The organism is Embleya sp. NPDC020886 (genome assembly GCF_044333915.1).
GTDB lineage: Bacteria > Actinomycetota > Actinomycetes > Streptomycetales > Streptomycetaceae > Embleya.
This window is the reverse complement of sequence record NZ_JBIRRX010000012.1, coordinates 1-55147: the sequence shown is the minus strand read 5'-3', so window position 1 is coordinate 55147 and position 55147 is coordinate 1. Positions and strand designations below refer to the sequence as shown.

Annotated in this window: 60 protein-coding genes, 1 tRNA gene and 3 pseudogenes (1 of these 64 cut by a window edge); 23 read left to right on the top strand and 41 right to left on the bottom strand. The window is 70.1% G+C overall.

The features are described 5' to 3' along the window. Positions 1 to 147, bottom strand: partial view of a SigE family RNA polymerase sigma factor gene (locus ACH4U8_RS33310; protein ID WP_395782193.1) — the start only. 420 nt of this gene lie to the left of the window's left edge; 147 of the gene's 567 nt are visible here — the first part of the coding sequence; it begins with the start codon at positions 145 to 147; its stop codon lies off the left edge, out of view. Positions 148 to 232: 85 nt separating this feature from the next. Next, a complete protein-coding gene (locus ACH4U8_RS33305; protein WP_395782191.1) occupies positions 233 to 781 on the bottom strand; it encodes an LURP-one-related/scramblase family protein in 549 nt (182 codons plus the stop codon). Positions 782 to 939: 158 nt separating this feature from the next. Here ACH4U8_RS33305 and ACH4U8_RS33300 point away from each other — a divergent pair. Continuing rightward, a pseudogene (locus ACH4U8_RS33300) lies at positions 940 to 2388 on the top strand (thioredoxin-like domain-containing protein); the annotation flags it as partial. A 132-nt stretch (positions 2389 to 2520) separates the two neighbouring features. Here the strand turns inward: ACH4U8_RS33300 and ACH4U8_RS33295 are convergent. The 3 genes from ACH4U8_RS33295 to ACH4U8_RS33285 all read right to left on the bottom strand — a co-directional run bounded on the left by ACH4U8_RS33295 (position 2521) and on the right by ACH4U8_RS33285 (position 6242). After that, positions 2521 to 2823: a DUF6458 family protein gene (locus tag ACH4U8_RS33295; RefSeq protein WP_360315686.1), complete on the bottom strand. Its 303-nt coding sequence runs from the start codon at positions 2821 to 2823 to the stop codon at positions 2521 to 2523. A gap of 104 nt (positions 2824 to 2927) precedes the next feature. After that, positions 2928 to 4214 (bottom strand): M18 family aminopeptidase, encoded by a 1287-nt coding sequence (locus tag ACH4U8_RS33290; protein WP_395782189.1) that lies wholly within the window; start codon positions 4212 to 4214, stop codon positions 2928 to 2930. Between the two features lie 201 nt (positions 4215 to 4415). Beyond that, the gene (locus ACH4U8_RS33285) at positions 4416 to 6242 is read right to left on the bottom strand and encodes an acyl-CoA dehydrogenase (RefSeq protein ID WP_360315682.1); all 1827 of its coding nucleotides are present in this window, start codon (positions 6240 to 6242) and stop codon (positions 4416 to 4418) included. A gap of 229 nt (positions 6243 to 6471) precedes the next feature. Here ACH4U8_RS33285 and ACH4U8_RS33280 point away from each other — a divergent pair, with 229 nt between their 5' ends. Continuing rightward, positions 6472 to 6870 carry an SseB family protein gene (locus tag ACH4U8_RS33280; protein ID WP_360315680.1) on the top strand — a complete coding sequence of 133 codons (399 nt, stop codon included), beginning with the start codon at positions 6472 to 6474 and terminating at the stop codon, positions 6868 to 6870. Between the two features lie 271 nt (positions 6871 to 7141). On the opposite strand, the gene ACH4U8_RS33275 is transcribed toward ACH4U8_RS33280, so the two are convergent. Beyond that, a complete protein-coding gene (locus tag ACH4U8_RS33275) occupies positions 7142 to 8842 on the bottom strand; it encodes an amidohydrolase family protein (protein WP_395782187.1) in 1701 nt (566 codons plus the stop codon). Positions 8843 to 8973: 131 nt separating this feature from the next. Further along, positions 8974 to 9597 carry a helix-turn-helix domain-containing protein gene (locus ACH4U8_RS33270; RefSeq protein ID WP_360315676.1) on the bottom strand — a complete coding sequence of 208 codons (624 nt, stop codon included), beginning with the start codon at positions 9595 to 9597 and terminating at the stop codon, positions 8974 to 8976. Positions 9598 to 9794: 197 nt separating this feature from the next. Here ACH4U8_RS33270 and ACH4U8_RS33265 point away from each other — a divergent pair, with 197 nt between their 5' ends. Continuing rightward, entirely contained in the window at positions 9795 to 10913 is a 1119-nt protein-coding gene (locus tag ACH4U8_RS33265; RefSeq protein ID WP_360315674.1) for a PP2C family protein-serine/threonine phosphatase, read from the top strand. Between the two features lie 56 nt (positions 10914 to 10969). On the opposite strand, the gene ACH4U8_RS33260 is transcribed toward ACH4U8_RS33265, so the two are convergent. Both ACH4U8_RS33260 and ACH4U8_RS33255 read right to left on the bottom strand, forming a co-directional pair. Further along, the gene (locus ACH4U8_RS33260) at positions 10970 to 11044 is read right to left on the bottom strand and encodes a hypothetical protein (RefSeq protein WP_395782367.1); all 75 of its coding nucleotides are present in this window, start codon (positions 11042 to 11044) and stop codon (positions 10970 to 10972) included. Continuing rightward, complete coding sequence (locus tag ACH4U8_RS33255) at positions 11026 to 12489, bottom strand: ABC transporter ATP-binding protein (RefSeq protein WP_395782366.1); 1464 nt, start codon at positions 12487 to 12489, stop codon at positions 11026 to 11028. The genes ACH4U8_RS33260 and ACH4U8_RS33255 overlap by 19 nt, the downstream gene beginning before the upstream one ends. Between ACH4U8_RS33255 and ACH4U8_RS33250 the strand changes: the two are divergent. Next, positions 12398 to 12619, top strand: a pseudogene (locus ACH4U8_RS33250) (hypothetical protein); the annotation flags it as partial. The gene ACH4U8_RS33255 and the pseudogene ACH4U8_RS33250 sit on opposite strands and share 92 nt — an antisense overlap. 475 nt (positions 12620 to 13094) lie before the next feature. Here ACH4U8_RS33250 and ACH4U8_RS33245 read toward each other — a convergent pair. Continuing rightward, entirely contained in the window at positions 13095 to 13451 is a 357-nt protein-coding gene (locus ACH4U8_RS33245; protein ID WP_360315664.1) for a VOC family protein, read from the bottom strand. Between the two features lie 129 nt (positions 13452 to 13580). Continuing rightward, positions 13581 to 14108 carry a PadR family transcriptional regulator gene (locus ACH4U8_RS33240; RefSeq protein WP_360315662.1) on the bottom strand — a complete coding sequence of 176 codons (528 nt, stop codon included), beginning with the start codon at positions 14106 to 14108 and terminating at the stop codon, positions 13581 to 13583. A 92-nt stretch (positions 14109 to 14200) separates the two neighbouring features. Between ACH4U8_RS33240 and ACH4U8_RS33235 the strand changes: the two genes are divergently transcribed. Next, positions 14201 to 14743 carry a hypothetical protein gene (locus ACH4U8_RS33235; protein WP_395782185.1) on the top strand — a complete coding sequence of 181 codons (543 nt, stop codon included), beginning with the start codon at positions 14201 to 14203 and terminating at the stop codon, positions 14741 to 14743. 58 nt (positions 14744 to 14801) lie between these two features. Here the strand turns inward: ACH4U8_RS33235 and ACH4U8_RS33230 are convergent, their stop codons facing one another. From ACH4U8_RS33230 to ACH4U8_RS33205, 6 genes are all read right to left on the bottom strand, one after another. Next, a complete protein-coding gene (locus ACH4U8_RS33230) occupies positions 14802 to 15581 on the bottom strand; it encodes an endonuclease/exonuclease/phosphatase family protein (RefSeq protein ID WP_395782183.1) in 780 nt (259 codons plus the stop codon). Between the two features lie 120 nt (positions 15582 to 15701). After that, complete coding sequence (locus ACH4U8_RS33225; RefSeq protein ID WP_379990453.1) at positions 15702 to 15995, bottom strand: hypothetical protein; 294 nt, start codon at positions 15993 to 15995, stop codon at positions 15702 to 15704. Between the two features lie 102 nt (positions 15996 to 16097). Beyond that, the gene (locus ACH4U8_RS33220) at positions 16098 to 17093 is read right to left on the bottom strand and encodes a hypothetical protein (RefSeq protein WP_395782181.1); all 996 of its coding nucleotides are present in this window, start codon (positions 17091 to 17093) and stop codon (positions 16098 to 16100) included. A gap of 3 nt (positions 17094 to 17096) precedes the next feature. Then, the gene (locus tag ACH4U8_RS33215; protein WP_360315652.1) at positions 17097 to 17402 is read right to left on the bottom strand and encodes a hypothetical protein; all 306 of its coding nucleotides are present in this window, start codon (positions 17400 to 17402) and stop codon (positions 17097 to 17099) included. A 467-nt stretch (positions 17403 to 17869) separates the two neighbouring features. Beyond that, positions 17870 to 18826, bottom strand: coding sequence for a pirin family protein (locus tag ACH4U8_RS33210; protein WP_360315650.1), 957 nt, complete (start codon positions 18824 to 18826; stop codon positions 17870 to 17872). 325 nt (positions 18827 to 19151) lie between these two features. Further along, positions 19152 to 20339, bottom strand: a complete 1188-nt coding sequence (locus tag ACH4U8_RS33205; protein WP_395782179.1) for an ROK family protein — start codon at positions 20337 to 20339, stop codon at positions 19152 to 19154. Between the two features lie 216 nt (positions 20340 to 20555). Between ACH4U8_RS33205 and edd the strand changes: the two genes are divergently transcribed. Genes edd through eda form a run of 3 tightly spaced genes read left to right on the top strand, consistent with a single transcriptional unit; the run spans position 20556 to position 24078 of the window. Further along, positions 20556 to 22445 carry a phosphogluconate dehydratase gene (edd, locus tag ACH4U8_RS33200; RefSeq protein ID WP_395782177.1) on the top strand — a complete coding sequence of 630 codons (1890 nt, stop codon included), beginning with the start codon at positions 20556 to 20558 and terminating at the stop codon, positions 22443 to 22445. Beyond that, positions 22442 to 23461, top strand: a complete 1020-nt coding sequence (gene glk / locus ACH4U8_RS33195; RefSeq protein ID WP_395782175.1) for a glucokinase — start codon at positions 22442 to 22444, stop codon at positions 23459 to 23461. Before edd ends, glk begins: the two co-directional genes overlap by 4 nt. Then, the gene (gene eda, locus ACH4U8_RS33190) at positions 23458 to 24078 is read left to right on the top strand and encodes a bifunctional 4-hydroxy-2-oxoglutarate aldolase/2-dehydro-3-deoxy-phosphogluconate aldolase (protein WP_360315642.1); all 621 of its coding nucleotides are present in this window, start codon (positions 23458 to 23460) and stop codon (positions 24076 to 24078) included. Before glk ends, eda begins: the two co-directional genes overlap by 4 nt. Positions 24079 to 24426: 348 nt before the next feature. On the opposite strand, the gene ACH4U8_RS33185 is transcribed toward eda, so the two are convergent. The 15 genes and pseudogenes from ACH4U8_RS33185 to ACH4U8_RS33115 form a co-directional block, all read right to left on the bottom strand. Beyond that, entirely contained in the window at positions 24427 to 25812 is a 1386-nt protein-coding gene (locus ACH4U8_RS33185) for a tyrosine-type recombinase/integrase (RefSeq protein ID WP_395782173.1), read from the bottom strand. A gap of 63 nt (positions 25813 to 25875) precedes the next feature. Next, positions 25876 to 26061 carry a helix-turn-helix transcriptional regulator gene (locus ACH4U8_RS33180; RefSeq protein WP_395782171.1) on the bottom strand — a complete coding sequence of 62 codons (186 nt, stop codon included), beginning with the start codon at positions 26059 to 26061 and terminating at the stop codon, positions 25876 to 25878. Beyond that, the gene (locus tag ACH4U8_RS33175; protein WP_395782169.1) at positions 26058 to 27212 is read right to left on the bottom strand and encodes an AAA family ATPase; all 1155 of its coding nucleotides are present in this window, start codon (positions 27210 to 27212) and stop codon (positions 26058 to 26060) included. The genes ACH4U8_RS33180 and ACH4U8_RS33175 overlap by 4 nt, the downstream gene beginning before the upstream one ends. After that, positions 27209 to 28090, bottom strand: coding sequence for a bifunctional DNA primase/polymerase (locus ACH4U8_RS33170; RefSeq protein WP_395782167.1), 882 nt, complete (start codon positions 28088 to 28090; stop codon positions 27209 to 27211). Before ACH4U8_RS33170 ends, ACH4U8_RS33175 begins: the two co-directional genes overlap by 4 nt. A 75-nt stretch (positions 28091 to 28165) precedes the next feature. Beyond that, positions 28166 to 28318 (bottom strand): hypothetical protein, encoded by a 153-nt coding sequence (locus tag ACH4U8_RS33165; RefSeq protein ID WP_395782372.1) that lies wholly within the window; start codon positions 28316 to 28318, stop codon positions 28166 to 28168. A gap of 339 nt (positions 28319 to 28657) precedes the next feature. Beyond that, positions 28658 to 29086, bottom strand: a pseudogene (locus ACH4U8_RS33160) (DNA cytosine methyltransferase); the annotation flags it as partial. Then, positions 29083 to 29463: a hypothetical protein gene (locus tag ACH4U8_RS33155; protein WP_395782165.1), complete on the bottom strand. Its 381-nt coding sequence runs from the start codon at positions 29461 to 29463 to the stop codon at positions 29083 to 29085. The pseudogene ACH4U8_RS33160 and the gene ACH4U8_RS33155, both read right to left, overlap by 4 nt. Before the next feature lie 89 nt (positions 29464 to 29552). Continuing rightward, positions 29553 to 29783, bottom strand: coding sequence for a hypothetical protein (locus ACH4U8_RS33150; protein ID WP_395782163.1), 231 nt, complete (start codon positions 29781 to 29783; stop codon positions 29553 to 29555). A 19-nt stretch (positions 29784 to 29802) separates the two neighbouring features. Next, positions 29803 to 30033: a hypothetical protein gene (locus ACH4U8_RS33145; RefSeq protein WP_395782161.1), complete on the bottom strand. Its 231-nt coding sequence runs from the start codon at positions 30031 to 30033 to the stop codon at positions 29803 to 29805. A 33-nt stretch (positions 30034 to 30066) separates the two neighbouring features. Then, positions 30067 to 30351, bottom strand: coding sequence for a hypothetical protein (locus tag ACH4U8_RS33140; RefSeq protein ID WP_395782159.1), 285 nt, complete (start codon positions 30349 to 30351; stop codon positions 30067 to 30069). A gap of 141 nt (positions 30352 to 30492) precedes the next feature. Further along, complete coding sequence (locus ACH4U8_RS33135) at positions 30493 to 32682, bottom strand: cell division protein FtsK (protein ID WP_395782157.1); 2190 nt, start codon at positions 32680 to 32682, stop codon at positions 30493 to 30495. A gap of 71 nt (positions 32683 to 32753) precedes the next feature. Then, positions 32754 to 33137: an RRQRL motif-containing zinc-binding protein gene (locus ACH4U8_RS33130; protein WP_395782155.1), complete on the bottom strand. Its 384-nt coding sequence runs from the start codon at positions 33135 to 33137 to the stop codon at positions 32754 to 32756. After that, complete coding sequence (locus tag ACH4U8_RS33125; RefSeq protein ID WP_395782153.1) at positions 33137 to 34513, bottom strand: hypothetical protein; 1377 nt, start codon at positions 34511 to 34513, stop codon at positions 33137 to 33139. Before ACH4U8_RS33125 ends, ACH4U8_RS33130 begins: the two co-directional genes overlap by 1 nt. Next, the gene (locus ACH4U8_RS33120; protein ID WP_395782151.1) at positions 34510 to 34935 is read right to left on the bottom strand and encodes a DUF3307 domain-containing protein; all 426 of its coding nucleotides are present in this window, start codon (positions 34933 to 34935) and stop codon (positions 34510 to 34512) included. The genes ACH4U8_RS33125 and ACH4U8_RS33120 overlap by 4 nt, the downstream gene beginning before the upstream one ends. Then, entirely contained in the window at positions 34932 to 35198 is a 267-nt protein-coding gene (locus tag ACH4U8_RS33115; protein ID WP_395782149.1) for a hypothetical protein, read from the bottom strand. The genes ACH4U8_RS33120 and ACH4U8_RS33115 overlap by 4 nt, the downstream gene beginning before the upstream one ends. A gap of 381 nt (positions 35199 to 35579) precedes the next feature. Here ACH4U8_RS33115 and ACH4U8_RS33110 point away from each other — a divergent pair, with 381 nt between their 5' ends. Together ACH4U8_RS33110 and ACH4U8_RS33105 are read left to right on the top strand one after the other, a co-directional pair. Continuing rightward, on the top strand, positions 35580 to 35912 hold the full coding sequence (locus ACH4U8_RS33110; protein WP_395782147.1) for a putative quinol monooxygenase: 333 nt from the start codon (positions 35580 to 35582) through the stop codon (positions 35910 to 35912). After that, the gene (locus tag ACH4U8_RS33105) at positions 35878 to 37146 is read left to right on the top strand and encodes a helix-turn-helix domain-containing protein (protein ID WP_395782145.1); all 1269 of its coding nucleotides are present in this window, start codon (positions 35878 to 35880) and stop codon (positions 37144 to 37146) included. The genes ACH4U8_RS33110 and ACH4U8_RS33105 overlap by 35 nt, the downstream gene beginning before the upstream one ends. A 170-nt stretch (positions 37147 to 37316) precedes the next feature. Here ACH4U8_RS33105 and ACH4U8_RS33100 read toward each other — a convergent pair whose 3' ends face one another. After that, positions 37317 to 37994, bottom strand: coding sequence for a hypothetical protein (locus ACH4U8_RS33100; RefSeq protein ID WP_395782143.1), 678 nt, complete (start codon positions 37992 to 37994; stop codon positions 37317 to 37319). Positions 37995 to 38709: 715 nt separating this feature from the next. Beyond that, a complete protein-coding gene (locus tag ACH4U8_RS33095; protein ID WP_360323883.1) occupies positions 38710 to 39060 on the bottom strand; it encodes a hypothetical protein in 351 nt (116 codons plus the stop codon). 167 nt (positions 39061 to 39227) lie between these two features. On the opposite strand from ACH4U8_RS33095, the gene ACH4U8_RS33090 reads away from it, so the two are divergent. Continuing rightward, entirely contained in the window at positions 39228 to 40151 is a 924-nt protein-coding gene (locus tag ACH4U8_RS33090; RefSeq protein ID WP_395782141.1) for an alpha/beta hydrolase, read from the top strand. A 53-nt stretch (positions 40152 to 40204) separates the two neighbouring features. Next, entirely contained in the window at positions 40205 to 40495 is a 291-nt protein-coding gene (locus ACH4U8_RS33085) for an MTH1187 family thiamine-binding protein (RefSeq protein WP_360323879.1), read from the top strand. A gap of 148 nt (positions 40496 to 40643) precedes the next feature. Here the strand turns inward: ACH4U8_RS33085 and cspE are convergent, their stop codons facing one another. After that, positions 40644 to 40853 carry a transcription antiterminator/RNA stability regulator CspE gene (gene cspE, locus ACH4U8_RS33080; protein ID WP_360323877.1) on the bottom strand — a complete coding sequence of 70 codons (210 nt, stop codon included), beginning with the start codon at positions 40851 to 40853 and terminating at the stop codon, positions 40644 to 40646. A gap of 162 nt (positions 40854 to 41015) precedes the next feature. Between cspE and ACH4U8_RS33075 the strand changes: the two genes are divergently transcribed. The 4 genes from ACH4U8_RS33075 to ACH4U8_RS33060 all read left to right on the top strand — a co-directional run bounded on the left by ACH4U8_RS33075 (position 41016) and on the right by ACH4U8_RS33060 (position 44861). Continuing rightward, positions 41016 to 41531: a SigE family RNA polymerase sigma factor gene (locus ACH4U8_RS33075; protein ID WP_360323875.1), complete on the top strand. Its 516-nt coding sequence runs from the start codon at positions 41016 to 41018 to the stop codon at positions 41529 to 41531. Between the two features lie 113 nt (positions 41532 to 41644). Continuing rightward, positions 41645 to 42994 carry a hypothetical protein gene (locus ACH4U8_RS33070; RefSeq protein ID WP_360323873.1) on the top strand — a complete coding sequence of 450 codons (1350 nt, stop codon included), beginning with the start codon at positions 41645 to 41647 and terminating at the stop codon, positions 42992 to 42994. 542 nt (positions 42995 to 43536) lie between these two features. Beyond that, a complete protein-coding gene (locus tag ACH4U8_RS33065) occupies positions 43537 to 44298 on the top strand; it encodes a hypothetical protein (protein ID WP_395782139.1) in 762 nt (253 codons plus the stop codon). 83 nt (positions 44299 to 44381) lie between these two features. Further along, the gene (locus ACH4U8_RS33060) at positions 44382 to 44861 is read left to right on the top strand and encodes an RrF2 family transcriptional regulator (RefSeq protein ID WP_395782137.1); all 480 of its coding nucleotides are present in this window, start codon (positions 44382 to 44384) and stop codon (positions 44859 to 44861) included. Positions 44862 to 45000: 139 nt separating this feature from the next. Here the strand turns inward: ACH4U8_RS33060 and ACH4U8_RS33055 are convergent, their stop codons facing one another. Further along, positions 45001 to 45987 carry a LysR family transcriptional regulator gene (locus ACH4U8_RS33055; protein WP_395782135.1) on the bottom strand — a complete coding sequence of 329 codons (987 nt, stop codon included), beginning with the start codon at positions 45985 to 45987 and terminating at the stop codon, positions 45001 to 45003. A 223-nt stretch (positions 45988 to 46210) separates the two neighbouring features. Between ACH4U8_RS33055 and ACH4U8_RS33050 the strand changes: the two genes are divergently transcribed. Then, the gene (locus ACH4U8_RS33050) at positions 46211 to 47215 is read left to right on the top strand and encodes a nitrilase family protein (RefSeq protein ID WP_395782133.1); all 1005 of its coding nucleotides are present in this window, start codon (positions 46211 to 46213) and stop codon (positions 47213 to 47215) included. 21 nt (positions 47216 to 47236) lie between these two features. On the opposite strand, the gene ACH4U8_RS33045 is transcribed toward ACH4U8_RS33050, so the two are convergent. Then, positions 47237 to 48223, bottom strand: coding sequence for a zinc-binding dehydrogenase (locus ACH4U8_RS33045; RefSeq protein ID WP_395782365.1), 987 nt, complete (start codon positions 48221 to 48223; stop codon positions 47237 to 47239). A 460-nt stretch (positions 48224 to 48683) separates the two neighbouring features. Between ACH4U8_RS33045 and ACH4U8_RS33040 the strand changes: the two genes are divergently transcribed. Genes ACH4U8_RS33040 through ACH4U8_RS33025 form a run of 4 tightly spaced genes read left to right on the top strand, consistent with a single transcriptional unit; the run spans position 48684 to position 50443 of the window. Then, entirely contained in the window at positions 48684 to 49145 is a 462-nt protein-coding gene (locus tag ACH4U8_RS33040; RefSeq protein ID WP_379989704.1) for an SRPBCC domain-containing protein, read from the top strand. Further along, complete coding sequence (locus ACH4U8_RS33035) at positions 49142 to 49480, top strand: metalloregulator ArsR/SmtB family transcription factor (RefSeq protein ID WP_360323861.1); 339 nt, start codon at positions 49142 to 49144, stop codon at positions 49478 to 49480. The genes ACH4U8_RS33040 and ACH4U8_RS33035 overlap by 4 nt, the downstream gene beginning before the upstream one ends. 50 nt (positions 49481 to 49530) lie before the next feature. Continuing rightward, positions 49531 to 50049, top strand: coding sequence for an SRPBCC domain-containing protein (locus ACH4U8_RS33030; RefSeq protein WP_395782131.1), 519 nt, complete (start codon positions 49531 to 49533; stop codon positions 50047 to 50049). A 37-nt stretch (positions 50050 to 50086) separates the two neighbouring features. Continuing rightward, a complete protein-coding gene (locus tag ACH4U8_RS33025; RefSeq protein ID WP_395782129.1) occupies positions 50087 to 50443 on the top strand; it encodes a VOC family protein in 357 nt (118 codons plus the stop codon). Between the two features lie 134 nt (positions 50444 to 50577). On the opposite strand, the gene ACH4U8_RS33020 is transcribed toward ACH4U8_RS33025, so the two are convergent. Next, positions 50578 to 50648: transfer RNA gene (locus ACH4U8_RS33020), tRNA-Gly, on the bottom strand. A gap of 136 nt (positions 50649 to 50784) precedes the next feature. Here ACH4U8_RS33020 and dcd point away from each other — a divergent pair. Further along, positions 50785 to 51366 (top strand): dCTP deaminase, encoded by a 582-nt coding sequence (gene dcd / locus ACH4U8_RS33015; RefSeq protein WP_360323837.1) that lies wholly within the window; start codon positions 50785 to 50787, stop codon positions 51364 to 51366. A gap of 77 nt (positions 51367 to 51443) precedes the next feature. Beyond that, positions 51444 to 51941: a phosphoribosyltransferase gene (locus tag ACH4U8_RS33010; RefSeq protein ID WP_360323835.1), complete on the top strand. Its 498-nt coding sequence runs from the start codon at positions 51444 to 51446 to the stop codon at positions 51939 to 51941. A 77-nt stretch (positions 51942 to 52018) separates the two neighbouring features. Here the strand turns inward: ACH4U8_RS33010 and ACH4U8_RS33005 are convergent, their stop codons facing one another. From ACH4U8_RS33005 to ACH4U8_RS32995, 3 genes are all read right to left on the bottom strand, one after another. After that, positions 52019 to 52621, bottom strand: a complete 603-nt coding sequence (locus ACH4U8_RS33005; RefSeq protein WP_360323833.1) for a bifunctional DNA primase/polymerase — start codon at positions 52619 to 52621, stop codon at positions 52019 to 52021. A 349-nt stretch (positions 52622 to 52970) separates the two neighbouring features. Continuing rightward, positions 52971 to 53939: a Yip1 family protein gene (locus ACH4U8_RS33000; protein WP_395782127.1), complete on the bottom strand. Its 969-nt coding sequence runs from the start codon at positions 53937 to 53939 to the stop codon at positions 52971 to 52973. Between the two features lie 131 nt (positions 53940 to 54070). Then, positions 54071 to 55147, bottom strand: a 1077-nt coding sequence (locus tag ACH4U8_RS32995; protein WP_395782125.1) for a (Fe-S)-binding protein, incomplete at its 5' end; no start/stop codon positions are given.

Here is a 55147-nt window from a genome sequence, read left to right as displayed (position 1 = left end):
CCAGGACGTGTACGTCTTGGTCAGCGTGACCTGGGCCAGGTCCTCGGCCTCGTCGCGATCGCCGCACAACAGGTACGCGGTACGCACCAGAGCTGTTCGGCGGTCCTCGACGAAGGCCCGGAACTCGTCTTCCGCGTGGGATTTCAACCGTGCCCCCTTCCACCCGAACAGACGTGTGGAAGAGGGTCGTTCTATGCCGCGCCGCCGCGATCACCGACGGATCGGCCGCGGTTCAGTCGTCGTCGCCGCTCAACCGGTCCACGCACACCGCGATCGCGATGATCAGCGCATGGTCCCACCCGGGCGCGATGTCGACGCCGTAGGTGTCGCGCACCCGCAGCCACTTGCGGGTGATCTGCGCGATCGGCCCGTTCGGCCCGGCGATGCCGTACTCGTGGTTGAACATGTCGCCGCGCACCGAGAGTTCGATGCCCACCGCGAGATCGACCTCGAACGCCTCGTGCAGCGGGGTGAACATCTTCTTGCGCACCGTGGCGACCGTCTCGCCGGTCGCGTCCTCGATCTTCATCGAGTGGTGGATGGTGATGATCTTCTTCTTCACGGTGGCCAACACGGTGCCGGCCGCGTCCTTGAGCTCCAGCCGGTCGTGCAGCGTCAATGCCTTGCCGTCGACCAGATAGACCTTCTCGCCGGATTCGGTCGTGACCCAGAAGTCGTCGCCGATCGCGAACATCTTCTCGCGCACGAGATAGCGGCCGGGAGCGACTCCCGGATAGAGCTGGGCTGCGTCGTACTCGTCCCCGAACACTGGTGCCTCCACGATGACTACGCCTTGTCGGCAGACTGCCCGAAATGCCGGCGTTCAGTCGTGCCCACGCGCCGGTGTGCGGCGTACGGATACACCCGGTTGGGTGGGGTGCGGTCGTTACACGCGCCGGCCGGGGGTCGCCGGCCGACCCGGATGGTTCACTTCGGATCATGAGCAGCACCGCGCGCCGAGCCCGGATCCGGGCCCCCGAGTTGTCCGGTTCCGGCGGCTGGATCAACACCGACGGACCCGGGCCGACGCTCGCCGGGCTGCGCGGGCGGATCGTGCTGCTGGACTTCTGGACCTCGGCGTGCGTGAACTGCCACCACGTGCTCGCCGAATTGCGCCCGATCGAGGAGCGCCACCGCGACGTGCTGACCGTGCTCGGCGTGCACTCGCCCAAGTTCGAACACGAGACGGAACACGGCACGGTGGTCTGCGCGGTCCAGCGCCACGAGTTGCGGCACCCGGTCCTGGACGACCCCGAGCTGAGCACGTGGAAGCAGTACGCGGTGCACGCGTGGCCGACCCTGGTGGTCGTCGACCCCGAGGGCTACGTGGTGGCGCAAGTGTCCGGCGAGGGGCACGCGAGCGAGATCGAGGCGACGATCGCCGAGCTGGTGGTCGAGCACGAGGGCAAGGGCACGCTGCGCCGGGCCGCCGGGGACTTCGAGCGGACGGAGCCGCCGCGCACCGACCTGCGCTTCCCGGGCCAACTGCTGCGGTTGCCCTCCGGGGCCCTGCTGGTCGCCGACACCGGGCACCACTCGCTGGCCGAACTCTCCGACGACGGGCGCACGGTGCTGCGCCGGATCGGTACCGGCCGCCGCGGGCTGCTCGACGGCGGGCCCCGGCACGCGATGCTGGCCGAGCCGCACGGGATGGCCCTGCTGCCGCCCGAGGTGGCCGCCCACGTGCGGTACGACGTGGTGGTCGCGGACACCGCCAACCACGCGCTGCGCGGGGTCTCGCTGGCCACCGGGTCGATCCGCACGGTCGCGGGCACCGGCCGCCGACGCCGGCACGGCGCGGAGGACCACGGCGCGGCCCGGACGATCGACCTCTCCAGCCCCTGGGACGTCGCGTGGTTCGGCGGCCGGATCATCGTCGCGATGGCGGGCGTGCACCAGCTATGGGAGTTCGACCCGGTCGGCGAGGGCGTCGGCGTGCTGGCCGGCACCACCGACGAGGGCATGGAGGACGGCCCGGTCGACACCGCGAGCTTCGCCCAGCCGTCCGGCTTGGCGGTGTCCCCCGATCGGCACACGTTGTGGGTGGTGGACGCGGAGACCTCGGCGCTGCGTCGTTTGGTGGACGGCGGCGTCGAGACGGTGGTCGGCAAGGGGCTGTTCGACTTCGGCCTGCGGGACGGCCCCGCCGAACACGCGCTGTTCCAACACCCGCTGGGCGTGGACACGTTGCCGGACGGGTCGGTGGTGATCGCGGACACCTACAACGGCGTGCTGCGCCGCTACGACCCCACCGACGGATTCGTCTCCACCCTCCTGGCCGACCTGGCCGAACCGGCCGCCGTGGCGGTGGTCGCCGACCTGGACGAGGACCTCTACCTGACCGTCGTCGAGTCCGCGGCCCACCGAGTCCGCAAACTCCGGATGCCGCACACCTAGGCCCCGTCCGCCGGACAGGGCCCGGCACCGGGGCGGGCTCCGACGGCGACGACCGCCGCTCCGGAGTGGGAGGGGGGAGGCTCCGGAGCGGCGGTCGTCAGGGGGGTGGTGCCGAGATGGTTTTCAGCGTCGGCGGTAGCGGCGGGTCGGCCGCTCTTCGACGATCCGCTCGACGGGCTGCTCGAGGTAGCCGTCCACGGGCGGCGGTTGCACGTAGCCGGCCGGCGGTGGGTTCAACGACATTTCGCGGCGTCGCGGCCCCCACACCATGAGAAACAGTGCGATGCCCACGACTCCGGCGATCATGAGCACGACACCGACCACGTCGATGTTGACGCCGGACACGCTCCAATCGGTGGCGAAGGTCAGGATCGCGCCTACCGCGATCAACAGGATGCCCGCTCCGATGCCCATGAGTTCGTTCACTCCGATCCGCTGAACGTGCGGCGGGTTTGCGCTGCGCTCGATTGACTGTCGGCTCGCGCCTACCCGGAGTTCCCGGTCCCATGCCCGCGGATTCGCGCCGGCGCTCAGCCCTCCAGGAACGCGGCGGCGGCCGATGCCAGCAGGAACGGGTCGTCGGCGCCGCACAGCTCGCGGGACGAGTGCATGGACAGGCAGGCGGTGCCGACGTCCACCGTCTCGATGCCCAGGCGCGTCGCGGTGATCGGACCGATGGTGGAGCCGCACGGGATCGAGTTGATCCCGACGAAGATCTGCGCCGGCACCCCCGCGCGTTCGCAGGCCGCGGTCCACACGGCCCGGCCGAGCGCGTCCGTCGCGTAGCGCTGGTTGGTGTTGACCTTCAGGATCGGGCCGCCGTTGGGCACCGGGTGGTGGCCCGGCTCGTGCCGACCGACGTAGTTCGGGTGCACCGCGTGACCCACGTCGCTGGAGAGGTGGAACGAGTCGGCGAACGCGCGGGCACGGTCGTCCAACGATCCGCCGCGCGCGCTGACGATCCGGGTCAGCACGGTCTCCAGGAGCGGACCGGCCGCGCCCGTGGTGGACGCGCTGCCGGTCTCCTCGTGATCGAACGCGCCGAACACCGGGATGTGTGCCACGTCGTCGTGCGCGGCCGCGAGGAGCGCGGCCAGGCCCGCGTGCACCGACAGCAGGTTGTCCAGGCGCGGCGCGGCGAGCAGTTCGCGATCACGGCCGAGGTAGCTCGGCTTCTGCACGTCGTGGACCATCAGGTCCCACCCGGTGACGTCGCCGGCGGCCACGCCGCTCTCCTCGGCCACGAACCGGATCAGCGCGCCCTCGTCCACCGGGCCCAGTCCCCAGATCGGGGTCATGTGCTGCTGCTTGTCCAACTGCAACCCGGCCTCGTTGACCGAGCGGTCCAGGTGGATCGCCAACTGCGGCACGCGCAACACCGGCCGGTCCACGAACACCAGGTGCTCGCCGCCGTCGCGCAACGCGATCCGGCCGGACAGGCCGAGGTCGCGGTCGAGCCAGGAATTCAACAGCGGCCCGCCGTACACCTCGACGGCGACCTGTCGCCACCCCGCCGCCCCGGTGTCCGGACGCGGCTTGACCCGCAGCGTCGGCGAGTCGGTGTGCGCCCCCACGATCCGGAAGCCGCGCGTGTTCTCGGCGCCCTCCGGCACGTACCAGGCCACGATCGCGCCCCCGCGCAGCACGTACCGCCCGCCCGACCCGCCGTCCCACGCGGCCGTCTCCGCCAGTCGCCGAAAGCCCGCCGCCTCCAGCCGCTCGGCCACGTTCGCCGCCGCGTGGTAGGGGGAGGGACTGGCACCGATGAATTCGATCAGGTCGTCGGTGTGACTCCGGTCGAAGCGAGGCGAACTCATACATACTCCAAGGTCCGCGGCCGATCGGCCGCGCAGATCGTTGCGGGTTCTCCGCGTCGAGCCTACGACCCGGCATTCCCGGAGACGCGAACGCCGGTCGGGCCGAGGTGTCGGCCCGACCGGCGTTCGGGGTCGGTTTCGGCCCATGGCCGAGTCGAGCGCGGCCGGGTCGGCGAACGCGCGACCCGGCCGGCATTCGAGCTAGAAAGCCGCCTCCGGCAGTTCCATGATCGAGTTGTCGATCTGCTCGACCATCAGGCGCTGCGGGGTGAGCAGCGGCAGGATCTCCCGCGCGAAGTGCTTGGCCGCGGCCACCTTGCCCCGGTAGAACGCCTCGTCCCGACCGGGTGTGCCGGCCAGCTTGGTCAGCGCCACCGCGGCCTGGCGCAGCAGCAGCCAGGAGACCACCAGGTCACCGGCGGCGAGCAGCAGCCGGGTGGTGTTCTGGCCGACCTTGTAGATCGAGTCGATCTCCTGCTCGGACGCCATGAGCTGGTTGATCATCGCGGCGACCATGCCCTGCACGTCCTCGGCGGCGGTCGCGAGCAGCTCGACCTCGGCGGCCAGTTCGCCCTCGGTGTGCGCGCCGATGAACTCCTGGATCTCGCCCGCCACCACGGTCAGCGCCTTGCCCTGGTCGCGGACGATCTTCCGGAAGAAGAAGTCCTGACCCTGGATCGCGGTGGTGCCCTCGTAGAGGGTGTCGATCTTGGCGTCCCGGATGTACTGCTCGATCGGGTATTCCTGGAGGAAGCCCGAGCCGCCGAAGGTCTGCAGCGACTGCGCGAGCTGCTCGTAGGACTTCTCCGAGCCGTAGCCCTTGACGATCGGCAGCAGCAGGTCGTTGACCCGGTCCGCCGTCTCGTCGCTGCCGCCGGTCAGCCCGGCGCTCTCGATCCGGTCCTGCCACGAGGACGTGTACAGCACGAGCGCGCGCATGCCCTCGACGTACGCCTTCTGGGTGAGCAGCGAGCGGCGCACGTCGGGGTGGTGGGTGATGGTCACCCGCGGCGCGGCCTTGTTCGTCATCTGCGCGAGGTCGGCGCCCTGGGCGCGCTCCTTCGCGTATTCGAGCGCGTTGAGGTAGCCGGTGGACAGCGTCGCGATGGCCTTCGTGCCGACCATCATCCGGGCGTACTCGATGATCTTGAACATCTGCGCGATGCCGCTGTGCACCTCGCCGACCAGGGTGCCCACGGCCGGCACGCCGTGCTCGCCGAAGGTCAGCTCGCAGGTCGTGGAGACCTTGAGGCCCATCTTGTGCTCGACGTTGGTGACGAAGGCGCCGTTGCGCTCGCCGAGGTCGCCGGTCTGCGGGTCGAAGTGGAACTTCGGGACCACGAACAACGACAGGCCCTTGGTGCCGGGGCCCGCACCCTCCGGGCGCGCGAGCACCAGGTGGATGATGTTCTCGGTCATGTCCTGGTCACCCGAGGTGATGAAGCGCTTGACGCCCTGGATGTGCCAGGTGCCGTCCTCCTGGCGGACCGCCTTGGTCCGACCCGCGCCCACGTCCGAGCCCGCGTCCGGCTCGGTCAGCACCATGGTGGAGCCCCACTGGCGGTCGACCATGAAGCCGGCGACCCGGCGCTGCTCCTCGGTGCCCAGCGTGTGCAGCACCTGGGCGAAGTCGGGACCCGCCGCGTACATCCACAGCGCCGGGTTGGCGCCGAGCACCAGCTCGGCCACCGACCAGCGCAGCGAACGCGGGCAGTTGGTGCCGCCCATGCTCTCGGGGAGCGCGAGGCGCCACCACTCCGAGTCCATGTACGCCTTGTACGACTTCTTGAACGCCTCGGGCAGCGTGGCCGAGTGCGTCGCGGGGTCGAACACGGGTGGGTTGCGGTCGCCCTCCGCGAACGAATCGGCGAGGTCGTTCACGGCGAGGCGCTCGACCTCGGCCAGGATCGACTTCGCGGTGTCGACGTCCATTTCCGCGAACGGACCCGTGCCATAGACCTGCTCGCGTCCGAAGACCTCGAACAGGTTGAACTCCAGGTCGCGGAGATTCGACTTGTAGTGACCCATGACAGGCTCCGCCCGTGGTTGCGTCCCTGTGGACTGCGTTGACTGAACTGATCGCTGAACCGATCGACCGAACCGGACCGAAACCCAGTGTACTGGTCAGTAACATAATGATCGTACCCATGGGTAACTTTTTCAATGCCCCAGAGGTTCCCATCGGGTTACCACCAGGTACATGTGACCGTCTCGACGGAGGGCTCAAACCCGGGCCCGGACCCGCTAGCCTCGTGGTGTGTACGGCTACGCAACGGAAGAATCCCAGCCCCGCGCGGAGGCGCCGGCGCTCACCGACGCCGTGCGCGCGTTCGCGACGGGGGTCATGAACGGCGAGGACTTCCAGTCCATCTTCATAGCGTCGAAGGTTTTCTGCCCGAGGGGTGATCGCCCGGGGTTCCTGGCCCTGCACAACACTCCCGAGCCGGTGATCCCGATGTTCAGCTCGCTCGCCGAGCTGAAGAAGTACGCCGGCGAGGAGTCGCGCCACTTCACCGTCACCGGCGCCGAGGTGCTCGACCTGCTGCCCAACGGCTACGGCTTCGTGCTCGACCTCGACGGCGAGCACCGGGTGATGTTCGACGCGAAGGCCATAGAGCAGATGATCGCCTTCGCGATGCGCCGCATGTACGGCTGAGACCACCCGGCGTCGCCCGGTCGGCGCGCATGCGAGAGCGCACCCGCGCCCGCGTGCGGCGGGCGGGGTGCGCTCGGGTGCTCTCGTCGGCCCGACGGAGTGCGTTACGGCGTCGTTCAGGCCGGCCGATGGCCGTGGTTGGCTTTGTTCTTGCGACGGGACTTGCGCTTGCGGGTCTTCCTCGACATGGCGCCCCCTTGGTCGTCGTGCCGCATGCCTACCCACGGTCGGACCGTGCTCAAGCCCGAACGCGCGTGCCGGCGCCGGGGGTTCAGTGCGCGCGGCGGCCGTGGCGCAGGAGTTCGCCGCTGTGTACGCCGGTGGGTTCGTCGTTCTCGACGGTGACCCGGCCGTTGACCAGGATGTAGCGGTAGCCCTTGGCGTCGATCACCGTGCGGAGTTGGCCGGCGGGCAGGTCGTGGACGAATTTGGGGTCGCCGTATGCCAGTTCGTCGTAGTCGTAGACGATGATGTCGGCCGCGGCGCCCTCGGTGAGCACGCCTCGGTCGGTGAAGCCCGCACAGCGGGCGGGCAGGCCGGACAGGCGTTGGTGAGCCTGTTCGAGCGAGGTCCAGGCGTGCTTGCGGACGTACTCGACGATGTACTCGGTGCCGTACATGCCCGCGCTGAGCGTCTTCAGGTGCGCGCCGCCGTCGGACAGGCCGGGCAACAGGTATTCGTAGTCGACGAGTTCCTTCAGACCCTCCAGGGTCGCGTTGAACTGGCCGGTGTGCACCTCCGTGGTCAGCCCGTCCGCGACGGTCACATCGCACAGCACGTCCACCGGGTGCCGGTCCAGTCGGGCGCCGATCTCCTTGAACGTCAGGCCCTCGTACGGCTTGTACTCCTCGGTGAAGGTGCGATGCAGCTTCATGTCCGGGTACAGGTGGTAGAACAGCGGGTCGAACTCCCGCAGTTCGGCCCGCACCGCCGGGTCGTTCAACATCTCGATCTTCTTCTCGACCGTCTCGGCCGCGAAGATGTCGGCCACCGGCGGCCGGGTGGACACACCGCCGTACAGGAAGCTGAACGGCACCGGGACGTCGGTCGTCATCGCCTGGCCGTAGATCGGGATACCGCGCTCCTGGCAGCGGCGCAGCCACTCGATCTTGCGCTTGTACAACCCGCCGCTGCGCGAGTTGGCGATCACCGCGTTCCAGATCAGCGGGCGACCGCTGACCTCGACCAGGTGCTCGTACTCCTCCTCGGTGATCTGCGTCCCGGAGACCTGCATGAAGCCTCGACCCTGCCGGCCCAGCGCCTGGGCCAGCGCGAGCCGGGTCTGCGGCCACATGATGTCGGTGGGCATCGGCGTGCCGTCGAAGTCGCCCTGCATCAGCCGGCCGTTCGGGTTGCCCGGTTCGCCCAGACACTGCGCCGACCAGCCGCACGCTCCGGCCTCCATCGCCTCCTCCAACAGGCGGGCCAACTCGGCGTGTTCCGCGTCGGTGGGCTCGGCGCCCGCCTTCGCCCGGTCCAGCCCGAGCACCCAGATCAGCAGCGGGTTGACCGGCACGTACGGCAGCACGTTGACCGCCTTGGGCGTGCGGTCGACGCTGTCCAGGTAGTCGGGGAAGGTGACCCAGTCCCACGGCATGCCCTCGCGCAGGGTCTCGGTGGGGATGTCCTCGACGGCGGTCATCGACAACATCGCCCGCTCGCGCATGTCCTCGCGCACCGGCGCGAAGCCGAACCCGCAGTTCCCGGTGACCACCGAGGTGACCCCGTGCGGGCCGGACGTGGTCAGGTAGGGGTCCCAGAACACCTGGCCGTCGTAGTGGGTGTGCAGGTCGATGAAGCCGGGCGCGACGATCAGTCCGCTCGCGTCGATCACCCGGTCCGCGTCCGCCGCCGGGATCCGCCCGATCCGGCTGATCACGCCGTCGGTGATCGCGATGTCGCCCCGGAAACGCGGATTCCCCGAACCGTCGACGACGATGCCGCCCTTGATGACCACGTCGTAATTCGCCATGGCGTGCCTTCCTCGCAGAGCCCCTGATCCACCGGTTGAATTAATGAGTGTGTTTAATACGAGGGATCGAAGGAGTCAAGGGGTTCGGAGCGGGGTGATCGGCGGGGGGTGTTCGGGCGGGGCCGGTCGGCTCAGTCGCCGGCGAGTGCGCCCGAGACGATCGTGGTCAGGTGGTCGTCGAAGGCGTCCGGGTCGAGCAGGCCGGTGGGCACGATCGCGTCCGGGCGGGCCGGCAGGCTGTGTCGCGCGGCGCGGGCCGCGCACAACATGCCGACCATCTGGGTGACCAGGAAGGCGCGGGTCTGCAGCGCCGTCGAGCGCAGGTCGGGCCGTGCCGCGGCGACCGCGTCCACCACGTCCTGGATGTCCTCGCCGCCGAGCAGCGGCGTCACCGGGGATGTCGCGTCCCGCAGCAACTCCACCGAGATCTGCAGATAGGCCCGGTCGGCGGGCGAGCCGTTGAGCAATTCGGTGATCGGCAACACGATGGCGCGGGCGTATCCGGACAGGTGCGGCTGCTCGCGGGCCGCGGCCAGCAGCGCCTGGCGGCGGGCGTAGACGACCGGGACGTGCTGTTCGACGATCGCGCGCAGCAGCCCCTCGCGACCGCCGAAGTGATAGTGGATCGCGCCTGCGTTGCGCTGTCCCGCCGCGCGGGTGATGTCCTGCAACGGCACGTCGAGACCCTGCCGCGCGAACAGAAGCTCGGCGGCCTCGACGATGCGGCGCCTGGTGGGGCCGGAGTCACGCGGCATGCGCGCAGCATATGGCCTGGGTGGGGGCGGGTTCGGACCCGAATGGCGGTGCTGTCAAGTGCCTGTTTGGCCAGGTTTGGATACGTTTTGGACCTAATGGGACCTTCGCCCCTGTCCGAGTGCCTCGGCGCACGGGACGATGGAGCGAGTTGCTCGTCGGTCCGTCCCCCCTGCGCGTCAACGAAAGGTTTCGATACATGCCTGCCCTGGCCCTCCCCGCCGGCCGAGCCGTTCCGGTGGCAGCGGGTTTGTACGTGGCAGTGCTGCTGAGTCGGGTGTTCGCCCCGCCCTATCTGGACATGCACGCGGTGTTGATCGCCGTACCGGCCGTGGTGGCGATGGCCTACCGGCCGTGGCTGACGGCGGTGGCCGGAGCCGTGGCGCTGATCACCCGACTGTTGTTGCGGCCGGAGATGTACAGCGGCGACTACGACCAGTACAAGAACTCCACCGGCGTCTCGGCGGCGATCCTGATCGTCACCGCGTTCGGGTGCTGGGTCGGCTGGGAGCGCCGCCGCCAGGACGCCCGGCTGCACCGCGTGCAGTCGGTGGCCGAGGTCGCGCAGCGCGCGTTGTTGCGGCCGGTGCCCAGGAAGATCGGCCGATTCGGCTTCGCGGTGCGCTATCGCGCGGCGGCCGAGGAGGCGTCCATCGGCGGCGACCTGTACGAGGTGTTGGAGACGCCGTACGGGGTGCGGGTGCTGCTCGGCGACGTGCGGGGCAAGGGTCTGGAGGCGGTCGACATGGCGGCCCGCACACTGGGCGCGTTCCGTGAGGCGGCCTACGACGCGCCGACCCTGGGCGAGGTCGGCATGCGGGTGGACCGCAGCTTGAACCGGCAATTGGGCAGCGAGGACTTCGTCACCGCGGTGATGGTGGAGCTGTGTCCGGGCGAGGGCACGATGCAGGTCCTGGCGTGCGGTCATCCCTCGCCGCTGCTGGTGCGCGGCGGCACGGTCGGCGAGGTGATCGCCGAGGCGGGACTGCCGCTGGGCATGGGCCTGCTGCCGGCGGCCACGGCGCGGGCGGTGGAGCAGGTCCGCTTTCGCCCGGGAGACGTGTTGTTGCTGCACACGGACGGGGTGACCGAGGCCCGGGACACCTCCGGCACCTTCTACGCACTGGCCCAACACCTGGCCGTGCACGCGCACAACGACGCCGCGGCGATGCTGGACGCGGTCGAGCAGGGCCTGCTGGCGCACGTGGGCGGGAAGCTGGAGGACGACGCGGCGATGCTCGCGGTCACCCTGACCGGCCCACTGATGAAGGTGGTCAAGCCGGCCCGCGCTTTGGAGCCGCTCGCCCACGGGGCCTGACCCGGCGGCGCGCTCGAAGGCCCCGGAGGCCCGCTACCTTCGAGCGCGCAGGTACGTCAGGTGGTGCGGCCACGACGCCGGGCGAGCACCATCGTGGTGGCCCCGACCAGGATCAGGCCGCTCGCGCCGATGGCGAGGGCGGGGGTCTGCGCCGAGCCGCCGGTCTTGGGCAGGGTGGCCGGCAACGCCTCGGCGGCGGGCGGGGTGGTCGCGGTGGTCGGCTTGGCGTCGTCCTTGTCCGCCGCGGGCTTCGCGGGGGCGGGCTTGGCCGGCGTCGACGTGCGGGGTGCCGCCGGACACGGCCCGGCCGGGCTTCGCGGCATTCTGCGGCGGGGTGTCGGTCGTCGGCCCCGGTGGTGATGCGCAGAGCGGCGACCAGTTCCTTGTACAGCTCGTCGGTGGCCAGGAGTTGGTCGTGTGTGCCACTGGCCCGGAGTCGGCCGCCGTCCATCAGCACTATGCGGTCCGCGTCCACGACGGTGGACAGGCGGTGCGCGATGGTGACCACGGCGCCGTGCCGCGCCACCTGCCGCATGACGTCGTGGATGGCGGCCTCCGTGCGGCCGTCGAGTTGCGCGGTGGCCTCGTCCGGCAGCAGCACGTCGGGCCGGCGCACGATGGCTCGTGCCACCGCGATGCGCCGGCGTTCGCCGCCGGACAGGCTGGTCCCGGCCACCGGCTCGTCCGGGCCGCCCGGAAGCCGCCGAACGGTCTCGTCCAGGCGTACCGCGCGCAGGGCCGCCCACGCCTGCTCGTCGCTCGCGTCCGGGTGCCGGAAGAGCACGTTGTCCCGCATCGTCCCGGCGAGCAGCGGCGTCTCCTGTTCGACATAGGCGATTCGGGCGCGCACCGCACCGATGCTCAGCCGCTCGTACGGCGCGCCGGCCATTTCGATCCGCCCGCTGTCCGGCTCGTGGAACCGCGACAGGAGCGAGAAGATCGTGGTCTTGCCCGCCCCGGACGGCCCGACGATCGCGATGTGCCCCCGGTGCGGAATGCTCAGGCTCAGCTCGGCCAGGGCCGGCCGATCGGCCCCCGGGTAGGTCACCGACACCCGGTCGAGCGTGAGCGCGGCCTCGCCGGCCTCGCCGACCGGGACGGCCTCGCCGTCGGTGAGGTTTTCGGTCCGGATCGATTCGGCCTCGCGCAGTCGTGCCGCCGCGGCCACACCCGTCTGCAGTTGCGCCACATTCGTGGTCAACTCGCCGACCGGCTCGGCGATTTGGAAGGTGTACAGCAGGAACGCCACGAGTGTGGACACGGCCATATGGCCCTCACCCACCCGCCACGCGCCGTAGGCGAGGATCACGATGATGGCCGCCTGGATGCCGCTGCCGGCGACGGTCCAGGCGATCGCCTCGGTGCGCACCGCGCGCACTCCGTGCCGGGCCGAGTCGCGCGCCTCGGCGATCACCCGGTCGCCCTCGCGCTGTTCCGCCCCGCTGGACTTGACCGTACGCACCGCGCGCAGGCCGCCTTCCAGGATGCCGCCGAGGTTGCCCAGTGACGCCTGGGCCTGCTCCTGGGCCCGGGCGATCGGCGGCATCAGCAGCCCGACCAGGACCGCGATCACCACGAGCGCGGCCAGCCGTGCACAGCAGCAGTGGTACACGTCCCGCACCAGGACCGCGATCCTGGACGCCGCCGCGACGGTGCTCGCCGTCGCCCCGGCCGCCTCGCTCGGCGAGATCGCCACGGCGGCCGAGGTCGGCCGGACCACGCTGCACCGCTACTTCCCGGACCGGCACGACCTGCTGCGTGCCCTCGCTCGGCACGTGGTCGCCCTCGGCGACGCGGCCATCGCCCGGGCCCATCCGGACAGCGGCCCACCGCTCGCCGCGCTGCGCCGGGTGGTCGAGGGGCAGTTCCCGCTGGGTCCGATCCTGCTGTTCGTCTACAACGAGCCGACCATCGTCGGCGATCCCGAGCTGTGGGCCGAACTCGTCGGTGGTGAGGACCCGGTCGACGCGATCCTCACCCGTGCCGGTCGGCCGACCACCCCCGCGCTTCCCGCGGGCTGGGCCCGCCGCACGTTCCGGGCGCTGCTGTACGCGGGTTGGGAGGCGGCCAAGGAGGTCGACCTGCCCCGGCACGATGGTCGACGCGATCATGACCACGCTGACCCGAGGTGTCCTGGCGGCGGATCCGCACTGACCGGGTCCACCGGCACCCGCGCCCTTGTCAGGGCCCTTCCAGACCGAACACGAAGCCGAACGGGTCCACCAGTTGGCAGATCCGGCGGCCGGGTTCGATCACCAACGGGCCGCGATGATGCACGCAGCCCGCCGCGAGGAGCCGATCCCGGATCGCGTCGAGGTCGGCCACGCCCCAGTATGGGACGGTGCTCCCGCCCGGCGGGTTGCGCGCCGGATCGGCGGGGTGGAAGCCCAGTTCGACCCCGGCGATGTCCACCCACGCGTACACCGACTCCTCGTCGATGTCGAAGCGGGCCGGGACGTCGAGCACTTCGGCCCACCACCGCGCACTCGCGCGCGGGTCGCCGGCGAAGACCATGACGGTGCGGACGGTACGAAACACGGGTTCTCCAGGAGTCCGGGGGGGATCGATCCCCTCGCCCCGCGGCGAGGCCGGATCGCCCGGCCGGCGCGAACCGGGTACCCACCGACCGGGGCGTGGCCACCCTTTCGTATCCGCCGCCTCGCCCGTTCACTCCGCCTTCGGCGAGGCCACCTGTTCCGTCGCCCACTGCGCCCACTCGCGCTGCACCTGCGACAGGCGAAGCCCGTACTCCAGTGCGATCCGCCCGTACACCGACAGCGGGCTGTCGTCCCACTCGACGCTCGCCTCCATCGCCCGCAGCCCGGTATGGGTGCCGGCCGCCGCCTCGGCCTGCGCGGCGAGATAGTCCCGGGCCTCGTCCGGATCCAGCGTGTCCAGGAAGAAGACCCGCAGGAGCATCCCGCTGCGCCGGACCCGCTCGGGCTCGACCTCGACCAGCCAGTGCCGCAGCTCGGTCCGGCCGCTCGCGGTGATCGAGTATTCCTTGCGGCCACGCGGGCCCTCGGCGGTCACGTCGAGCATGCCCTCGGCGGAGAGCTTGCCCAACTCGCCGTAGACCTGGCTCTGCGTGGCCGGCCACACGTTGGCCAGCGACGTTTCGAACGACTTCAACAGGTCGTAGCCACTGGCCGACCGGTTGGCGAGGAGTCCCAGGAGTGCGTGACGGAGGCTCATGACCCGGACTTTACCACTCAGGATTGACATGTCGAAAGTGGAACGTCCATCATTGACATGTCAGGAGCGCAGGGTCGAGTCAGGGGAATCCCGTGAACTACGCACGCAACTTCGCACCGTGGATCGTCTTCGCCGCCATCCCCTCCACCGCCTGGCAGTGGGGCGCCCTCGCCGCCCTGATCGTCACCCTCGTGACGGCCGCCCAGGACCACCGGGCCGGCCGCGGCGTCGACCTGCTCTCCTACAGCAGCGCGGCGTTCTTCGCGGTGCTGACCCCGATCGCGTTCGCCATGCCTGACGCGGCCTTCCACCGCTACGTCGGCGCCGCCTCGTTCGGCTGGCTCGCGATCACCGCGTGGGGCTCGCTGGCCGCCCGCAACCCGTTCACCCTGGTGATCGCCCGCCGCTCCACCCCGCGCGAGATCTGGGGCCTGCCCGGCTTCCTCCGGGTCAACGTGGTGATCACCGCGGTCTGGGCGGCGAGCTTCACGGTCACCGCGATCGTGCTCTACCTGATCAAGGCGCAGGACCTGGCCACGGCCGCGGCGATCGCCGTCCAGGCCGCCGGCTTCGTGGCCCCGGCGATGTTCACCGCCCGCTACCCGGCGATCGTCCAGGCCCGGCACGCCGGCTGACCCGCCCCCGAACCGGGCCCGGCCGCCGTCGGGCGCGGGCGGGCCGGTCGACTCCGGCTCAGGACACCGGCGTTCGCCGGGTCAGCCACGCCTGGACCGGCCAGTGGTCGGACGGGCAGCGGCCGTCCCTGGTCCAGGTCAGCGTGCGGGCGTCGACGACGTCGAAATCGGTGCCGGCCAGGATCCAGTCGATGCGTTCGCCCTCGACCGGCGGTTCCCAGTCGTTGTAGGTCCGGGTCGTGCCGGCCGGATCGGCGTCCCGCAGCAGCCCGTCCCCGGTCAGGATCATGTACGGGTCGCTGTCGGTGCCGACGTTGAAGTCGCCCACCACGATCACCGGTTCACCGGCGAACCGACGCGCCAACAGCGCCCGCAGCGCGTACGCGCTCTTGCGCCGGGCGTTCGCCGAGACGTGATCCCAATGCGTGTTCACGAAACCGAACTCGCCACCGGTGTCCAGATCCCGGAAGCGGATCCAGGTCATCATCCGGGGATGCCGCCAATTGCCCCACGTGCGCGAGCCGATCAGGCGCGGGAACGCGGACAACCACAGATGATCGAAGGCCAGCGGCTCCAGGCGTTCGACGTCGTAGAACACCGCGCCGAACTCGGATCCGCTGCCACCCTCGCGCCCGAGGCCGATCCAGTCGTAATCGGCCCGCAAATCGCGAGCCAACGGCCGCAGTTGGTGCCAGCGACCCTCCTGGGTGCCCAGCACATGCGGATGCTCGCGACGGATCGACTCCAGCACGAGCGGGTAGCGCTCGCGCCACGAGTTCGGCGCCGGGTTCTCCGGGCCGCGCAGATTGAACGTCATCACGTGCAGCGGATCACTCATGTCCTGGGGACTACCACCGAGACCACCACCGCACGCCGGATGTCACCCGCCACCGACGCGTGTTCGAACCACGACCGTCGGGCCCGGACCGTCCTGCGGCCCGGCCCGTACGGCCCCGGCTCAGCTGAACGTGTCGCTCACCGCGTTGACGCCGGCCGTGACGAAGTGGTCGACCAGCTCGGAGAGCGAGGAGGCCACCTGGGTCCCGGACAACATCACGCCGGCCACGAAGGCCAGCACCAGGCCACCGATTTTGTAGTTCTTGTGGGTGACCAGGTAGAAGAGAATGAAGATGATCAGGATCGGGACACCGACGGTCACCCCGCGACCGACGCTGCTCGTCTCGGTGGTCACCGCCGAGTGGAGCTCGACGATGGAGTCGGGCGCGGCAGCGGCCACGGCGCTCAGCGACATGTGCATGATTCCCCTCCGGTCCTGCGGTCGTCCGCCGGTCCCTGTTTGCCTTGGCGTACCCGTGATATGACGGTTCGTAAGCTACTCACGTCGCTCGCACCGTCACCCGCCACCGATGGGGATGGATGCGCCGGCCATCAGACCGGCGAGCACCCAGGCCCAGCGCATGAGCCGCAACAGCGGCCATTTCGCGCTGACGATCACGATCCAGAAGCCCATCATGAGCCACAGGCAGAAGGCCGCCATGAAGTTCGCCTCGGACGAGCAGCTCACCAGGAGCCCCGCACCGTAGTAGGCGGCGAATCCGGCGGGAACCAGCATGATCAGGTCGGTCCCACCGAACGGCCCCCGACTGGGTCCGGCACTCCCCTCGGCAGCCCCCGCGAACGGCGGCTGCACCTTGGGTATGCCCGAACTCCCACCCTGGGTACCGGAGTCGGCGGCATCGTCCGCGGCGGCAGCCGCAGGACCTCGACGGACGAATCGGGCCAGGCCGGAGGCGGCGGTCGAGCCGCCCGCGGTCTCTGCGGCGGGGCCCGCCCCGGCGGCGCCCGCGATCGGGCCGGCCGCCTTGGCGGACTTGCGCCACGGCAACTTGCGCGCGCTCTCCGCGGGGGTCGCGGGCGCGTTGTGGCGGCCCGGGTCGCGGGGTTTCATCACATGCCGCACCGGGGGCCGAGCCGAGCGATCCGCCACGCCGGCGGCGCCACCCTCGGCCCGCTGCGCCTGGGTTCGCCGACCCTGGGCCTGCGCTTCCTCGGCGCGTCGGGCGGCGGCGGCTCGTCCGGGGCGCGCGGACGCATCGCTCGCGCGCTCGGTCGTGCGCCGGGTCTCGGCCCTGGCCGCGGTCTCCCGCTCGTGCTTCCGACGCTCCCGCAAGTCGCGCCGCCAGGAGGGCTCGTCCTCGTCCCGGGACGCGCGGGACTCGCGCTCGGGCCCGCTCGCGGCCCGGCCCGAGGGTTTGTCCGCGCGATCGTGGCGAGGCGCCGGGAAGGCCGGCTCCTCGTCGTCGGGATCGGCGAGTCGGCGTCGACGGACCAGGTCGCCGAGCCGAAGTCCGCGTGCCTCGGGGGGCGGTGGCGGTTCGTACGCGCTCATCGCCTATCCCCCTCCCGACTGACGTGGACACGGCTTGCAGGTCCGGCTGTGTCGATATGCCGCCAGTATCCACGGCACGGCGATCACGAGCGCGAACAACTCGCCATCGCGCGCACGTCCCTTGAGATGCAGGACCACCGCGAACACCGCGGCGGTGCCGAGGATGAGCATCGTGAGCGCGTTCGAGTGGATGATCTTCAGCGCGATCCAGTTCGTGGACGAGGCACGGGTCTTGACCGTGCTCTCCACGAACTTCTTGCGCCAGTCGGTGGCCATCACCGCCCCCAGGACCCGGACGCGCCGGGCCACGCACGGGTCGATCGGGCGACTGCGGACGACGCACCGGTCGAAGTCGGTGCGATCACCCGCGAAACGATCGGCGATTCGGCGAAATATGAGGTGTGGGGCGGCCGTCGGTCACCGTCGCCGATGCCGTGTGCCACCCGGGAGGGCCGGGACATACGCGGACTCCTCTCGTCCGGTGTCACATCGCACCCGTCGACCGGGGCCACTTCGGCCCGGCGGCGGAGCTCACGGTGGTGAGGTGACGGCTCCACTCCTGTTTCCGCAGGCCACGCTCATAGCGCGGCAAACCGGTACGTTCCATTTGACCTTGTTCAGTGTGGCCAGTGGGCGGGACAGCGTCAAGGGGCGACCGGTCGGCTCCGTTGCGTAGCCCACGCGCTCGCCCCTATGAGGCATTCCCTTGCACCCTAAGGGCTCTGACGGTGCGTCAGATTCCTCGGCGATGATCTTCGGCCACTGTTGACCGGCCGTCAGATCCGGTCGGCGGGGATCCTTCCCATCCGGCCCGCCTTGAAGTCGTCGAACGCCTGAGCCAGTTCGGCGTGCGTGTTCATCACGAAGGGGCCGTACCAGGCGACTTCCTCGCCGATCGGCTGCCCACCGAGAACGATCACCTCGAGGTTCGGCTTGTTCGAATCCTGTCGCGCGTCGGCCTGGAGGTCGATCGTGTCCCCGGCGCCGAAGACCGCGAGCCGGCCGGTTTCGATCGGTCGACGTTCGGTCCCGACGGTGCCGGAGCCCGCGAGAACGTACACCAGTGCGTTGTAGTCCTTGCGCCAGGGCAGCGAAAGTCGTGCGCCCGGGTTGACCGAGGCGTGCACCAAGGTGATGGGGGTGTGCGTGATGCCCGGGCCGTCGAAGTCGCCGACGGAGCCCGCGATCAGGCGCACCAGCGCGCCGCCGTCGTCCGACGCGAGCAGCTTGACGTCACCCGCGCGGATGTCCTGATAGCGCGGATCGGCCATCTTCTGCGCGGACGGCAGGTTGACCCACAACTGGATGCCGTGGAACAGACCGCCACTGGTCACCAGCGCCTCCGGCGGCGCCTCGATGTGCAGCAGTCCGGAGCCGGCGGTCATCCATTGGGTGTCCCCATCGGTGATCACCCCGCCGCCGCCGGCCGAGTCCTGGTGTACGAACTCGCCGTCGATCAGATAGGTCACCGTCTCGAAGCCGCGGTGCGGGTGCCACGGGGTGCCCTTGGGCTCGCCCGGCGCGTAGTCCACCTCACCCATCTGATCCATCATGATGAACGGGTCGAGACGGCTCTGGTCGATCCCCGCGAGGGCCCGACGAACCGGGAAACCCTCACCCTCGACGCCGGTGGGCGCGGTGGTGACGGCGAGTACGGGACGCGGCCGCGCGTCGAGACCGGGTTCCGGCAGACGCGGCAGGGCCAGCGGGTTGGAAACGGTGACGGCGGGCATGGCCTGCTCCTCGGATACGAGTACCGACCCGGCTTTCCGGGCCTTGCTCGCTCCAACGATAGTTGCCCGCTCAACATTCCCCACGCGGAGGATCCGTTTCCGAGCAGCGGAAGGCGCCCGATCACCGCATGCCCGGCCACTCGACCCGGGGCGTTCGAGGCGGCGTACCGGCAATTCGGCCGGGCCCGCTTGGGGTCGACCCGACGAGCCGACGCCCGGCAATTCGGCCCGGCCGGCGTTCGAGGCCGACCCGGGGCAACCGACGGCCAACGTCGGACGAAAACAGGTTCGGCCCGGCCGGCGCCTGAGGCCGAACAGCCCGGCCTCAGGCCGGAAGCGCCCGATTCACACTCGGCAACGACCGCCCACCGGCAAGCCGCGCCAGCGTCGTGTCCACCGAATCGGGCGACAGGATCTGGTCCAACGCCATGAACGCGCAGCCGGTCAGGCCCGCGGCCTCGCCCAACACGCTCGGTACGATCCGCAGTTCGCGCGTGGCCACCGCCGTGGACCGCTTGTAGACGACCTCCCGCACCCCCGCGAGCAACGGATCGCCCGCGTCGGCGAGGTCGCCGCCCAGCACCACGACCGCCGGATTGAGCACGTTGACCACGCTCGCCAGCACCTCGCCGAGCATCCGCCCGGACTCGCGCACGAGTCGGACCGCCTCGGGCTGACCGGCCGCCGCGAGCGCCACCACGTCGCGCACGCTGGAGATCTCGCGACCGTCCGGAAAGCGGGCCCCGTGCGCGGCCAGCGTCTCGATCAAGTGCCGTCCGCTGGCCAGCACTTCGAGGCAGTCCACATTGCCGCACCAACACCGCACGCCGGTGCCGCCGGCGACCGGGATGTGGCCGATCTCGCCCGCCGCGCCGAGCGCGCCCCGGTAGACCTTGCCGTCGGCGACTATCCCCGCGCCGATGCCGGTGGACGCCTTGACGAAGACCAGGTCGCCCGCGTCGGCCCGGGCCCGGTACTCGCCCAGGGCCATCACGTTCACGTCGTTGTCCACGTACACCGGTACCGGCAACCGGCGTTGCAGGGCGGGCGCTATCGCCACCCCGTCCCAGCCGGGCAGCGTCGGCGCGCCGGCCGCGCGCCCGGTGTCCAGTTCGACGGGGCCGGGCACCGCCACTCCGACGCCGCGCACCCGCGCCGGGTCGAAGCCCTCGTCCGCGAGCATCGTGTCGATCCAGTCCGGCAGTCCGGTGAGCACCGCGTCCGGTCCACCCTGGGCGGCCATTCGGGTCTCCCGGCTGGCCAGCACCCGGCCGGTCAGGTCGCAGACCGCGAGCTGACCTCGGCTGCTGCCGAGCGAGGCGGCCAGCACCAGGCCGCCGTCGGGATTGAGTTCGAGGCGGATCGGCGGTCGGCCGCCGGTGGACACGCCGTCGGCGCGCTCGGCCAGCAGACCGGCGTCGACCAGTTCGTCGATCCGGGCCGCCACGGCGGATCGGGACAGCCCGGTAAGCCGGGCGACGTCGGCCCGGGTCTCGGCATCCCCTTCGCGCACAAGGCGAAGGACCTCGCCTGCACTGCTGTGCGGGATGGGATTCGCGCGTCGGGCCATGCCATCCAGTGAACCAGGGCGGCTTTCCCTCGGTCAAAGCCCTAAGTTCACTACTTCGACACCCGAGCGTCACTCTTTTGCTTGCCAGGAAGCAAAAGTACCCCTAGTTTGGTACCCGAACCGGCAGAGCAGGCCGCCGACAGCAGGGGCACCAAGATCGTGAGCGAGCAGAGGACCCACCCGACGGTGGCCGCAGTGACGGAGCGCATCGCGCGCCGCAGTGCCGCCACGCGTACGGCGTACCTGGAGCGGATCCGGGCCGCGGCCACCGAGGCCCCCGCCCGCGGACAGCTCGGTTGCGCCAACTTCGCCCACGGCTTCGCCGCCTGCTCGCCCAGCGAGAAGCTCGGCCTGCGCGGCACCGGCCCGCAGGGCCCGGTCAAGCCGAACGTCGCGATCGTCTCCTCTTACAACGACATGCTCTCCGCGCACCAGCCGCTGCGGACCTACCCCGAGCAGCTCAAGGCCGCGGTGGCCGAGGCCGGCGGCGTGGCCCAGTTCGCCGGCGGCGTGCCCGCCATGTGCGACGGGATCACCCAGGGCCGTGCGGGCATGGAACTGTCCCTGTTCAGCCGCGACGTGGTCGCGATGGCGGCGGCCGTGGCGCTGGCCCACGACATGTTCGACGGCGCGCTGATGCTCGGCGTGTGCGACAAGATCGTGCCCGGTCTGGTGATCGGCGCCCTGTCCTTCGGCCACCTGCCGACGATCTTCGTGCCGGCCGGCCCGATGTCCTCGGGCCTGCCGAACAAGGAGAAGGCCCGGGTCCGGCAGCGCTTCGCCGAGGGCAAGGTCTCCCGCGAGGAACTGCTCGACGCCGAGGCCGGCGCGTACCACGGCATCGGGACCTGCACCTTCTACGGCACCGCGAACACGAACCAGCTCGTGATGGAGGTGCTCGGACTGCACCTGCCGGGCGCCAGCTTCGTGCACCCCGACCAGCCGCTGCGCAAGGCGCTGACCGACGAGGCGGGCCGCCGGGTCGCGGCCACCACGTCGCTCGGCGACCCGACGTCGCTGGTCCGCGAGTACACGCCGATCGGCGAGGTGCTCGACGAGAAGGCCTGGGTCAACGCGGTCGTCGCGCTCCTGGCCACCGGCGGTTCGACCAACCACACGCTGCACCTGGTCGCGATGGCCGCCGCCGCCGGGATCACACTCACCTGGGACGACTTCGCCGAGCTGTCCACCGCGGTCCCGCTGTTGACCCGGATGTATCCGAACGGCCCGGCGGACATCAACCACTTCCACGCCGCGGGCGGCACCGCGTTCCTGATCGGCACGCTGCTCGACGGCGGGCTGCTCAACGAGGACGTGCGCACCGTCGCCGGCGACGGCCTGAACCGCTACCGGCGCGAGCCGCAACTCACCGAGGACGGCTCGATCGTCTGGGTGGACGGCCCGACCGAAAGCCTGGATCTCGACGTACTGCGGCCGTACGACAAGCCGTTCGCGCCCGACGGCGGCCTGCGGATGTTGCACGGCGATCTCGGTCGCGCGGTGATCAAGGTGTCCGCGGTCGACCCGTCGCACCACGTGGTGACCGCACCGGCGCGGGTGTTCGACGGACAGGCCGAGTTCCTGGCCGCGTTCGAGAACAACGAGCTGGACCACGACCTGGTCGCGGTGCTGCGCTACCAGGGCCCGCGGGCGAACGGCATGCCCGAGCTGCACAAGCTGATCCCCGCGCTCGGCGTGCTCCAGGACCGGGGCCACCACGTGGCACTGGTCACCGACGGTCGACTCTCCGGTGCCTCCGGCAAGATCCCGGCGGCGATCCACTGCACCCCGGAGGCGGCGGCCGGCGGCCCGATCGCCAAGATTCGCGACGGCGACATCGTGACCGTGGACGCGGTCGCGGGCACGCTGACCACGCAGGCCGATCTGACCGGGCGCCAGGTCACCGGCGCGGCCCCGACCGACGCCGAGTGGGTCGGCACGGGACGCGAACTGTTCACCGCGCTGCGCGCCGGAGTCGGCCCGGCCGACCTCGGCGCCGGTGTGTTCGGCGCGGTCGCGGCCGTGGCTTTCGACGGAGCGAGCGCATGACCCCGACCGTGGCACCGCCGACCCCCGACCGCCCGTGGCTGGTCGCCGACATCGGCGGCACCAACGCGCGCTTCGCCGTGGTCACCGAGCCGGGCGGGCAGCCCGAACGGGTGCTCGGGCTGCGCAGCGAGGACCACGTGGACCTGGCCGCCGCGATCGAGGACTACCTGGAGCGTTCCGGCGCGTCCCGGCCCGGCGCGATCTGCGCGGCGGTCGCGGGCCCCGTACACGGCGACCGGTTCCGGCTGACCAACGGCGCGTGGGTGTTGTCCATCGCGGAGACCCGGGTCGCGCTGGGCGTCCCGGATCTGTATCTGATCAACGACTTCGAGGCGCTGGCGCTGTCGCTGCCGCACCTCGCGGGCGACGACCTGATCGTGGTCGGCGACCGACTGCCCGACCCGACGCTGCCGATGGCCGTACTCGGCCCCGGCACCGGGCTCGGCGTGGCCGGCCTGGTGCCGATCCCGGGCGGCGGCTGGGTGCCGCTGCCGGGTGAGGGCGGGCACGTCCTGCTCCGTCCGGCGCACGGCCCGGACGCCGCGGCCCTGGAGGTGCTGCGCGACGAGCGCGGCGGCCTGGGCACGGTGACCGCGGAGCATGTGCTCTCCGGCCCCGGACTGTGTCGCCTGCACCGCTGCACGGCGGCGGTGCACGGAGTCCCGGCCGAGGCGCTCAGCCCCGCGGACATCTCCTCCCGCGCCCTGGACGGGAGCGACGAGGTCTGCGTCGCGACGGTGGAGACGTTCTGCCGACTGCTCGGCACCTTCGCCGGCGGGGTGGCCCTGACGATGGGCGCTCGCGGTGGGGTCTTCCTGGCCGGCGGCATTCTGCCGCGGATCACGGAGACGCTGCTCAAGAGCGAATTCCGGATGGGCTTCGAGACCAACCCGACGATGGCGCCGTACCTGCACCGAATCTCCACCGCACTCGTGGTGGCCCCGCATCCGGCTCTGCGCGGCGCGTCCGCGTGGCTGGACGCGCGCAGCACTCGACTTGTGGAGGTGGCGGCGTGAGCACGTCCGCTCTGGACCTGGCCCCGGTGATCCCGGTGGTGATCGTGGACGACGTGGAGTCGGCCGTACCGCTGGCGCGTGCGCTGGTGGCGGGCGGGCTGCCCGCCGTCGAGGTCACCCTGCGCACGCCGGCGGCGATCGGCGCGATCGAGCGCATCGCGGCCGAGGTCGAGGGTGCGTTCGTGGGCGCCGGTACGGTCCTGACGCCGAAGCAGACGAAGGCGGCGGTCGCCGCCGGCGCGCGCTTCCTGGTCACGCCGGGCTGCACCGAGCGGCTGTACGGGTCGCTGATGGACAGCGGACTGCCCTTCCTGCCCGGCACGTCGACGGTGTCCGAGGTGCTGGAACTGCGCGAACGCGGGGTGCGGGAGATGAAGTTCTTCCCGGCCGAGGCCGCGGGCGGCGCGCCGTACCTGAAGTCGCTGGCCTCGCCGGTGCCGGACGTGCGGTTCTGCCCGACGGGCGGAATCACCCCGGCGTCGGCCCCGACCTACCTGGCGCTGCCGAACGTGGCGTGCGTCGGCGGGTCCTGGATGCTTCCCGCGGACGCGGTCGCCTCGCGCGACTGGGCGCGGGTGGAAAAGCTCGCTCGCGAAGCCTCGGGGCTGCGCGGGTAACAAATCGTCCCCTGGCGCGCTCTGCCCTGAGGTGCGCCAGGGGCACGGACCGCGGATGGTGGGCCGTATGAGGGTTCGGCCCACGAACGAGCAGGTCGTATGAGGGTTCGACCTGCGGAGACCGCGAATAGGGACCCGCTCTTCGGCGAGGAGAGCGGGTCTCTTCTTTTGTCCGGATTTCCCGTGGACGGGAGACACCCTCCTGACCACGGGAAATCCGACGTGACCTGCGATTTCACTCGGGTCGACAGTCTCGGATCCGAGATGCCGCAAAAGACTGGCTTGTCTCGCTCTGTCTCACCCTGATTCACGTGCTGACCAGCGCTTGCGGGCCATGCGCGGGCCACGTCAGGATTTCGGCGTCTTCCACGCCTTCAAGGTCGCCGAGATGCGGTCGTTGTCCTGCTTCACCGTGCCGTCGATGCACTTGGCGTAGACCTTCAGCAGCACGTCGACGCTCTGTCCGGCCCGCCGGGCGACTTCGGTCGGTGCGACACCGGATTTGAGCCACAGGGACACGCACGCGTGCCGCAGGTCGTACGGGCGCTTCGCGAGCGGCGAGGCCACCTGTGCGGACGTCAACACCTGCTCCCGGGCCTTGGCCCACTCCAGGCGGTACGCCTTGTCCTGCACGAGGCCACCAACGGCGCTGCGGAACAGCCGGCCATCGGGTGCTGTCCCGTAGCGGTAGACGTGCCACCGAAGCATGGAAACGAGTTCCGGCGGGATCGGGATCGAGCGCGACGCCGACCGGGCGCGGGACTTCAGCCCGCGGTCGTCGTGCGCGTCTCCGCTGTCGGTCCATGCGGTACCGACGCGCGGACCGGACTTGCAGGGGCGTAGCTCTCCCCATCCGCGCTTGGGCAGGGTGCATTGGTCGGTGCGGAGTTTGACGACCTCGGCGCATCGCATGCCCGCGAAGTAGATGCAGCCGAAGAACGCGGCCAAGTGCCGTCCACGCCGGCCCTGTGCATAGACCCGCGCCAAGAGGGCGTGTGCCTGGGTGGGATTGACCACACAGGCCGGTTCGACCTGGTTGTCATCGTCGTCACGTTCCCACGAGACCTTGTCGAGCGGGTTGCGGTCCAGGCGCTCTTTCTCGATCGCGTAGCCGACCGCCGTACGGAAGACCGCCCGCTTGTTGATGAACGTGGACGCGGCGGCACGCTTGCCGTCCAGCCGCACCGACATGGCGCCGAGCACCGCACGCACCGAGTCGGCCCTTTCGAGACTGCGGACCGGCAGTGAGTTGGCTTCGACCCACGCGAGCATTTCGCGGGCCTCTGCGGGCGGCTCCTGCTTCCATCGATGCACGTTGAACCCCCACAGGTAGAGCACCTGATAGAGCTGCTTCGGGTCGGGCGAAGGGGCATCCTTGGCGGTCAGGGCAACCGTCGCCGTCGACAGGCCGACGACAAGGCCCATGCGTCTCTTGGCGGAGCTGCGCGGCCACTTCATCTCGATGAAGTCGCGGGCGTGGGCGTACCACGTGACTTCGGTGCGCGCGGCTTCGATGGCGCGGACCTCGGACATGGGCAGCCCGGATTCGGCGTCGAACGGCTCACCGCGGTTGATGGCCGCGATGAGGTCTGCGCGGCGCCCGTCGGCCATGGTCTTGTTGGCGTGCGTCGATCCGAACTCTTCGGCGCCGACCCGCCACCGGACCTCGGCAGTCTTGCGCCCGTTGCGGTTGCGAACGGCCCAGATCCGGACGTCGAACGAAGGGGTGGGCATGCGGTGTTCTCCCCGAGAATGGCGCCGGGGCGCGGCGGGTGGCCACGCCCCGGCGGTGGCAGATCAGGCGGACTGCTTGAGGCCGGCCCACCAGGCATCGAGATCGGCCCGGTGAATCCGGAGGTGACCGTTGGGCAGAGGGGTGATCTCGGGCGCCTCGCCGCGAGCACGCATGCGGTAGAACGCGGCGCGAGAGATGCCGATCTCCTCAAGCACTTCGGACAGCTTCAACGCTGCGGGACGCTTCACTTGCCCTCGCTTTCGTCGGTGCCGGACAGCCCGGACAGGTCGTATCCGAGCTGTCCGGGGTGATTGCGCAGGTCAGGTGGGGTAACCGGACACCCGGACAGCTCGGACACGTCTGCCCCGGTGGCTGTCCGGGTGGCGGTGTCCGGGTAGTACCGGCCGCCGGGGTCCTTCGTGAGTTGTCCGGCGTCGGCCATGCGTGCGCAGGTGCGGCGCACGGTGTCGGGGTCGACATCGGGCAGCGCGGCGGCGATGTCCTTCGGGCGGGCGCCGGGGTTGGCGCGGACGTGGCGCAGGATGACCGCGCGGGTGTCGCCCATCGTGTGATCGGACGCCGGTCCGTCGAGCAATTGCCACGCGCCGGTTTCGGGCTTGAAGGACAGGGCGTATTCGGCTTCGTCCACGTCGCGGCCGGTGACGTGAAGGATGCTGTCGGCCTGCCCGCGGGCGCGCTTGAGGACGAGTGTGGCGTCCGCCGCGCCGGCGAGTCCGTTGGTGCCGGACACTTCGGCGAGGAAGTCGTCGCTGCCCGCCTTGCGGACGTGGTGGACGAGGACGACGGCGACGCCGTAGTGGTCGGCGAGGGCTTTGGCGCGGCCGACGGCGGCGTAGTCGGCGTCGTAGGCGGACGCGCCGGGCGCGCTGTTGCCGCGCATCTTGGCGAACACGTCGATGACGACCATGCGCGCGTCCGGGTGGCGCTCCAGCCAGTGCGCGATGGCCTCGCTTCCACCCTGGGGAAGCGGCGGACACGATGTCGCGAGCGTGAGCCCGTGGGGAGCCCTGCGCCCGGCGAGGAGCTTGCCCATGCGGGATTGGAGACGTCGGGCGGTGTCCTCAAGGGCGAGGTAGAGGACGGGTCCGCCGTCGACCGGGATGGTGTCGAACGCGAGGCCGCCGGCGGCGACGCACAACCCGAGTCCGAGGGACATCCACGACTTACCGACCTTCGGCGGACCACAGAGCAGGCTCACGCCCTCGCACAGGATCCCCGGAACGGCCCAGCGCGGTTCGGGGAAGTCCATGCCCATGAGTTCGTCGGCGGTCCACGCCGTCTTGATCCGGGCCGGTGCCGCGGGCACCTGCGCGCCGTCGTCCGAGGTGGGGACGGCGCGCAGGTGCTCGGCCAGAGCCGGATGCGGGACGGCGGTCATGCGGCGACGGTGCGCGGCCGGGCGCGGCCCTTGGCGAGGCCGGACCGGATGGTGCGCCGGGCCTCGCGTTCGGGTTGACCAACTTGGAGCGCGGCGGACATGAGCCGGTTGGTCACGTCCGACTCGGAGAGTTCGCCACCGGCGACGAGCTGACCCAGCGCGACAGCCGAGTGGTAGAGCGCGATGTTGTGCCCGTGCTCCGGCGATTTAAGGATCTTGTCCAATTGTCCGTTCACGGCCGCGTTCAGGTAGGCGGTACGCCGGTCAACGGCGACCGGGATCATCACCGGTTCCTGCGGGGGCAGCGGTGCGGGTCGCAGGAGCGCGGCGAGCCATCCCGGGAGCGGCGCGGGCGCGGTGTCGTTGAGAATCGCGTACGGGGCGCCGTCGATGAGGCTGCCGGGGGCGACGACGTAGCCGCCGACCGCGCGGGTGTCGACCTTCCACCCGAGCTTGCCCGCGGTGTTGCGGAAGTCGGTGCCGTCGGGCGCGAAGTAATACAGGTGCTGCCCGCCGGTCGGCGTGCCGACCGTGAACGTGTCGCCGGGGTAGGGCTGTTGGGCCGTCAGGGCGAGAAGGGCGAACACGTCGGCGCCGTCGGTGGCGCCCTGCTCGGCCCACTCGGCGGGCGGGGTGTCGGTGTCGGTCTTGGGCTTGTCCAGGTCGACCACCACCAGGCGCGTGGGCCCGGTGGCGAGGCCGATGTTGTACGCGCCGTGGTCCCAGCACCGCGCGATGCGCTCGGCGTCGGTGGTGGCGCGGTCCTGCCAACCGCTCACGGCGGGCTTCTTGCCGTTCGGGACGAGCGGGAAGACGTGCCACCCACGCTCGGCGAGCGCGAGCGCGGCGGCCTTCAGGGTCGGGTTCGGTCGGGTCATGGTGTCCCTCCGGTGTCCTTCGGGGTGTGACCGGCCGCCGGCGGGGCGGCCGGTCACGGTGATGCGGTGGGGTGTTCAGGCGGCCAAGTGGTGCGCGTCCTGGTCGGCGAGGAGCAGACGGAGCGCGGCGGCGGCCTGGAGGGGAACTACTCCGTTGCCCAGCGCCTTGAGCTGGGCGGTCCAGGACAGCCCGGGCACTTCGGTGACGTGGCCTGCGGGCAGGCCCATGAGCCATTCGACGGCGGCGGGGCTCAGGCGTCCGCGATCGTCAGTTGGTGCGGGCGCGGGTCGTCCGGTGACGTGTTCCCAGCGGGCGACGGCGGGTGTGAACGGCCGCCACGCGCGGGCAGTCGCGCTATCAACGTCCGCAGATCCGGGCCACCCGTGCCGTGCGCTCCGGCGCCGTTCGCGTCCGAGGTGCGCGGCGTCGGCAACAGAGCCACCACGGTGGGGAGTTGCCCTCGTTGCCCCCCGCCACGCCAGTCGCGGGCCGCCGGCGTCGGCAGGCCAGGCGAGGACGAAGAGCCGTTCCCGTCGGTGGGGAGCGCCGACCTGCGATGCGCGTACACAGCACCACCGCGCATCGAACCCGAGGCGGGCAAGGTCGGCGAGGACGGTGTCGAATCCGAGTCGAAGGTGCCCTGCGACGTTTTCAAGGATCGCGATTCGGGGTCGTAGTACGCCGATGGCACGGGCCACGTGCGGCCAGAGGTGTCGGGCATCCGTGGTTCCCTTTCGCTTCCCGGCGACGCTGAAGGGCTGGCAGGGGTAGCCGCCGGTCACCACGTCGACCGGTGCGACCGTGGTCCAGTTGACGGCGGTGATGTCGCCCAGGTTCGGCACCGTGGGCCAGTGGTGCGCCAGGATCGCGCTCGCGCCGGGGTCGTTGTCCGCGTGCCACACGGTCTCGCCGCCGAACAAGGCGTGTACGGCGTCGTCCAAGCCGCCGTAGCCCGTGCACAGCGACCCGATACGCGGGCCGGTCGCGGCGTTCACTCGGTGCGCCCGAAGTACTCGGCGAGGGTGGCGACGTACTCTGCGAGGCGGACGTGTTCGGGGGCGTCGCCGTCCCAGTCGTCCGGGTAGGCCATGGTCGAGGTGATGGCGTCCGCGAGCGTGCGGTACATCTCGGACGGACCCTTGAGGTCTGCGGCGCGGGCGATGAGCGAGGCGATGGTCAGGACGGTGGGGCTGTCCCAGTTGCCGAGCCAGTCGACGATGAACCGGTCGTACGTGCCGAGTTCCACGCCGGCGTCGGCGAGCGTGCGGTGCAGCAGTGCGCGATTCTCGGCGCCGGTCTGGCGCTCGATGCCGCGCGGCTCCGTGTCCAACGGACCGTGCGGTACGGGCACGTCTCGGATGGGTCCTGTCATGCTGGGGTTCTCCTGTCTGCTGATGTGGTGCAGGAGGCCCGGGGCGACCGACTGTTCTTGGTGGTTCGGGCGGTCGCTCCGGGGCGGTTCTAGAACGGCGGTTCGGCGCTGTACGTCCGGCTCGGCCGTCGGCCGTAGGGGATGCGGATGCGCGGCCCGTCGTTGCACTGGCACGTCACGACGTCCGGTTCTTCCGGGTGGGTGGCGCTGCCTTCCCACCAACCCCCTTCGCCGAAGCAGTCGGGGCAGTTCGGGTCGGCGCCGCGTTCGATGTGGATCGCGCGGTGCTCGCGGTAGACGAACCAGCGGCGGATGCGCACGGGCGGGTGCTCCGTTCGGTCAGGCGATGGCGGACGCGAGCGCGTCGACCAGGCCGGCGACGAGCGTGCCGGTGGAGTTGTTGAGCGAGGCGGCGAACGCCGTGGCGGAGAGGTTGACGCCGGCGACGAACAGGCAGAACCCGGCGAGCTTGGGCGCCTTGTTCCCGGCGAGCAGGAGGAACGCGGCGGCGAGCAGGATCACGGGCAGGCCGATGACGACGGTGGAGCCACCGGCGGCGAGAGTGGTCATGGCTGGTCTCCTGACTGGTGGTCGGAGCGCGGGTCAGCGGGTGCCGTCGGCGTGGAGCCGGCGGGCATGGTTGTGAATGCGGCGGCCGATCCGCAGCCGGGCGCCGGTGCCCTTGCAGCGGCGGCACGGCTTGCGGATGCTGCGGCGCTTGGGCTTGCGCGGGGTGCCGTTCGCGGCGCGGCGCTTGTCCCGCCATGAGATGTGGTTGCCGGTGCCCTCGCACCGGCGGCACGGGCCGAACGGCGAGACGAGGCATAGCAGGGTGTAACCCACGGTCACAAGCAGGGCGGCGAGGGTGGCAAGTGCGGCGAGTGCCATGGGGAGCCTCCTGAAGCCTGTTTCGGGGTGTGCGAGAGGAAGGCCGCTAGTCGATAGCGTCCTGATCAGGTGCTGTTTCGGTTGCTAGCGGGGTCGCTAGCGCTAGCGACGGTCGTTGCTGGCGCTAGCGACCCGTGCGCGTCAGTCGGAGACGCGGTTTCGGTTGCGTTCCGTGATGGCCGTGATGATGTGGTCGCGGAGAACGCCGCGCCGGTTGACGTTCTTGCCGTCGATGCGGCGGCCGATCTGCTCCGTGGCGATGCCGTACGGCTTGAGCGCGTTGGTGAGCTGTTCGGCCTTGGGCTTGGGCTCCAACGCGGCCCACGGCCCGTACGTCTCGGGGCTCAGTTCGGCGAGGCGGTCCACGATGGTCTCGGACCACACCTTGTCCTCGCCGCGGCCGAGGACGGCGGCGACGTCGTCCAGGATCGAGCCCGACTCGGCGCCGGCCGCGGCCTCGCCGATCGCGTCGCCGGACAAGGTCCCCTCGTCGGTGCGCAGGGCGAGCGCGCGGGTGAGGATGACCTCGGCGTCGGAGCCGTCGGCGAGGTAGGTGCGCACGATCCCGGCTTCGTCGGTCATCCCGCGCAGCACGCCGACGCCCTTGTGGGAGCGCAACAGGCGCGATGCGTCGAGTCCTTCGCTGTACGCGCCCGCGCCGAGCACGACGTCCGAGACCTGCCAGGAACCGACCTTGAGACTGAACCGGGCCTGGTGCTGGTCGCGCAGGACCGACGGGCACGCCTTGTCGTCCGGCTTCTGCGTCGCCACCAACACCGACACACCCACCGCCGGAGCGACCCGCGCGAGGTAGACGAGCAGTTCGAGGATCAGCTTCCCGTGGGTGGGGTGCTGAAGATATTCCTGGACTTCGTCCACGATCACGACCGTGAGCGGCATGTTCAGGCGCTTGTTCCGGGAGATCTCCGGCGTCAGCTTGCCCTCCGGGCATACGTTCAGCGGCATCTCGGACAACCGGTGGTAGCGGTCCTCCACATCCGCCTTCAACTCCGTGAGCGAATCCACGAAGTGCTCCACCGGGTCCACCCCGTCACGCGGGACGATGCCGAACCCGATCCGGTGCGCGATCTTCCTGAAACCGCGCCAGTCCGGCGACGCCTTCCCGTCGAAGAGCACGATCCGCACGAACGGGTCCAGCGCCGCGGCGAGCGCGATCGTGCGCGCCGAGAACGTCTTGCCCTGCCGAGGCACCGCGCCGACCAGCAGCGACAGCCACAGCATGGTCACCATCACTTCGTTGCCGCGTTCGTCGCGGCCCCACGGGATCGGCTTCCAGAAGTCCACCCGGTCCGTGAGCAGCAGCGGCGTACGCCCCGGGGAGACGGCGAGCGGGTCGGTCCCGGCGACCCACATCGACACCCGCCGGGCGCTGGTGACGTCCTTGTCGAGGAACACCTGAGTGGGTGCCACGTCGATGCCGGACGCGAGGCGGTCCTGGGCGTTGAGGGCGTCGGCGAACGTCTTGCCGTAGGGCAGGTCGACCACCACCCGCCACCCGTCGCCCTCCTGCACGATCGGCTTCGGGAACGCGATCCCCTGATCCTTCGTCGTCAGCCCGGCGGACACGAACGCCCGGACCACGATGTCCGAGGTGAGCTTGCGCGCCCGGAACTTCACCCGCGCACCCTCGATCACCGGACGATCCGCCGGCGTGCCCGCCCACCCCAGAACCGCAACCGTCGCCGCCACGCCGAGAATCTCCACCCACGCGGGAGCCAGCACCCACACCGCAAGCGCCAACACCAGGCCCAGCACACTCACGAGCAGGGCGATGGTGGCGCGCAACTTCACCCGTCCATTGCGCTGCTTCGACAACCGCAGATATTCGGCCGCGTCTGCGGCCTGAACGGCGGCGGCGCGGATCGGCGCGCCCTCGGCGTCGAAGACCCACCGGCACGTCGCCGTCGACCACCGCCACGCGCCCCGCGGCGCGTATGCGGTGAGCTTGGCCGAGTACACCGGCACCCGCACCAGGTGATACGCGCCCGTCTCGCGGTAGTGGTGGACCAACCAGCGTGCGAACGCCCGGCGTTCGGCATCGATCGTGAGCCACTTCGGCAGGATCGGCCGTCGCGCCTCGTCCTTGGCCTTCATCATCTCGGCGAGCGACAGCGGGTAGACCTGCTCCGGCAGGTCGACCACCTGACCCTCGGCCACGTCGTCCGACTCGGCCGCCTCGCGGTCCGGGTCGGGCAGTTCGGCGACCCATTCGCCGAACGCGTCCCGGTCGCGCTTGCGCAGCGGGATCACCTCACCGTCGACCGGATCGGCGGTGGTTTCTTCGGGGCTGTTAACGGTTTCCTGCGTCATGCTGGTCGTCTCCTCTTCGGGGAGAGCGGGCACCGGCGGTTGCTGCCAGGCGTGGCCGGTGCCCGCACGAATCAGGCGGTGGCGCTGTACTCCAAGCCGTCCACACACGGCACACAAGCGCCGAGCCGGACGGAAATCACGTAGCCGCGGTCGATGCGGCAGGTGGGGCAGGTCCGGCGGGCGCTCATCGCTGCGGCAAGCGCGCGGTGCCGGCCCTCGGTCATCGGTCGAACCGTGCGGGCCCGGTCGCGGCGGTACAGGTACGCGACGCGCAGGCCCCGTGCTCGTGACTGCCACATGAGTTGTGCGGCGGGGTCCTGCCCGCCGGGCCGCAACCCGTCGGCCCGAAGCTGTCGGCGTGTCATCAGGCCGGTCGGGGCGCACCGCCACGGGTAAGTAGGGATGCCGTACCGGGCGCCGTCGGGGTCCCAGAAGCGTTTCCGGAACTGGGCCATCACGCGCTGCCGGTCGCGCCGTCGACGTCGGGGTCGACCACCAGGTGAAGGCCGGCGGTCGTGCGCTCGGCGAGGAGCGCGTCCCGCAACGTCCGACCCTTCGCGGCCGACGTGCGAACCGCCTTGCGGACCGCCTCGCCCGTCAACCGGTCGACCGGCCAACCCGCCGTCAACTCACGGGCCACAGCCAGCAGTTCATCCGTCGACCGGGCCCGACCGGTCGACTTCGCAGCGGGCGGCACTTTGCCTGTGGGCTTACGACTACGCGCGTCGGTCGTCCGGATCGTGCCCGACTTCTCGTTGCCCTTTTGTGAAGAAATGTGCTGATCAGGGGTCGACTGCTCGCGGTCGGTCGGGCCGGTCTGGTTGAGGTTGCCGAGCAGGTCGGCGACCGGTCGCGCGGAGTCGAACGCGAGGATGAGCGCTTCCCGGACGGCTTCGTTGGAGTCGAGGACCGAACCACCCGGGGCGACGTCGGCGAGCGTGGCGGTCGGCGTCTGCATGACCGACAACGCCACCGGTTCGGTCGGCAGGTCCGGTGCTTCGGCCAGGAGTTCACGAACCCGTCGGGCGGCCTTGTGGTGACGCTTGAGGGTGCGGCGAGTCACCCCGGGGTCGGCGCCGTGGACGCCGCGCCACGCCACGATCCACGCCGCATCCTCCGTCAACCCGGGCACCGCGGCGAGCAGGTCGCGCATGCGCCGACTCACCCGACGAAACCGCGCCTTGCGGTAGAGGTCGGCGCGCAGTTGCGCGCCGGTCTTCCCGCCGGTGTGCTCGGCCTGACTGTGCGCGTAGGACTCCCACAGCAGTACGCCGAGCATCGACGCGATCCCGAGCACGATTGCAAGCGGGATGCTCCGGTGGATGGTGTGCGCGACATTCAACGCCGCGGCGGCAAGCGCGGAGCCCCACGTGATCGCCCGGTACAGGCCGGCAGGCCGGCCCGACTCGATCGCCTTGGATGCCATCGCAGCACCGGCCCACGCCGCGCCCTCGGACATCGACGTGACGAGCACCGCGAGCGCGGGATTCATGCCGAGCGCGAGATAGAACGACATCTGTGCGGGCCACGCGGTGCCCACCGAAGCGGCCATCATCGACGTGACCATCACGAAGTCACGGCGAACGAGAACCGCGTCCAGGCGCTTGCGCCACCGAAGATTCCGGGCAGCGCGGGCAGCCGCCTTGTCCTGCTCGGCACCCTCCCGTGCGGTGCGCTCGGCCTCGCGCTGAACCGCGCCGATCCTTGCGGCGGCTTCGGCCTGGGCGAGCGCGGATTCGGCCTGCTTGGCCTGCGCGGCGGCCTGCGCTTCGGCGACCTTGGCCTTGTCGAGCTGTCGGCCTGCGCGCATCGAGTAGACGGTGTCGGTCATGACGTCACCCCCGTGACGATCAGGGCGGCGACGAACAGCCACCCGATGTGCCAGGACTGGTCGAGCAGGTACGGCGCCTGAGGGTCGCGCTCCCACCAGGTGCCCTTGCCGATCCGGCTGGCCAACTTGGCGAGGGTGTGCCTGCGGTCCGCCCACCAGTGCGACAGCGCGTCGATCACCAGGCCGACGACGACCGCGAACGGGTTCAGCGGCAACGCGAACACCAGCCACACGGCGGCGAGGAACAGCACCTTGACCGCCGTCAACGACGCGACGTGCCGCGCGGCCCAGAAGCGGCCCGACCAACCGGCCGCACCCTTGCCCAGCGCTTCCCGATCCGTCTGCACCCAGTGGTCACCCACCATGTGCGCGGCGTAGAGCGAGAAGCCGACGGCGGCGAACGTGCCCGGATCGGCGCTCACGCGGCCCACCGCCGAGCAACGAAGGGGCGCGGCATGACCAGAACCCGGGGCGCCTTGCCGAGCAACTGCGCGGCGTAGGCGGCCAACTCGGGGTCCTCGCGCCACAGCGCGGTCAGGATGTCGTGCGCGGCATCGACTCGGGCCGCCCGCTCTTCGGCGGACTCCCCGTCGACACCCGTGAACAGCTCCGCGTCGACGCCCAGCGCCAACTCGGTGAACTCGAAACTCGACACGGCCAGTCGGCCGTTCACAATGGTTCTCACGGTCGTGCTCCTTTCAGGAAGGTCACGGCCCACGGGGTGGCTGCCTCCCGGCAAGGACCGGCAGCCGCCCCGGAACACGTATGAAGTAGCCCCGTCGCGGACGACGGATGGCAGAAGCCCCTGTGCAGACCAGCGCGAGCAACCCGGGGCTGCGGTCACTCGCATGGATTCAGTTCTCAAGAAACGAGCTGTCCCCGCACTTACGGGCGCGCGGCCGAAGCCGCCTTCCCTGGCAGGTCGCACAGTGCTCTGCGCCGCTTCAGTGAGTGAAGCAACACTGCGAACGTACTCACAGAAAAACTGCGAGTCAAGAGAAACTGCTAGTCGCAGGAAAACAGCGATCGTGTGAGACTGGCTGTTGCCCTGTGAGAGGAGCGAGACGTGGCCTTCGGCCTGAACGTGCGCTTCACTGCCCGCGACGAAGCGGCAGTGGAAGCCTTTGACGCCCTGGTGGCAGAGACCTTGGTCGGCATCCGGGAACTCGAACCCGGGACGCTCATTTATGTGAGTCACACCGTGGAGGGGCAGCCGCTTCAGCGGATGTTCTACGAGCTGTATGCGGACCGGGCCGCCTTCGATCGGCACGAGCAACAGCCGCACGTCCGGCGGTTCCTTGCTGCTCGTGAGCAGTACATCGACGCCGTCGAAGTGGACTTCCTGGAGTCCGTGGACGGCAAGGGTGTTGTACAAGGGGAGGTGGCCGGTGGCGTCTGATGATGAGCGCAAGGCTTTCGGGGCGCGGGTCGCAGCGCTCCGGAAGCAACGCGGCATCAAGCAGACGGAATTGGCGACCGCGGTCGGTCGTACAGCAAGTTGGGTGTCCCAGGTCGAGCGCGGCGTACAGCCCGTTTCGCGGCTCGATGTCCTACAACTGCTGGCCGACGCGCTCGGCGTCTCGGTCCAAGCGCTCAACCCTGATGCTCCGGTGGCGTCGGTACCGCCACCCACGGTGCCGGAGGGACCGAACGATCTCGATGCTGCGCGCTTGACGATCTCCGGTCATCCGGCACTGGGCGCCTTGCTGGCAGGCAGGGCGGCAGCGACCGAGCGAACCTCGCTCGCCGATTTGAGTCACCAGGTAGACGTGTTGTGGGAACTCACCCACACCGCGAGGTTCGCAGAACTCAGCGCTCAGGTGGGGCCGTTGGTCGATCGCCTGGAAGCGGCGGTGCGAACTGCGGCCACCGCCGACCGGCCCGCGCTTCACGCCCTGCTTGCCCGTGTCTACCAGGCGCTGGCAGCGGCGTTCGTTCGCCAGGACGAAGCCGATGCCGCGTGGATCGCTGCCGACCGCGCCATTCGTGCTGCCGAGCAGTCCGGTGATGTGCTGCCGGTGTTCGCCGGCATCTACCGTCTTGCTCAGGCGTTCGTGAGGCTGAAGCGGTTGGACCAAGCCGAGCACGCCGCAACAACCGCTGTCCGGGCACTGGAGACGCACGGTGAAGACGCGTTGTCCGTGCCGGAAGGGCTGTCCGTGCTGGGATCGCTCCGCTTGATCCTGGCGTTGGTCCATGCTCGTTCCGGCAACCGTGACCAGGCCCGTGCAGAGATCAGCGAAGCGCGATCCGTGGCTCGGCGCATCGGGGCGGACCGCAACGACTTCAATCTTGAGTTCGGCCCGACGAACGTGGAAATCCAAGCCGTGTCGACAGCCGTAGAACTCGGCGACGCTGGCGAAGCGCTGGACATCGGCGCTCGCATCAATGCCGAAGCGCTGTCCCCCGAACGACGGTCACGGCTCCTGATGGACCTCGGCCGCGCCCATGCCCAACGACGACACGTCGGCGAAGCTGTCGAGTACCTGCTTCGCGCCGAAGAACTTGCCCCAGAAACCGTCCGCAGCCACACCGCGTCACGTGCCGCCATTCGCGAACTGACCCTGATTGCCGGGCGCACGGCACCGCCGGAACTGGTCGGCCTCGCCGAGCGCTCGGCAGCTCTGGACTAGGTCAGCTGCCGTCCCATCTGTCCGACTGTCCGGTCACGTCCTCTGAGCTGGGGAAACGGACCGGACAGCCCTGAGCAATCCTGTCCGGACTGTCCGGGCTCCTTTGCAGCACTCACTTCACCTGCGCGGCTAGCGCGGACAGGGGGATGCTGTGCGCTGTCCGCACGCGGTCAGTGACGGCGCCCGGTATGCCGTCGCAGCGTCCACCGGCGCCCCGCCTGAGAGCCGTATCGCTCGGACCACACAGTGTGGTTGGTGTGGAGGAGGAAGGACAGCCCGGTGCCGCGATACAGGGTCAGGAATCCGACGCCGAACTGCCCTAGCAACCCCTCGGCAAAGTGGGCAGCTGGATCCGTCAGAATGCCGTCTTCCTTCCGTAAGTCGGCGAACGGGTCCGGGCACAAGAACGTGCAGATCCGACCATGCTTGGGCCACTCAACCTGTGAGTAATCGATTGCCTGCGCCACCCAGGCGGTGAGTTCCTTCCTGCCTGACTGGTAGTGCGGGTTCGTATCAAGTGCCTTGAACTCGATTCCGAGTGCGATGTCGGGGTTCTTCCAGAGTTCCGGGGTTCGCGGCGTGACGATGGCGTCTATCCGACAGCGGGAGCCTGTCGGATGCCGCCCCCACACTTCACGGTCAACGTGGAACCACGGTGTGAGTCGATCAAGCACCCGCTGCGTAAGATCCGCCTCGCTTCGGAACCCCTTCAGCGATACCGACTCGCCTCCGCCGGCATGCCACCCCGGAGACGGAAGGAACGGGCTCGGTTCTCCAGCCAGTGGCACGAACTCAGGATTCGGATCCTGCTGCGGCTGGTAGTCGTTCGGCGGTGGAGACAACGCCATGCTTCCCCCACAAACGCTCGTTGATCCGGTTCGAGCACGTCAGCATGCACACGCCAAGGATTCTTCCGCACGTACATCCGTGGCAGGAAGAGCGGCTGAACCATGTCGATGCGCGCCAATGGTTCAGCCAGTCTGTGCGCGCAACAGACCAGGATCGGGCCGTCCACGCGGCCCGCTAACGGCTGGGCTGAGGCCGTCAGGCCGCCCCTTCTTGTTCCTTCCCTGACGCGCGCCCGGCGTCCTCGGCACGCCAGAGCGCACAAGCGCGGCGGGCCGCCAGAACACCCGAAAGGCTTGATCACGGGCCATGCGCGGGCCGCAAAACCGATTCGCGTTGTGCCAGATTCGTTCGTGCAGGTCAAGTCACCAGACACGCCGCTCTTCCCTCTGTCCGGCGAGGAGAGCGGGTCTCTTCTTTTTTGGGCGCCTTTGGCGCCGGCTCGCGAGGCACCACTTTTTTGTTCCGTCGCGGGCTCCTCCACAAAAAGTGGCCCCTCGCTTGTGACTTCGTGTCCCTTCGCTTCGCTACGGGCCACGAAGTCAAAAGTTTGCGGCTCCGCCGCTCTCCGCGCTTCGCGCGTCGATCACCGGGGGCGGGCTGGGTCGGGGGCGCTGACGCGCCTGGGGGTGGGGCGGCGGGTGTGGGTGGTCTGTCGGGGGGCGGGGGCTGCCTGGGGTGGGTGGGGCCGCTGGGGGCGGGTCGGGGTGGGGTGGGTCAGTGGAACTCGTGGACGAGTTCTATCGGGCCGATGATGTGGCGGTTGAATTCGGGCAGGTCTTCGGCGGGGACCCAGAGCTCGAGGATGGTTCGGCCGCCGGCCTGGCGTACCGGGTAGCGGATCACGTACTCGGTTTCGATGTGGAAGCGGGTTACGTAGCCGGCGCCGGAGGCCGGTACGTTCCAGTCGCGGGCGATCTTGATCGCGTAGTCCTCGTTCAGCACCGGATAGAAGATCGGCTGGTCGGGCAGCCTGGGCGGCCACGCGGTCCAGCCGGACTCGCGCACCAGCTCCAATTCGGCCGGTCCGGTCGGCCGCCAGAGCGTCGTGGTGGGGATCGCGTTCATGGCCACATGGTGCGTCCGCGGGTGGTCCGGGTGAAAGCGGATTTCGCAGGTGGGGGCGGTCGCCCGGGGCCTTCCGGTGCCGCCGACGGAGTGACTTCCGCCTCGCTTCGGTCGGATCTGACGGACCGTCATGGAAGTTGCCGGCATCCGCTGCTAGTTTCCGCGGCATGGAACACCGCATAGACCCCGAATTGCTCGCGGTCCTCCCGTACCTGCCGACCGTGGACATTGCCGACCCGACGGCCTTCCGCGCGTCGCAGCAGGCCCGCACCCAGCCGGTGCAGCGCCCGGACGGCCTGCTGGTCGAGGACCGGATCGTGGCCGGGAACGTACCGGTGCGGATCTACCTGCCCAAGGACGCCGCCGCGACCGGGCCGGCCGGCGCGCTCGGGGTGCTGGTGTGGTTCCACGGCGGCGGCTTCGTGTTCGGCGACGTCGACAGCTCGGACGGCAGTTGCGTGGCCACCGCGCTGGAGGTCGGTTGCGTCGTGGTGAGTGTGGAGTATCGGCTCGCGCCCGAGCACCCGTTCCCGGCCGGTTTCGAGGACGCGTGGGCCGCGCTGTGCTGGGTGGCCGAGCACGCGTCCTCGTTCGGCGCCGACCCGGCCCGGATCGCGGTGGGCGGGGTCAGCGCGGGTGGCGCCCTGGCGGCGGCGCTGGCGCTGCGGGCGCGGGACGAGGGCGGTCCGGCGCTGGCGTACCAGGTGCTGGACACGGCCGTGCTGGACGATCGTCTGGACACCCCGTCGATGCGCGAGTTCGAGACGGCGCCGCTGTGGGACCGGCACCAGGCGGCGCTGAGTTGGCAGTACTACCTGGCCGGCGCCGAGCCGACCGCGTACGCCGCGCCGGCCCGCGCCGAGGACCTGACGAACCTGCCTCCGGCGTACATCACCGCCAACGAGCTGGACCCGCTGCGCGACGAGGCCATCGAGTACGCGTGCCGGCTGATCCGCGCCGGTGTGCGCGTCGAACTCCACCATCGCCCGGGCACCTTCCACGGCTCCAACGCGATCCCGACCGCCGACGTCTCGCGCCGCGCGACGGCCGACATCCGCCGAGCCCTGCGGGTGGCGTTCGAGGTCGCGTAGCGGGCGGGATCTAGGCTGGGGACGACGATGGTCGGGCTGCGGAAGGTGTTGTCGTGATCGTGGCGTTCTCGGTGTCCCCGCTCGGTGTCGGTGAAGACGTCGGGGAGGCGGTCGCGGAAGCCGTCCGGGTGGTGCGGGCCAGTGGGCTGCCGAACCGTACCGATGCCATGTTCACCTCGATCGAGGGCGAGTGGGACGAGGTGATGGCCGTGGTGAAGGCGGCCGTCGAGGCGGTCAAGGCGCGCTCGAACCGGGTCAGCCTGGTGCTCAAGGCGGACATCCGCGACGGGGTCGTGGACGGGCTGACCGCCAAGGTGGAGACGATCGAGCGGTATCTGGCATAGCTCGCGCGGCGGCCTCGCCGCGCCGTCGTGGCCACGAGTCGGTGAACCGGGTTCGTGGCCACGATCGTTGTGGTGCGGTGGTGCGGTGGTGCGGTGGTGCGGTGCTTCGGTGCCGAGGCGCTGGCTGCCCTCGGCAGGGCGGATCAGGTCAGACGGCGAGCACGTTGGCGGCGCTCGGGCCCTTCTGGCCGTCCTGGATCTCGAATTCGACCGACTGGCCCTCGGCGAGCGTCTTGAAGCCATTGCTCTGGATCGCACTGAAGTGCACGAAGACGTCCTTGCTGCCGTCCTCCGGGCTGATGAAGCCGAATCCCTTGGCCTCGTTGAACCACTTCACGCTCCCCTTGATCCTGGCCATCTGGTCGCCTCTCCCGAACTCCGAAGTACCGCGTGGTTACGCGCTCATCGAGCCTGCCCAACGCGACGGGTACCGGAAACCAGGAACCCGATCGGCGGGGCTGTAACGAATCGTCGGCTCCACCTCATTGCTTTGGTGACGTCGACGAACGGGGGCCAACGCATGCCCGGCGCGAGTGACGCGGAGTTCCGGGAGTTCGCCGCGACATACAGCCGCAGGCTGTTCCGTACCGCATGCCTGCTCACCTCGGGGGACTGGCACGGCGCCGAGGATCTCCTCCAGGAGACCCTCGGCAGGCTGTATCCGAGGTGGCGCAAGGTCAGTCGGATGGAGTGGCCGTTCGCCTACGCGCACACCACCCTGGTCCGTATCTATATCGCCCAGCAGCGCCGGAAGAGTTCCACCGAGCGCACGACCGACTCCGTGCCCGAGCGGGCGCATCGAGCGACGGGGGATCCCGAACTGCGGCTCGCCCTCCTCGACGGTCTGGCCGCACTCGCGCCGCAGGATCGGGCGGTGCTGGTCCTGCGCTATTGGGAGGACCGCTCGGTGGAGCAGACCGCCGAGATGTTGGACCTGTCCGAGGGAGCGGTGCGGGTGCGCTCGCACCGTGCGCTGGATCGCCTGCGCGGCCTGCTGGGCGATCAGTTGGCCGGGCTGGCCCTCGACCGGCCGTGAGGTCGGCGCGTTCGGGCGCTCATATCCGTTGTTTTCATCCCACCTCGTGCATCCCATCGAGCTTCGCCGAATTTCGCGTGCTCGCTCCTATCGAAAGGACTGGTGATCGCATCGTGGCCGCTGACCGCCCTGGATCGGCCTCCCAGGACTCGGAACGGCAAGTCCCCTACCACGACCGGGAGTTCGAGCAGGCCCTGCCGGGAGCCCTGAGCGCCGTGGTCGACGGTTTCCCCGCGTACGACCCGGAGGTGATTGCCCGAGGCGTGGCGCGGGGGAGGCAACTGCGTCGGGGCCGGCGCATCCGGCTCGGTGCCGCCGCGTGCGCGCTGACGGTCGCCGCGGTGGGGGGCGGGGTCGCCCTCGACCGGAGCCTGGAGGCGGACGGCTCGCCCGCGTCCCGCCGCACGGTGCCGGATACCGAACTGCCCACGGGGTGGCCCGTGACGGGCAATCAGATGGTCTCCGTGCTCAAGAGCCTGGTGCCGGCGGCCGGGAAGGTGAGCGAGGTGTCCGGCGAGGGTTCGCAGGCCACCCCCAAGGATCCGCCGCTGATTGCCCGGGATCCGTTCGCGAAGCTGGTGTACTCCGACGCACGCGGAAAATCCGGCGTCGAGGTCAAGCTCTCCCGGCCGGCCCCGGGTACCGCAGACTCCCGGCTGACCGACTGCGGAGCGGTGGATGGTCGTCGACCCTATGACGAGTGCAAGACCACCGAGCGGGCGGACGGCTCCAAGCTGACCGTCACCAAGATCCATACCAACGCGTGGGGAGACGCTCGACAAAGGTTCTGGCGCGTCGTCCTGGACCGGCCGGACGGTGGCCGGATTGCGGTCGGCGCCCACAGCGGGGGAGTTCGTGACCAGCACATCGGGTCGGCCAACGGGGTGATCGGGGTGCACGAGGATCCGCGGTTGACGATAGCCGACCTCACCCGAATCGCCACGGACTCCCACTGGGACCGGGCCGTGACCGCGCTCCCCACCCCGGACAAGCGCATGCTCGCGGTCCTGGAGGATCTGCTGCCACCGGGCACGAACGTCATCTCGAAGGGGGAGCCGGAATACGGTGCGACGCTCGTGATCGGCGACGCGCGCGGGCGGTCGACGGTCACGGCGAGCATGGGCTACCCGAACACGCCGTTGGAGACCTGCGCCGGGCGGGCGGACTGCCGCACCGAGACTCTGCCCGACGGCACCACGACCCTCGCCGTCCGGCAGTCGGTGGGCAACGGTCCGCCGGAGTTCCTCGACTGGCGCGCGAGCGTGCGCTACCCGGACGGGCGCATGGTCTGGGTCAGCGCGGGGAACGGCGTCAGCCCCGGCCTCGTCCTGAACCAGGACCCGGACTCCGAGGGAGCCCTGTTCGAGTACACCGGAGGGAAGCCCGAGCCGTCCCGGAGCGAACCGGCGCTGACCCTCGACCAACTTCGCACGATGGCCGCGGACCCGCGCTGGCGGCAGTAGGCATGGTGGTTCCCGGGGTTTGCTGACGTCCGCGCACGTCCGCGCAGGTTCTCCTGCGTCCTCTCACATCCTCTTATGTCCTCTTACGTCCTCGGTGGTTCTTCCGAACCGCGGAGGACGTAAGAGGCATGTCTGCGTTCGGGCGCCCGGCGACAACCACCCGAGGAAGCGACGACGGTGCAGACGACGAACTCTCGGCCTTCGGGCGTCGAACCGCCCGCTCGGCGGGTTTACCGATGTGCGTGAATTCCGCTGTACGGGGCGGCGATCCGAGGATTCGGCCGAATGTCGAGCTCAGCCCGTGGATGCGGTTTTCCGTTGTGCGGACGAGGCGCTCCTCTAGGACCCACTAGCCCGGCCGCCTCTCGGCGGCGGCCGGCCCTGGGTGGGGGCGCTTGGCCACGCAGTGTCACTCGTGAGGGTGATTGACGGCGGGCATCGTCGCACTGTGTGCTGTTCCTTGCCCGAAACGTAACTCGGCCCCCGCAGGTGCTACCAACACCGAGACGAGGGCCTGACCACAGAACGAGAAAGAGCTCGCCGTGGCTGAATCACAGGGTAGCGATACCCCCACTCCTGTCCAGGACCCCGTCGTCGCCGTGTTGGCCCGATACGGCTCCCTTTCCGGACGTGCGTTGGAAGCGGCCCTCCGCTACCACGTCCTGCCCGAGGGCACCCCGCTGACCGTCGACACCATCCGCGAACTCATCAACGTGGGCGCGCACGTCGCCCGCCGCGTGCTTGGTGAACTCACCGAAGCCGGCATCGTGGTGGCCAAGCGCTTACGGGACTCGACGACCGGGCGGCTGCTCGGTCGTTTCACCGAATGGGCCGGGCCGCGCGCGGCCGGTGACGGGCGGCCCCCCGCGTCCGCTGCCGCGTCCGTCGAGGATCCCGCCGTGCGTGCCCTGGCGCTGCTGCGCTCGCTCGCCGACGTTGACGAGCGACTGGCCTTCAAGGAGCGGGAGTTGCGTACTCTCGTGCCCTTCCTGCTGGCCCGGCTCGCCGATGGCGACACGGAGGCCGAGGTGTTCCGCGAACTCACCGAGGACCTGCCACCGCCGGGGCGGAGGATCAAGCCCGGCCTGCTGCACTACCGCCTCACCAAGGCCCCGAAACTCCCCGTGATCCCGGCCCAGTCGCGCCGCCCGCGCCTGGTGGAATGCTCCGACTGCGGCCGTCCCGGCCCCGACCTCGTCCCCGGCGCCCGGTGCCGAAGCTGCCGCACCGGCATCGAGTCCCCACCCCTCGACGCCATCGCCCGAGCCAGACGTCTCGAACAACTCGCCGACCTGCCCCTGTAGGCGCCTTCGGGCCCACCCGGGTCCGGGGCCGTTCGGGGGAATCGGGGTTGTTCCGAGTATTCTGGATGGGTAGCGTCCAGCATATGCAGATGAGCGAAGGCGTGGAGTGGGCGCTGCACAGTTGCCTCAACCTGGCATGGGCCGAATCGGGCACCGCCATCACGGCCACCAAACTGGCCGCGTTCTACGGCCTGCCCGCCGCGTACCTGAACAAGCAGCTCCAGGCGCTCGCCCGCGCCGGCATCGTCACCTCGACCTCCGGCCCACGCGGCGGCTTCCGGCTCGCCCGCGCCCTCAAGGACATCACCCTGATGGACGTGGTCGTCGCGATCGAGGGCCCCGACCCGGCCTTCCGCTGCCAACAGATCCTGCACAACGGCCCCGACGCCGACCCCACGGCCGACTACCGCACCTCGTGCGCCGTCGCCCAGGCCATGTCCCGAGCCGACCTCGCCTGGCGCCGGGAACTGGCCGGCCAAACCCTCGCCGACCTCAGGGCCACCGTCGAATCCCGCTCTCCCGATACGCCGGAACTCACCCGCACCCGCCTCGCCAAGACCTGACCCGACCTCCGCCGGGCACGAGCGCGGTCCGCGCTCCCGGAGCAGCGGCCGCACGAATATCGGCGAGTTCTCACCGACCCGACCGGACACCCCTTGTGCCTGGTCGAAGCCCGGGCCGCCCGCCGTTCCCGTGCGCGTTCTACCGGACGCCGGAAGAGCCGTCGGGTCCGCCGGCCCGGCCGGGCGGGCGGGCCGAGCCGCCGTCGGAGGCGTCCGCGTCGCGGCGGTCGGTGAGTTCTCGAACGACGGTGAGGAAGTTGTCCCGGGCCCGCGTGGCCCGAGCCCGGTCCCAGACCGCGCCGATCCGCCAGGACACCGCGTCGGATCCGCGAGCGCGCCCACCGTCGCACTCGATCGGCGTCACCCGGACCGTGGCCGCCGCGATGTCGGCGGCGCCCGCCGGTACCAGCGCCGCGCCCACCCCCGCCGCCACCAGAGCCAGCACCGTCTGGAGGTCGGACGCCTCCTGGACCAACTCGGGCCGCGCGTCGAACTCGCCCTCGAACAGCTCGATCTGCCGCACCAACCCCGGCCCCTTGGCCCGCGTCAGCCGCACCACCGGCCGCCCGCGCAACCACGCGGCGACCCCGACCGCATCCGTCGGCGGCGGCTCCTGGTCCCCGGGCGAGGCCACCGCCAGGGTGTCGGTCAGGACCACCAGCCGCGCCAGGTCGTCCGGCGCCGGCAGCCGTACGAACCCCACATCGAGGTCGCCGGCCCGTACCCCCTCGATCTGCGCGGCGGACGACATGTCCTCCAGCGTGATCCCGACGCCCGGGAAGCGCCGCCGAAAGGCCGCCACGGCCTGCGGGGCCAGATCGATACCGGACAGCCCGAACCCGACCGCCAGACTGCCCGCCTCCCCACGCTTGAACTGTGCGGCCCGCCGGGTCAACAGATCGATGCGGCGGACCAGTTCACGTGCCTCGGGCAACAGCGCCAGGCCCAGTCGGGTCGGCTCCGCCCCCTGCCGCCCTCGGACGAACAACGCGCCGCCGACCTCGGCCTCCAGCGCCTGGATCTGCTTGGTCAACGCGGGCTGGCTGACCGACAACCGTCCTGCGGCGACCCCGAACCCACCACAGTCCGCCACCGCCACCAGCGCCCGCAACAAACGCACGTCCATGGCGCGAGCCTAGGCCGCGATCCATTCCACCGGGTTATCGAAACGGCCCAAACATTCATTGGACGGCGAGCGGTGCCGGCCGCTGTGATGAGAACGGCCCGGCCGGGAGTCGGCCCGGCCCGCCCGCGTTCGCAGGCATCGAACCACCTCGGGCCGGACCGAACCGGCCGCGTCGGACCCATCCGCGTAAGACCCATCCGCGTCACCACGAACGGGAGCCGCCATGGATCAGTTGCTGCGTTGCGCCGCCGTACAGTTCGAGCCTCGCCCGGACGACAAGGCGCACAACCTCGCCCGCGTCGAACACTTCGTCCGCGCCGCAGCCGCCGACGGGGTCCGGCTGGTCGTACTGCCCGAGATGTGTCTGCTGGGCTACTGGCACCTACGCCGACACACCCCCGAACGTCTGCGCGAACTCGCCGAACCGCTCTCCGGCCCGTCCGTTGAGCACGTGCGCCGGCTTGCCATGGAGCTGGGCATCGCCGCCGGCCTCGGCTTCCTCGAAATCGACCCGACCGAGGGCCGCCTCTACAACTCGTACGCCGTTTGCCTCCCGGACGGCCGAGTGCACTGTCACCGCAAGCTGCACGCCTTCGAACACGAGGCCATCTCCAGCGGCGACCGCTACACCGTCTTCGACACCCCGTGGGGCGCCCGCGTCGGCATCCTCATCTGCTGGGACAACAACCTGGTGGAGAACGTCCGCGCCACCGCCCTGCTCGGCGCCTCGATCCTGGTGGCCCCGCACCAGACCGGCGGCACCGCCTCACGCAGCCCACACGCCATGCGTCCGATCCCGATGGCCCTGTGGGAGGGCCGCCACCGCGACCCCGCCGCCATCGAAGCGGCCTTCCGCGGCGAAAGCGGCCGAGCCTGGCTGATGCGCTGGCTCCCGGCCCGGGCCCACGACAACGGCCTGGCGTTGATCTTCAGCAACGGCGTGGGCCGGGACGACGACGAGGTCCGTACCGGCAACGCGATGATCCTCGACCCCTACGGGCGCATCCTCACCGAGACCTCCGCCGCCGCGGACGCCATGGTCAGCGCCGACATCGACCTGTCCCTGATCCCGATGTCCACCGGACGCCGCTGGCTCAAGGGCCGCCGGCCCGCCCTCTACGACATCCTCACCCGGCACTTCGGCGACGAACGCGACGCCAGGGCGGCCCGCTTCTCCGCCGACCCGCCGACCCTGGACCCCGGTGGCAGCGGTCCCGGGGCGGCGTAGGGAGGCGGGTCGGGTCCCGGCTCAGCGACCGGTCGACACCACCAACTTGCCCACGGCACGGCCCATTTCCATATCCGTGTGGGCCTGACGAATCTCGTCCAGCCGATACACGTGCGTCGGCCCCAACGAAATCCGCCCCGCGGCGATCTCGTCGAGGTAGCGCTGCAACACCTCGCCCGGCAGGTCACCACTGTCGCCCCCGTAGGCGGTCAGCCGAACGCCCTTCGGCAGATACCCGATCGGGTAGAAGTCGTGTACGAGCCACTGATTGGACAACATGCCGGTGAAGCACACCGTGCCGTGCACCCGAGTTGCGGCCAGCGTGTCCGGCAGCGTCGGCGTCCCGACCAACTCCAGTGCGGCATCGACCCCATCGGGATACAGCGCCCGAACCGCCCCGGCGATGCTCCCGTCGTCGACCAGCACGTGGTCGACCCCCTGAGCCTTCAGCACGTCCACATTCGCGGCCTTGCGAGTGGTCGCCAACACGGTCGCCCCGAGCCCCTTGGCCAACGCCGCCGCCGCCAACCCGACCGACGAGGTCCCCCCGCGAACCAGCAGGGTCTGCCCGGCGGCCAGATCCAACCCGGTGGTCAACGACCCATGGGCGGTCTGCAACGTCTCCGGCACCGCCCCGACCACGTCCCAGGCCAACTCCGACGAAAACGCGATGACCTGCTCGGCCGGCACCAACGTGTACTCCGCGTACCCACCGTCGTAGGTACGCCCCATGTCCCCCATCATCGTCACCACTTGCCGCCCGACCGCCGGAGCACGCCCCACATCGACCGGATCGACCGCATCCACCACCCCGACGGCCTCGATCCCCGGCACCCGCGGAAACGTGACGCCCTCGGCCAGCCCGAGCCGCGTATGCAACTCCGACCGATTGAGCCCGAACGCCTTCACCGCAACCCGAACCCACCCCGGCCGCACCTCGGGAACCGCCAGCTCCCGCACCACCAGGTTCTCCACCGGCCCGGGCCCGCTCAACACCACAGCCCGCATCGTCCCGCCCACCGAACCCTCCAACCGATCACCCGGCCCGCCGATACCGGAACACTATGAGCGGTCGCCGCCTCCCGGGCCTTCACCGACCCGCCGCGCCCACGACGTCGCCCGGAAGCGGGCCACGGGCCAGGACGCCTCCGCCCCATCGCGAATCACGTCCTCGATCGTGGGCACGCCGGTGAAACCGCGCACCGTCTCGGGATGCGGGTCCCCCCGAGCACATTCGGCTCTCGCCGACCCTGGTGCGCGGGCCGCGTGAGGTGAAGGCCGGCCAGGGGGCGGGGCGGGTGTCCCGGGTCGGCGGGCGGCCGGGGCGACCGATCCAACGCCCGCGGGTCGACCGTTCCGACGCTTGCTCACCGCATGCGCAACGAAAGGTTGCGTCAGTGGGATGCGCGGGTTACGTTGGAAGTGCAACCGATGGTTGCGTCAAGGCGTTCAGGAGGATCACATGGAGATGGAGTACGGAAGCATCGAGCGGGAGCTCCACATCGATGCCGCCCCCGACGTGGTCTACGAGGTGATCAGCTCACCCGAACACCTGCGCGAGTGGTGGCCCGACGACGCCGACCTCGTCCCGGTCCCGGGTGCCACCGGCGCGATCACCTTCGGCGACCCGACGTCGCCCGACGCGACGATCGTGCCGCTCACCGTGCTGGAGGCCGACCCGCCGCGCCGGTTCGTGTTCCGCTGGGTCTACGACGAGAGCCCGGCCACCGAGACGAACTCGCTCCTGGTGACCTTCGACCTCGTACCGTCCGGCGACGGCACGCTGCTGCGCTTCCGGGAGACCGGCTTCCGCGAGCGCGGGTGGGAGGCCGCCGTACTGGAGGAGGCGTACCACGAGCACGTCCACGGCTGGGACCTCTTCCTCCCGCGCCTGGTCACGTACGCCGCCAAGCTGGGGGCGCGGCCGTGAACACCACGATCGACGACGACCTGTGGTCCGCGGTGGGCGACCCGACCCGCCGACGCATGCTCGACCTGCTCCTCGCCCACGGCGGCGGTACGGCCACCACGCTCAGCGAGCGACTCCCCGTCACCCGGCAGGCGGTCGCCAAGCACCTCGGCGTCCTGGACCGCGTCGGCCTGGTACACGCGACCCCGGCCGGCCGCGAGCGCCGCTACAACGTCGACGAGGCCCAACTCGCCCGCGCGGTGGCCCAGTTGTCCGCAGTCGGCGCCACCTGGGACGCCCGCCTGCAACGCATCAAGCAGATCGCCGAACGCATCCAAAAGGCCAAGCGCAACTGACCACACCCGCCCCCGGCACACCGGAATACCGAACCAGGACGCGATCACCCATGACAACCCGATCAGCAAGCACCCCCGAAACCACCGCACCATCCACCGCACCAACCACCGCACCGGACACGGCGCCCCTCGCCGGCGGCTACTCGACCTCCTACACGGTCGACCGGTCACCAGCCGAGGTCTTCGCCGCCATCCTCGACGTCCGCGCCTGGTGGACCGGGCAGATCGAGGGCCCAACCGACACCCAGGACGCCGAGTTCAGCTACCGCCACCCCCCGCAGCACTACAGCCGCCAGCGCGTGGTCGAACTCGACCCGAACCGCCGCGTCGTCTGGCGGGTCACCGACAGCGCCCTGTCCTTCGTCCCGGAGCCGGACGAGTGGACCGGCACCGAAATCGTGTTCGACATCGCCCCCACGCCCACCGGCACGGAGCTGCGCTTCACCCACATCGGCCTGCTCCCGGACGTCGAGTGCTTCGGCGCCTGCTCCACCGCCTGGCTCCACTACATCAACGGCAGCCTCCGCAGCCTGATCACCACCGGAGCCGCCCTCCCCGAGCCCTGGTAACCATCGCCCGACCCCACCCACCAAAAAAGGAACCGAAATGCCCACCATGCCCGCCGGAAGCATCCTCCTCGGCAGCACCCGAGCCAACGAACTACGCGCCTGGTACCTCAAGGTCCTCGCCCCCGACCACACCGGCGACGGCCCCATCCCCCTCGGCAACCTGCTACTCGTCATCGACCAACGAGACGACGTAAGCCCCACCAACCCCGAACCGGGCCGCGCGATCCTCAACTTCCACGTGGACGACTTCCCCCCATACGAGGCCCAACTCAACGCCGCCGGCGTGCCCTGGATCGCAGAACCCACCACCCGCCCCGCCGGCCGATTCGCCACCTTCCAAGACCCCGACGGCAACTACCTCCAACTGATCCAATTCACCAACCCCCCGCACTGACCCCCACCCCTCCCACACCAACAACAACCAAAGACGCGCCCCCACACCCCACCAGCCCACAAGCCGCACCAACCCCGGAAACGACAAAGGCCCAGGCCACGGATCCTGTCCGTGACCTGGGCCTTCATGAACGGAGCGGGCGACGAGAATCGAACTCGCGTTCTAAGCTTGGGAAGCTCATGTTCTACCATTAAACTACGCCCGCATCAGGCGCCCCAAGGGGAACCCTGCACCGTCACTGTACCGGATGGTCGAGTGTGGTTGCAGCAACGATTCGTTGCGCGGGCCGGGCGGGGCGGAGCGTTTGGGTGGATCCGGGGGGCTGCGATTACCCTTTCCACGTGCTTCTATCGGACAAGGACATTCGCGCGGAGATCGACTGCGGTCGGGTTCGGATCGATCCCTACGAGCCGGCCATGGTTCAGCCGTCGAGTGTGGACGTTCGACTGGACCGGTTCTTTCGGGTCTTCGAGAACCACAAGTACCCGCACATCGATCCCGCCGTCGAGCAGCCGGATCTCACCCGCATGATCGAGCCGCCGGACGGTGAGCCGTTCATCCTGCATCCCGGTGAGTTCGCGCTCGGTTCGACCTACGAGGTCGTGTCGTTGCCGGATGACGTGGCCTCCCGGTTGGAGGGGAAGAGTTCGCTCGGGCGGCTCGGGCTGCTGACGCACTCCACCGCCGGGTTCATCGACCCGGGCTTCTCGGGGCACGTGACGTTGGAGCTGTCCAATGTCGCGACGTTGCCGATCAAGTTGTGGCCGGGGATGAAGATCGGCCAGTTGTGCATGTTCCGGTTGTCGTCGCCGGCCGAGTTCCCGTACGGGTCCTCGGTGTACGGGTCGCGGTATCAGGGACAGCGCGGGCCCACCCCCTCCCGCTCGTTCAAGGACTTCCACCGGACGAACGTCCGCGACTAGATCGCGGCGAGGCGGCGATCCCGCCCGTACCGCGATCGACCCTCCCGCAGCGAAGACGAAGATGGGCATACCCGGACATGAGTGACGTGCGCGAAAACCTCACTTGGCCGCTGTTCGGCCAGGCCACGCGTGAGCTGGCGACGCAGGTCGCGGAGGACGGGTACGAGCCCGACATCATCCTGTCCATCGCCCGCGGCGGCGTGTTCGCGGCGGGTGCGCTCGCGTACGCGCTGGACGTGAAGAACCTGCACCTGGTCAACGTCGAGTTCTATACCGGGATCGGGACCACCCTGGACATGCCGGTGATGCTCGCGCCCGTGCCGGACGTGGTGGACTTCTCGAACAAGAAGGTGCTGATCGCGGACGACGTCGCGGACACCGGCAAGACGCTGCTGCTGGTCCGGGACTTCTGCGAGGGCAATGTTGCCGAGGTGCGGTGCGCGGTCGTCTACGAGAAGCCGCAGTCGCTGGTCAAGTGTGAGTACGTGTGGAAGCACACCGACGACTGGATCAACTTCCCGTGGTCCGTGCAGCCGCCGGTGGTCACCCGTCAGGGCCAGATCCTCGACGCCTGAGCGGGGCGCATTCGGCACCGGGCACGGGCACAGGCACAGGCACGGGCACAGAGACGAGGCGGCGGCGCACCGCGCCCTCAGCGCCCCTGCGTGCTGAACCGCATCAACGCGCCCAGCACGTCCACCGCACCCGGCAGCCCGCGCTCGATCGGGTCCGGCGGGACCGCCCAGCGGGTGCGTTCGCCGCATGCGGTGGACGAGGGCGGGGCCGGTACGAAGTGGCCCACCGCGTGGTGGCGGACGTCGAACCGGGCCGTGTCGTTGTGGTCGACCGTGTACCAGTAGAGGTTGCGCGCCCCCGGGTCGACCAGGAACAAGAGCCGCTCGCCCGGTAGATGCAGGACCGGCCCCAGCGGCAGCCCGATCACCTCGAGCTGGCGGATCGCCGCGTAGCCGACCTGTGCCGGGGCGTCCAGGACGTCGAACTCCAGGCCGCTCGCGAGCAGGACCGTATACGGCTTGCCGCTCCACCATTCCCAGACGTCGTCGGTGGATCGGGTGGCCCGGGTCAGCCCGGGCTCCGCGGCGGGGTGGGCGCCCGGGTCCGGGCAATCGCCGTCCCCGCACGAACATCGGCCGTCTTCGACGTAGGCACCGGGTAGGACGGGCCAACCCCGATCCACGACGTAGAAGAGGGCGGCGGCCTGGAGCGCAGCCCGGGTGCGTTGCCGCACAAGCATGTCCGTTCCGTTCCTCGCAGCCGCGATGACGACGAGATGTCGCGCGCGGACGGGTGTACTTCTACGAGTACACCGCTCGAAGCCGTTGCCGAACAGATCCGCAACGCGGGCCGACCGTGCCACTTGTGGTCCACCCGGTCCACTGCCGGCACGCTTCCCGCCCGGCCTGACCCGACGTCAGACCGCCACCGCCCCCACCGCCGCCATCCACCCCGCCGAAACGCCGGGACCCGAAGACGTCGGGCCACCAAGCCGCCGAGCCGCCCAACCACCAAGCCGCCCAGCCGCCCAACCACCAAGCCGCCCAGCCGTCAGGCCGCGAAGCCGCCCAGCCCAAGCCGTCAGGACGTCAGGACGTCAACGGCAGCTTCAACACCAACAGCAACGCGATCAACTCCACCGCGACACACCCCAGCGCCCGAGGCCAGGGCAACTCGTGCACCCGCGTCATCAACATCGTCAGCAGCCACGCGGTCAGCGCGAACGACGCGATGCCGATGCCGGCCACGATCGGATTGTCGTCGGGCGCGAACAGCGCGACCACCAACCGCGGCGCGTCCGCGATCCAGACCAGGATCATCGACAGCGTGATGAACGGCGTCGGCGACCCGTTCCCGCCGAACTGGGTCGCGAGCGCATGCGACACCAGCCCGAGCAGTGCGCAGAACGCCGGCACCATGACGACCACCATGCCGAGCGCGGGCACGCTCGTACTCATCGTCGAGTCGACGAGTTCCTTGCGGGACGCGTCGTTCGCGAACACGGCGAGTGCGCCGCCGAGCGCGGACATGATCAGCGCCGGCCACCACACCGCCTGGTCGCGGACCGCGTCCATGGTGCGCAACGGGCGCAGCACGAACCCGCTCAGGACCTCTTTCCAGTGCAGGTGCCGCGGCGGCGGACCGCTGAACTGCTGCGGCGGCTGCGGGTACTGCTGCTGTTGTCGAGGCGACACCGCGGGCGTCACCGTCGTGTACTCCTCGGGCGGCGCCCCGTAGATGTACAGACTCGTCTCGTCGGGCAGGGACAGCGGTCCGTAGTTCGGGTCGCCCGAGCCGCCGCCCTGTCCGCCCTGCGGCGACGAAGGCGGAGGCGGCGGGGGAATCTGCTGCCCATACCCCTGCTGCCCATACCCCGGTTGCCCGTCGTGCCCCTGTTGCCCGCCGTAGCCCTGCTGCCCATACCCCTGTTGGCCCCCGTAGTGGCCCTGTTGGCCACCGTACGGATCGCCGTTCGCCCCGCCGTGCTGAGGTGGGTAACCCTGGCCGGCAGGCGGGGGCTGTTGCCGGTACGGGTCGTAGGGTCCATTGCCAGTCACATCAATGACGGTACCGGCAGTTCGACTCACCGCGTCGTCTCGGGACGGTCGTAATTCGGGCACAAAAAAGCGACCGCCGTCGACTCTTCGAAGGAGAGTCGACGGCGGTCGCACCACGCGTCACACGAGCCCTACTCGGCCCCCGCGCCCGCCGGTGCCGCTTCGGTCGCCGGTGGTTCGGGGAGTTGCACGGATTGCAGGAGGAGTTGGGCGACGTCGACGACGCGGAGTTCCTCCTTGGCCTCGCCCGCCTGCTTCTTGGCGTTGATCGAGTCGGTGAACATCACCAGGCAGAACGGGCACGCCGTGGAGACGATGTCGGGCTTGAGGGAGAGGGCCTCGTCCATGCGCTCGTTGTTGATGCGCTTGCCGATGCGTTCCTCCATCCACATCCGCGCGCCGCCCGCACCACAGCAGAACCCGCGCTCGCGGTGCCGGTGCATCTCCTCGTTCCGCAACCCCGGCACCCGCGCGATGATCTCCCGCGGCGGCGTGTACACCTTGTTGTGCCGCCCCAGATAGCACGGGTCGTGATACGTGACCAGGCCCTCCACCGGCTCCACCGGCGTCAACCGGCCCTCGTCCAGCAGATGCTGCAGCAACTGCGTGTGGTGGATCACCTCGAAGTGCCCCTCCAACTGCGGGTACTCGTTGGCCAACGTGTTGAAACAATGCGGACACGTCGTCACGATCCGCTTGCGCGGCGCGTCCTCCAACGCCGCGTTCAACGTCGCCACGTTCTGCGCCGCCAACATCTGGAAGACCACCTCGGAACCCAACCGGCGCGCCGAGTCGCCCGTGCAGGACTCCTCCTTGCCCAGGATCCCGTACCGCACCCCGGCGATGTGCAACAACTCCGCGAACGCCTTCGTCGTCCTCTTCGGCCCGTCCGCCAACGCCCCCGCGCAACCCACCCAGTACAGGTACTCCAACTCCGCGGGCTCCACGTCCCGCCCGACGATCGGCACCTCGATCCCCGTGGACTTCTGCAACTCCTTGACCCAGTCCAGACGGGCCTTGGTCGCCACGCCCCACGGGTTGCCCTTGTTCTCCAACCCCTTGAGCATCGTCGCCGCCTCGGAGGGGAACGCGCTCTCGATCAACACCTGGTACCGGCGCATGTCCACGATGTGGTCCACGTGCTCGATGTCCACCGGGCACTGCTCCACACACGCCCCGCACGTGGTGCACGACCACAACACGTCCGG

Coding starts and splice junctions, on each gene's coding strand:
- ACH4U8_RS33285 (WP_360315682.1), bottom strand. CDS start 6,242: ATGGGTCACTACAAGTCGAATCTCCGCGACCTGGAGTTCAACCTGTTC.
- ACH4U8_RS33270 (WP_360315676.1), bottom strand. CDS start 9,597: ATGCCGCGTGACTCCGGCCCCACCAGGCGCCGCATCGTCGAGGCCGCC.
- ACH4U8_RS33050 (WP_395782133.1), top strand. CDS start 46,211: ATGGATCAGTTGCTGCGTTGCGCCGCCGTACAGTTCGAGCCTCGCCCG.
- ACH4U8_RS33210 (WP_360315650.1), bottom strand. CDS start 18,826: ATGCCCGCCGTCACCGTTTCCAACCCGCTGGCCCTGCCGCGTCTGCCG.
- ACH4U8_RS33185 (WP_395782173.1), bottom strand. CDS start 25,812: ATGCCCACCCCTTCGTTCGACGTCCGGATCTGGGCCGTTCGCAACCGC.
- ACH4U8_RS33220 (WP_395782181.1), bottom strand. CDS start 17,093: ATGAGCGCGTACGAACCGCCACCGCCCCCCGAGGCACGCGGACTTCGG.
- ACH4U8_RS33265 (WP_360315674.1), top strand. CDS start 9,795: ATGCCTGCCCTGGCCCTCCCCGCCGGCCGAGCCGTTCCGGTGGCAGCG.
- ACH4U8_RS33055 (WP_395782135.1), bottom strand. CDS start 45,987: ATGGACGTGCGTTTGTTGCGGGCGCTGGTGGCGGTGGCGGACTGTGGT.
- ACH4U8_RS33140 (WP_395782159.1), bottom strand. CDS start 30,351: ATGGCACTCGCCGCACTTGCCACCCTCGCCGCCCTGCTTGTGACCGTG.
- ACH4U8_RS33060 (WP_395782137.1), top strand. CDS start 44,382: ATGCAGATGAGCGAAGGCGTGGAGTGGGCGCTGCACAGTTGCCTCAAC.
- ACH4U8_RS33125 (WP_395782153.1), bottom strand. CDS start 34,513: ATGACCGACACCGTCTACTCGATGCGCGCAGGCCGACAGCTCGACAAG.
- ACH4U8_RS33135 (WP_395782157.1), bottom strand. CDS start 32,682: ATGACGCAGGAAACCGTTAACAGCCCCGAAGAAACCACCGCCGATCCG.
- ACH4U8_RS33145 (WP_395782161.1), bottom strand. CDS start 30,033: ATGACCACTCTCGCCGCCGGTGGCTCCACCGTCGTCATCGGCCTGCCC.
- ACH4U8_RS33040 (WP_379989704.1), top strand. CDS start 48,684: ATGGAGTACGGAAGCATCGAGCGGGAGCTCCACATCGATGCCGCCCCC.
- glk (WP_395782175.1), top strand. CDS start 22,442: ATGACCCCGACCGTGGCACCGCCGACCCCCGACCGCCCGTGGCTGGTC.
- ACH4U8_RS33010 (WP_360323835.1), top strand. CDS start 51,444: ATGAGTGACGTGCGCGAAAACCTCACTTGGCCGCTGTTCGGCCAGGCC.
- ACH4U8_RS33170 (WP_395782167.1), bottom strand. CDS start 28,090: ATGACCCGACCGAACCCGACCCTGAAGGCCGCCGCGCTCGCGCTCGCC.
- ACH4U8_RS33090 (WP_395782141.1), top strand. CDS start 39,228: ATGGAACACCGCATAGACCCCGAATTGCTCGCGGTCCTCCCGTACCTG.
- ACH4U8_RS33130 (WP_395782155.1), bottom strand. CDS start 33,137: ATGGCCCAGTTCCGGAAACGCTTCTGGGACCCCGACGGCGCCCGGTAC.
- cspE (WP_360323877.1), bottom strand. CDS start 40,853: ATGGCCAGGATCAAGGGGAGCGTGAAGTGGTTCAACGAGGCCAAGGGA.
- ACH4U8_RS33100 (WP_395782143.1), bottom strand. CDS start 37,994: ATGGCGTTGTCTCCACCGCCGAACGACTACCAGCCGCAGCAGGATCCG.
- ACH4U8_RS33230 (WP_395782183.1), bottom strand. CDS start 15,581: ATGAGTGATCCGCTGCACGTGATGACGTTCAATCTGCGCGGCCCGGAG.
- ACH4U8_RS33030 (WP_395782131.1), top strand. CDS start 49,531: ATGACAACCCGATCAGCAAGCACCCCCGAAACCACCGCACCATCCACC.
- ACH4U8_RS33290 (WP_395782189.1), bottom strand. CDS start 4,214: ATGAGTTCGCCTCGCTTCGACCGGAGTCACACCGACGACCTGATCGAA.
- ACH4U8_RS33075 (WP_360323875.1), top strand. CDS start 41,016: ATGCCCGGCGCGAGTGACGCGGAGTTCCGGGAGTTCGCCGCGACATAC.
- ACH4U8_RS33175 (WP_395782169.1), bottom strand. CDS start 27,212: ATGACCGCCGTCCCGCATCCGGCTCTGGCCGAGCACCTGCGCGCCGTC.
- ACH4U8_RS33095 (WP_360323883.1), bottom strand. CDS start 39,060: ATGAACGCGATCCCCACCACGACGCTCTGGCGGCCGACCGGACCGGCC.
- ACH4U8_RS33240 (WP_360315662.1), bottom strand. CDS start 14,108: ATGAGCCTCCGTCACGCACTCCTGGGACTCCTCGCCAACCGGTCGGCC.
- ACH4U8_RS33155 (WP_395782165.1), bottom strand. CDS start 29,463: ATGACAGGACCCATCCGAGACGTGCCCGTACCGCACGGTCCGTTGGAC.
- ACH4U8_RS33045 (WP_395782365.1), bottom strand. CDS start 48,223: ATGCGGGCTGTGGTGTTGAGCGGGCCCGGGCCGGTGGAGAACCTGGTG.
- ACH4U8_RS33275 (WP_395782187.1), bottom strand. CDS start 8,842: ATGGCGAATTACGACGTGGTCATCAAGGGCGGCATCGTCGTCGACGGT.
- ACH4U8_RS33165 (WP_395782372.1), bottom strand. CDS start 28,318: ATGGGCCTGCCCGCAGGCCACGTCACCGAAGTGCCCGGGCTGTCCTGG.
- ACH4U8_RS33025 (WP_395782129.1), top strand. CDS start 50,087: ATGCCCACCATGCCCGCCGGAAGCATCCTCCTCGGCAGCACCCGAGCC.
- ACH4U8_RS33225 (WP_379990453.1), bottom strand. CDS start 15,995: ATGTCGCTGAGCGCCGTGGCCGCTGCCGCGCCCGACTCCATCGTCGAG.
- ACH4U8_RS33005 (WP_360323833.1), bottom strand. CDS start 52,621: ATGCTTGTGCGGCAACGCACCCGGGCTGCGCTCCAGGCCGCCGCCCTC.